Genomic DNA, 56,683 nt, shown 5'->3' on the forward strand with positions numbered 1-56,683 from the left:
GGTTCGTCCGCGAACACTTCTTCGGCAAGGACCCCCGCACCAAAGACCTCGTCGCGGACCTCACCGACGACCAGATCTGGAACCTCAAACGCGGCGGCCACGACTACCGCAAGGTCTACGCCGCGTACAAGGCCGCCACCGAATTCAAGGGCAAACCCACCGTCATCCTCGCCAAAACCGTCAAGGGCTACGGACTCGGACCCCACTTCGAGGGCCGCAACGCGACCCACCAAATGAAAAAACTCACCCTCGACGACCTCAAGAAGTTCCGCGACCACCTGCGGATCCCGGTCACGGATGAGCAGCTCGAAAAAGACCCGTACCAGCCGCCGTACTACCACCCCGGTACGGAGGCCCCGGAAATCCAGTACATGATGGAGCGCCGGGCCGCTTTGGGCGGGTCCGTTCCCGAGCGCCGCAGCAAGCACGCGGCGATCACCCTGCCGGACGCGAAGTCCTACGAGGTGGCCAAGCGTGGCTCGGGCAAGCAGCAGGCCGCCACCACCATGGCCTTCGTCCGCCTCCTGAAGGACTTGATGCGGGACAAGGAGTTCGGCAAGCACATCGCCCCGATCATCCCGGATGAGGCGCGCACCTTCGGTATGGATGCGTTCTTCCCGACGGCGAAGATTTACAACCCCAAGGGTCAGAACTACCTGTCTGTGGACCGGGACCTGGTCCTGGCCTACAAAGAGTCCGCCCAGGGCCAGCTGATTCATCCCGGTATCAACGAAGCCGGGGCCGTGGCTGCGTTCACCGCCGCCGGTACCGCGTACGCCACTCACGGCGTGCCCCTGGTCCCGGTCTACGTGTTCTACTCCATGTTCGGCTTCCAGCGCACCGGCGACGCCTTCTGGGCGGCAGCAGACCAGATGACCCGCGGCTTCATCATCGGCGCCACCGCAGGACGGACCACCCTCACCGGCGAAGGCCTCCAGCACGCCGACGGCCACTCCCCGCTCCTGGCCTCCACCAACCCGGCAGTAGTCACCTACGACCCCGCCTACGGCTACGAAATGGGCCACATCATCCGCGACGGCCTCGAACGCATGTACGGGCCGGAATCGGACGACCGGAACCTCATGTACTACCTCACGGTGTACAACGAGCCCATCACCCAGCCCGCCGAACCCGAAGAGCTGGACGTCGAAGGCGTTATCAAGGGCATCTACCTGCTCGCCCCGGCGAAGATCGACGGTCCCCGGACCCAGATCCTGGCCTCGGGTGTGTCGGTGCCGTGGGCCCTGGAGGCACAGCAGCTCCTGGCCGATGACTGGGGCGTCTCCGCCGACGTCTGGTCAGTGACCTCCTGGAACGAACTGCGCCGCGACGGCCTGGCCGCCGAAGAGGAAGCCTTCCTCAACCCCGGCCAGCCAGCCCGCGTCCCGTTCGTCACCAAACAGCTCGAAGGCGCCACCGGCCCCGTCGTCGCCGTCAGCGATTACATGAAGGCCGTCCCGGACCAGATCCGGCAGTTCGTGCCCAACGAATTCGCCACCCTCGGCGCCGACGGCTTCGGCTTCTCCGACACGCGAGCCGCAGCCCGCCGCTTCTTCAAGATCGATATCCACTCCATTGTGGTGCGGTCTCTGGAGATGCTGGCCCGCCGCGGTGAGGTTGATCCCCAGGCTCCGGCCAAGGCGATTGACAAGTACCGGCTGCACAACGTGAATGCAGGTTCCACCGGCAACGCCGGAGGCGAAGCGTAGCCTCACCCGCTAAAGAGCCAGCAACGCGACGGCGGCCCCCACCGAAAGGCGGGGGCCGCCGTCGTCTGTCCGCGCGGCAACGGTTGTGACGCACAACCAGCCGGATTGTAGCCTTCGCACAAATGGAGCTTGCAGGGCAGGGGCCGTATGCTCAAAGAATGCCAGCACCTGCAACACCGTCCGCGAAGCGCAAACAGTCCCTCCCCGGAGTGACTCCGGAGAAGTCCGAAACCCTGAAGAAACTGCGGGCGAACGTTGGCCAGCTTTCCACCACCACCATGCGCGAGCTGGAAAAATCCCTGCCCTGGTACAGCCGGCTCAGCTCAGACGAGCGTTCCGCCCTCGGGATGGTGGCGCAGAACGGCATCGCCGCTTTTGTCACCTGGTACGAGCGCCCAAGTTCGCCGTCGTGGATCCTCACAGATGTTTTCGGCACGGCACCCACGGAGCTGACCCGGTCCATCAGCCTGCAGAAAGCGCTGCAGCTGATCCGGATCGTGGTGGAAGTGGTGGAAGACCAGGTTCCGGTCATCGCGCCCGAGGCTGACCAGCCATCCCTGCGAGAGGCTGTGCTCCGCTACTCCCGCGAGGTGGCGTTCGCCGCCGCGGATGTTTATGCACGGGCGGCTGAATCCCGCGGCTCCTGGGACACGCGGCTGGAAGCCCTGATTGTCGATGCCATCCTGCGCGGCGAAAACACTGACGCCCTGCGGTCAAGGATCGCCGCACTGGGCTGGAAGGCGCAGGAACGGTTCACGGTGATGGTGGGCAATTCCCCCTCGGAGCCGAGCGCCAGTTACGTCAGCGAACTCCGCCGGATGGCTGGCCGTTACGCGGAGGACGCGCTGGTGGGCATCCAGGGCGACAGGCTCATCTTGATCCTGGGTGGCGTGCAGGACCGGGAAACCGCCTACGTGAAGCTCAGCGATATGTTCGCTCCCGGACCGGTGGTGTATGGCCCCGAAGCCAGTTCCCTGCTGGAGGCCAGCGGCTCCGCCCAGTCCGCGTTCGCCGGCCTCACGGCTGCGCGCGCGTGGCCTGCCGCCCCGCGGCCTGTTGCCGCCGATGATCTCCTCCCCGAGCGCGTCATCTCCGGTGATGACGCGGCCCGCCGCTCCCTGGTCAAAAACATTTACCGGCCGCTCCTGGCAGCGTCCAACGGACTGGTGGAAACGCTCGGAACCTACCTGGAACTGGGCCATTCCCTGGAGGCAACGGCCCGTGAGCTCTTCGTCCATGCGAACACTGTCAGGTACCGGCTGAAGCGGGTTTGTGACGTCACAGGCTGGGATCCGCTCCTGCCGCGGGAGGCGTTTGTCCTCCAGGCCGCCCTCGTGGTTGGCCGTCTTTCAGCCCCGCCCAAAGCCGCCGCGGAGCGCCATCCGTCCCGAAACCAACCCTGAGGCGTTGTAGACTTCCTACAACCTGACCCCGTGAGCTTGGTGCGGACAAACACCGCTCCATCACACAGTAATTTGGAAAGCTGGTTACGTGCTTGCAATAGTCTGCCCTGGACAGGGCTCGCAAACCCCGGGTTTTCTGGCCCCCTGGCTTGAACTGCCCCCGGTGGCAGGCCAGCTGGCCGCCCTGAGCGACATCGCAGGCATTGACCTGATCGCGCACGGGACCACCTCGGATGAGGAAACCATCAAGGACACTGCCGTGGCGCAGCCCCTGATCGTTGCGGCCGGTCTCGTCGCCGCCGCATCCCTTTTCGACGTCGAGCTGAACTCCCTGCCGGTTATCCTGGCGGGACATTCCGTCGGTGAAATCACGGCATCGGCGCTTGCCGGAGTCCTCACCGAGCAGGAAGCCATGACCTTCGTCCGTGAGCGGGCCAACAGCATGGCCGCTGCCGCATCCGTCACGCCTACCGGCATGAGTGCCGTGGTAGGCGGGGACCCGGCAGAGGTCCTGGCTGCGATCGAAGCAGCAGGCGCCACCCCGGCCAACGTCAACGGCGCCGGGCAGACCGTTGCAGCCGGGACGTTCGAACAGCTCAAGGCCCTCGCGGACAATCCGCCTGCCAAGGCGCGCGTCATTCCACTGAAGGTTGCCGGCGCCTTCCACACCAGCCATATGTCACCGGCTGTCAGCACGCTCAAGGCACTGGAGCCGCAGCTGAAGCCGCAGGCCCCGAAGGTTCCCCTGCTGTCGAATTACGACGGCGGGGAGGTCACCGACGGTGGTGCCGCCGTCGAAAGCCTGATCGCCCAGGTGTCCCGGCCCGTGCGCTGGGACCTCTGCATGGAGGCACTGGTCCAGCGCGGCGTCACCGGCGTCATCGAACTGGCTCCGGCAGGCACGCTTGCCGGGCTTGCCAAGCGGGGCATGCCGGGCGTCAAGACCGTTGCAGTCAAGACTCCCGATGACCTTTCCGCCGCCCTGGCCCTTTTCGCAGAACTGGAGGGCAACGCATGAGCGTTCCCACGCTGAAGCAGGCTCCCATTCAGGAGCACACCCGGATCCTGGGTCTCGGTGCCTACCGCCCCGATGTGATCGTCACCAATGAAGACGTCTGCCAGTGGATCGACTCCTCTGACGAATGGATCCGCCAGCGCACCGGGATCGTCACCCGGCACCGCGCCCCGGCCGACATCAGCGTTATCGACATGGCCGAGGGCGCTGCCCGCGAAGCGATGGAAAAAGCCGGAATCCAGGGCTCTGACCTGGGCGCCGTCATCGTCTCCACTGTCACGCACCCGTACGCGACGCCGTCCGCCGCTGCCAGCCTCGCGGACCGACTCGGCGCCACCCCTGCCCCCGCCTTTGACATCTCGGCTGCCTGCGCCGGCTACTGCTACGGCATCGCGCAGGGTGACTCACTGGTGCGTTCCGGAGCTGCGAAGTACGTGCTGGTGGTCGGCGCCGAAAAGCTCTCCGACGTCATTGACAACCGGGAACGCACCATCTCCTTCCTGCTCGGGGACGGTGCAGGCGCCGTCGTCATTGGCCCCTCCGAGACTCCCGGCATCGCGCCGTCCGTGTGGGGCTCGGATGGCAGCAAGTGGGACGCCATCGGCATGACCCGGTCTATGCTGGACGTCCGTGACCTCGGCATGGCCGCCCGGCAGTCCGACTCCACCGGCGACCTCGCCCTGCTCGAAGAGGCCCAGGAGCTCTACCCCACGCTGCGCCAGGATGGCCAGACCGTATTCCGCTGGGCCGTCTGGGAAATGGCGAAGGTCGCCCAGCAGGCCCTCGAGGCGGCCGGTGTGACCGCTGAGGACCTGGTGGCGTTTATCCCCCACCAGGCCAACATGCGCATCATCGACGAGATGGTGAAGAAGCTGAAACTGCCCGAGACAGTTACAGTGGCACGGGACATCGCCGACGCAGGAAACACCTCTGCGGCATCCATCCCGCTGGCTACCCACCGCCTCCTGGCGGAAAAGCCGGAACTGAGCGGCGGCCTGGCACTGCAGATCGGTTTCGGTGCCGGGCTGGTCTTCGGCGCCCAGGTAGTTGTCCTTCCCTAGAAGCGCCCCCAACAGGCCGCAACCGCGTCCTGAGCCATTTCCGGCAGTACTTGCCGGCAATACAAGAAAAGGAGCCATCACATGGCTAGCAACGAAGAGATCCTGGCCGGCCTGGCTGAAATCGTGAACGAAGAAACCGGCCTGGCCCCCGAGGCTGTGGAGCTGGACAAGTCCTTCACCGAGGACCTGGACATCGACTCCATCTCCATGATGACCATCGTGGTCAACGCCGAAGAGAAGTTCGGCGTGCGCATCCCGGACGAAGAGGTCAAGAACCTCAAGACCGTCGGCGACGCCGTCAGCTTCATCGCTGGAGCACAGGCCTAGTTCCAGGCTTTCGCCGTACTACGGCTTGGCGGGGCTGCCGGTCCGGATGACCGGACCGGCAGCCCGCCGCATTTTCCGGCACCTTGCGCGTGCAAGCGTGCCGACCATCAAAACGCGGGACCCTCCGGCAGACGGATTCCCACCGACGAAAGAGTGATCCCATGACACGCAAAGTAGTCATTACCGGTCTGGGTGCCACCACACCCATCGGCGGCGATGTACCCACGATGTGGAACAACGCGCTCAAGGGGGTCTCCGGTGCCCGCACCTTGGAGGACGACTGGGTAGCCAAGTACGAACTGCCCGTCCACTTCGCAGCCCGCTGCAGCACTCCCGCGCTGGAGGTGCTGAGCCGTGTGGAGGCAAAGCGGATGGACCCCTCCACCCAGTTCGGCGTGATCGCGGCCCGCGAGGCATGGGCCGACTCCGGTATCACCGAATTCGACAAGGACCGGCTGGCTGTGGCTTTCGCCACCGGCATTGGCGGGGTCTGGACCCTCCTGGACGCCTGGGACACCTTGAAGGAAAAGGGTCCCCGCCGCGTCCTCCCCATGACCGTTCCGATGCTGATGCCCAACGGTGTTGCCGCGGCCGTCAGCCTGGACCTGGGCGCCCGCGCCGGCGCCCACACCCCCGTTTCTGCCTGCGCCTCGGGCACCGAAGCCATGCACCTGGGCCTGGAACTGATCCGCTCCGGCAAGGCAGACGTGGTGATGTGCGGTGGTGCCGAAGCCGCCATCCACCCGATGCCGCTTGCAGCATTCGCCTCCATGCAGGCATTGTCCCGGCGCAATGACGACCCGCAGGGTGCCTCCCGCCCGTACGATACCGCCCGTGACGGTTTTGTGATGGGTGAGGGCGCCGGCGCCCTGGTCCTCGAGGCAGAGGAGCACGCCCTGGCCCGCGGAGCCCGGATCTACGGCGAACTCGCCGGTACTTCCGTCACGGCGGACGCCTACCACATCACCGCCCCGGACCCCGAAGGCCTTGGCGCTACCCGCGCGCTGAAAGCTGCGATGTTCGACGGCCGGATCCAGGCCGAGGACGTGGTGCACGTCAACGCACACGCCACCTCCACCCCCGTAGGCGACAAGCCGGAGTACACCGCACTCCGTGCTGCGTTGGGCAACCATGTGGACAGCGTGGCGGTATCTGCCACCAAGTCGCAGATGGGCCACCTCCTGGGTGCGTCCGGCGCAGTTGAGGCCGTGCTTACGGTGCTGGCCGTGTACGAGCGCAAGGCGCCGGTGACGATCAACCTGGAGAACCAGGACCCGGAGATCCCGCTCGACGTGGTCACCTCGGCCAGGGACCTGCCGGCTGGCAGCATCGTGGCACTGAGCAACTCCTTCGGCTTCGGCGGGCACAACGCCGTGGTTGCCGTCCGCAGCATCTAGCAGCAGTCCGGCGCTTACTGCCGAGAGACCAACAGGAGGCCCCGCCGGCTGGCGGGGCCTCCTGTTGTGCTATGGAGATTGCTTGATGTTGCTGCCGGTCTCTATCACGATGGCGACAGGCTGCGTCGGGGGTGTTCTGCTGCGGTTATCCCACCTGGTGCAGCCAGCGGACGGGCGCGCCCTCGGCAGCGTGCCGGAAGGGTTCGAGTTCCTCATCCCAGGCCTCACCAAGGGCCAGCGAGAGCTCGTGGTAGACAGCTGCAGGATCCCCCGCGCCGGATTCGTAGGCGTAGCGGATCCTGTCCTCGGACACCATGATGTTGCCGTGCACGTCAGTGACGGCATGGAAGATTCCCAGCTCGGGGGTATGCGACCACCGGCCGCCATCCACACCCTGGCTCGGTTCCTCGGTGACCTCGTAGCGGAGGTGAGCCCAGCCGCGGAGGGACGAGGCAAGCTTCGATCCCGTCCCGGGGGCGCCGGTCCAGGACAACTCGGCCCGGAACATTCCAGGCGCGGCAGGCTGAGGGGTCCACTCAAGATCCGTCCGCTTGTCCACGACGGAGCCGATGGCCCACTCAACGTGAGGGCACAAAGCAGTAGGGGCTGAGTGAACAAACAGCACACCGCGGGTCATTGCAACAGACATTCCATCCTCCATAGCTCTAGGTACGTCTTCCCCAACGACCTCCGCCTGGATGGAACTGCCGTGCCCTGCACTGCCGGTCCTGTTTCCCTGCCTCAATATTCAACTGTTCAGGTAAAGCTGTGTCCGGACTTGGTGGTCCACCGGAAGCAAGCAATGGAGCTTCAAGCGGGACTTGAAAGTTGCCGGACGTGACTCTTATTGTGCCGTACGCTGCCTAATTACGCCAGTGCGATTCCTGGCTGATCCAGGCAGCATTGGGTCATGCCCTGGGGTGTGCCTGCTGGTAGCTCTTGCGAAGCCGGTCCACAGAGACATGGGTGTAAATCTGGGTGGTGGCAAGGCTGCTGTGCCCCAGTATCTCCTGCACGGCCCGCAGGTCCGCGCCGCCGTCCAGCAAGTGCGTGGCTACCGAGTGGCGAAGGGCGTGCGGGCCGGAGGCCGAGGTGTCACCCAAGGCATCGAACAGGGTATTGACCAGCGACCGGACCTGCCGCTGGTCCATCCGGCCTCCCCGGGCGCCCAGGAAGAGGGCGGGGCCGCTGTTGTCCCTGGCGAACTTTGGCCGGCCCCGCCGGAGCCAGTCATCCACTGCCACCGCCGCCGGCACGCCGTAGGGGACGGTGCGTTCCTTATTGCCTTTGCCGATGACACGCAGTGTCCGCCGGTCCGGGTCCAGGTCATCGATGTCGAGGCTTGTGAGCTCCCCGACCCGGACTCCCGTCGCATAGAGCAGTTCGACGATCGCCCTGTCCCGTACAGGCAGGGGTTCACCCTCTGCGGCAGCTTCCTCCAGCCTGGTCAGGAGCCTGGTCAGCTGCTGGGACTGCAGGACGCCGGGCAGGGACTGCTCGCGTTTGGGTGACTTGAGCCTCAGCGCCGGATCGGCGGTGATGTGCTCATCCCTTAAAGCCCATGCCGTGAAGGCACGCGCGGTGGCGGCCCGGCGCGCAAGAGTGGAGCGTGCGACGCCTGACTGGCTCTGCACTCCCAGCCACCGCCGCAGGGTTCCGAGGTCCAGGTCAGCAAGCATGGTTACGCCCTCGGAAGCCGCATGGGCCATGAGGCTGCGGACGTCGCCCTCATAAGCACGCAGCGTGTGCTGCGACAGGGCCCGCTCCCCCGACAGGTACGCCACGAAGGCGCCCAGCGCCTGGCCTAGTTCCCGGGGCAGTTCCTGGTTCTCCACTCTCCTACTGTCTCAGGTGTTGCCGCCGTCCGCGTGCTGGACACGATCCACTTCGTCAAGCACGCCCCCCGCTGCCTTGGTGAACCCCCCTCGTCATGCCGACGCCTGGCCACGCTTCCAGCCGCCCCGCTCCGACACAGCCAGCCCGAGCAGCCCCAGCCGGCCGAGCCCGGCCCGCACTGATTCCGGTCCCAGTCCGGCCACGGAACAGAGCTTCTCGACCGACGTGGTGGACCGCAGCGGAAGCGCATCCAGGAGGATCAGGTCTTCGAGGGTCAGCCCGTCCTGGACTTCGGCTCCGCCCTGGCGGGATTCCGGAAGCCCGGAGCCGCTGGGCCCTGCCAGCTCAGCGATTTCTGCCGCGTCTGTGACGCACACGGCACCGCCGTCCCGGAGCAGCCGGTGGCAGCCGGCCGAATTGGCGCTGTGCACCGAGCCGGGGACAGCACCCACTGCCCGGCCCAGCGTCTCGGCGTGATGAGCTGTGTTTAAGGCTCCTGACCGCCAGCGCGCTTCCACAACCACCGTCACCGCCGACATGGCGGCGATGAGCCTGTTCCGTTGCAGGAACCGGTACCGGGTGGGCGCCGAGCCTGGTGGAACTTCCGCTATCACAGCCCCTTGGTTGCAGACGGCGCGGAGCAGGTCTTCGTTCCCGGACGGGTAGAAGCGGTCAACACCGCCGGCCATCACGGCGATAGTGGGCACTGCTGCCGAAGCGCCGGCAAGTGCGGCACGGTGGGCGTGCGCATCAATGCCGTAGGCACCCCCGGACACAATGGTGAGGCCCCGCTGCGCCAAAGAGTAGGCAATATCCCCTGTAACCGATGCGCCATAGCTGGTGCTGTCCCGGGACCCTACGAGCGCGATGCACTTCTCCGCCCCCGGCAGGGGCTGCTCCGTCCCCCGCCACCACAGGCAGAGGGGTTCATGGATGCCCAGGTCGGAGAGCTGGACCGGCCACAACCCGTCCGACGGGATGATCAGCCTGCCGCCCAGCCGTGCCATGGTTGCGAGGTCCCGCTCGGGGGCCAGATCCGGAATCCGGGGCTGCCAGCGCTTCAACGACGCGGCCATCCCGGACCAGCTGGTGGCGGACCCACTGTCCGCAAGGAGCGAGGTGATCTCACGCTCCAGCTCCGTTCCGGCAGAAACCTGGCCGGTGGCAATCCGCAGGGCATCCACTGCGCCGCAGATCTGCACCAGTGCCAGCCCGGCGGCATCCTGGGGTTCCATCAACCTGGCAAGCGCGGCCCGCGCCACCCTTTCAGGGTCGGCCCCGATCCCCGTCATGCGGCCACCGCCGCAGCCTGCCGCAGTCCCAGCGCCTGCCCGATATCGTTGACGTCCGGCCGTTCCCTGTGTCCCAGGTCCGCCATGGTCCAGGCCAGGCGAAGAACCCGGTCATAGCCGCGGGCGGTGAGTACGCCGCGTTCCAGTGAATGGTCGAGGATGCGGGTGGAGGCCGCCGGAAGCCGAAGTTCTCCCCGCAGTACACGGCCGGGTACCTGGGCGTTTGTTTCCAGGCCGAAGGGCTGCAGCCGTTCAAGCTGCCGCCCGCGGGCATTGCGCACCCTGTCAGCTACTGACGCAGTATCCTCCTCGGCGCCTCCCTGCCCGAACTCCGCCAGGGAGACCCTGTCCACCTGGAGCTGGATATCCACCCGGTCCAGCAGCGGGCCGGACATCCGGGCCAGGTACCGCCGCCGCATCATCGGCGTACAAGTGCAGTCCAGGCCCTTGCCTGAAGCCTTGCCGCAGGGGCAGGGGTTGGCGGCCAGAACCAACTGGAACCGGGCAGGATAGGCAGCGGTGCCGGCGGAGCGGTGAATCACCAGTTCCCCACTCTCCAACGGCTGCCGCAGTGCATCAAGCACGCGGCGCTCATACTCTGGAGCCTCGTCCAGGAAGAGAACGCCCCGATGGGCACGGGAGGCGGCGCCTGGCCTGGGCAGACCCGAGCCGCCGCCGATGATTGCGGCGGCGGTGGCCGAGTGGTGCGGGCTTTCGAAGGGCGGGCGGCGCAGCAGCCGGGCTGAGGACGATGGCAGGCCGCAGAGCGAATGGATGGCGGTAACCTCCATGGCCTCGTGGTCGGCAAGGTCCGGCAACAGCCCGGGAAGGCGTTCGGCCAGCATGGTCTTGCCGGCGCCCGGCGGACCCATCAGGAGGAGATGGTGTGCGCCGGCTGCTGCCACTTCGAGGGCCCGCCTCGCATCGCCCTGCCCGGAGACATCAGCCATGTCCGGACAGATGCCGTCATCCTCCTCCTCATGGGCTGGAAGCTGCGAGTCATCCGGTTCAAAATCCAGGGCAAGCTCCTGCGGGTCGGCGCCAAAATCGAGGGCCAGGCGGGCGAGGGTGCGGTAGCCCCTGACGTTGGCGCCGGGAACCAGGGCCGCCTCCGCCAGGTTGGCATGCGCCACCACGATGTCCGAATAGCCCGCCTGGACCGATGCCATCACGGCGGGCAGGATGCCGCGGACCGGGCGCAGCCTGCCGTCAAGCCCCAGCTCCGCGATAAAGACAGTCTTTCCGGTTGGCTTGATGTCATTCGCCGCCCGCAGTACAGCCATGGTGACTGCCAGGTCGAACCCCGAGCCGCGTTTGGGCAGTGAGGCCGGAATGAGGTTGGCCGTGATCTTCCGGCGGCTTAGCGGGATCCCGGAGTTCTTGGCTGCGGAGCGGATGCGCTCCTTTGCTTCATTCAACGAGGCGTCCGGCAGCCCGAGAAGAATAAAAGCCGGCAGGGTTTGGCCGATGTCCGCCTCGACCTCCACGATGTAGCCGTTCAGCCCGACGAGGGCGATGGAGTAGGTTCTGCCGAGGGCCATTCATCCCACCCCCTTGAGGTGCTCCACCAGGGGTTCGCCGCCGCCGTCGTCCAGGACGGCGATGACATCCACCCGCCGCAGCGGCATTCGCAGCTCCCGGTCCCGGCACCAGGCGGAACCAAGCCGGTGCAGGCGGGCGAGCTTCTCCGGACCAACCGCTTCAAAGGGGTGGCCGTAGTCGAGGGATCGGCGGGTCTTCACTTCGGCAATCACCAAGGCATCGCCGTCGAGGGCCACAATGTCGATTTCGCCCTCGGTGCAGCGCCAGTTGCGCTCCACCACCAGCATGCCGAGGGACTCAAGATAATCCGTGGCGAGGTCCTCGCCGCGGCGGCCCAACAGGTCTTTTGATTTCATTTCTACCTCCGCAACCAGCCTGCGGCCGCGCGGTTGCGGAGGTAAGGGAGCTTGTGCCGTATGTGCACAAAACAGCCGCCGGGGGTGACTGTGCAGGACAAGTCCCCGGCGGCCCGTCAGGTATTACTGACCCAGGTCAACATCCTTGGGCAGTGCGAGTTCTTCGTTGCGCGGAAGCTCTTCCACGTTGACGTCCTTGAACGTAAGGACCCGGACACTCTTGACGAACCGCGCCGAGCGATACACGTCCCATACCCAGGCGTCCTGCAGGGTCAGGTCGAAGTAGACTTCGCCGTCGGCGCTGCGGGCCTGGAGGTCCACATGGTTGGCAAGGTAGAAGCGCCGTTCGGTCTCGACAACGTAGCTGAACAGTCCGACGACGTCGCGGTATTCACGGTAGAGCTGCAGCTCCATGTCGGTTTCGTAGTTTTCAAGATCCTCAGCACTCATGCTTCCATCTTGCACCATGTGCGGCGCCGCCGGAGCCCGTGCCGGGCGTATGGGCGGCAGAGTCCACCAGGAACCAGTCCGCGGACGGGCTCAGTCTTCAGCGGCAGGCCCGCCGGCGTCGCCGCCCAGGACATCGTCACCGCCGGTATCCTCCAGCGCCCCGTCGAGCAACTCCCCGCCGAGCAGGCGCCAGCTTACACGGTGGTACGGGGTTGGACCCGCCGCACGGAGCACGTCCCGGTGCAGGACGGTGGCATAGCCCTTGTTGATGTCCCAGCCGAAGTCCGGGTACTCCATATGGAGTTCCTTCATCATCCTGTCCCGCTCCACCTTGGCGATCACGCTCGCGGCAGCGACGCTCAGGCACTGCATGTCCGCTTTGATCTTGGTATGCACCGGCGCCTCACAGGCGGCTTCAAGCACCGGCTCGTCAAAGAGGGACAGCTGTTCTGCCGGGGACAGCCAGTTATGGCTGCCGTCCAGGAGCACCATGTCCGGGGCCACACCCACCGCCAGAATCTCCTGCCAGGCGCGGGTTCCAGCCAAACGCAGCGCGGCAATAATGCCCAGGGCATCAATCTCCTGCGCTGAGGCATGCCCTACCGCCGATGCCACACTCCACCGGCGGACCAGCGGGTCAAGGCGTTCCCGTTCCGCCGGGCTGAGGAGCTTACTGTCCCGCACCCCGGCCAGCGGCCGCTGTCGCTCCACGTCGACCACGGCGATGCCGACGCTGACGGGACCGGCAAGAGCGCCGCGGCCCACTTCATCAACACCGGCGATAAGGCGCACGCCCTGCGCCTTGAATGTCCGTTCGTGCCGCAGGGTGGGAGCCTTGGCGGGACGGGCCGCTTTGGCGGAACCGGCCCGCCCCTTGGCCGTGCCGGCCTTGGCGGGGCTGGCCTTGGCGGGGCTGGCCTTAACTACCGGGGACATGGTCAGGGCGCTGCCGGAACGTTCCGGAACACGTCCGGGTAATTGTCCAGGGTGGTGATCCGGCTCAGCGGCCATGCGATGACGGCAGCCTTGCCTTCAAGATCTGCCATATCAACGAAACCGCCGCCGGCATCCATGTGGGCCCGGGAATCGGCGGAGTGGTTCCGGTTATCACCCATCACCCACACCTTGCCTTCGGGGACAGTCACATCGAAGTTGCGGACCTGCGGAACCTCTGCAGCGTTGACGTACTTTTCGTCGATGGCGGTTCCGTTAATGGTCAGTTTACCGCCGGCGTCACAGCAAACCACATGGTCCCCCGGCAGCCCGATGACCCTCTTGACCAGGTGTTGCTCGGAGTTGTCCGGCAGGAGGCCAACAAACGTCAGGCCGTCCTGCACCCAGGTGAAGGGCCCGTTGGTCTTTTCCGGCGCCGCCGGCAGCCAGCCCTTGGTGTCGCGGAACACCACAACGTCCCCGCGGCTCAGCGAGAACGGTTCCGGTACCAGGAGGTTAACAAAAATCCGGTCGTCCACGTCCAGCGTATTCACCATGGATTCGGACGGGATGAAGAAGGCCCGGAACAGGAACGTTTTGATCAGGAAGGAGAGCACCACGGCGATGACCACTACCGTGGCTATTTCCTTCAGCCAGGCGAGCACCTGGCTTCCGCCCGTCTTTTCGTCGGCGGCCCTCGCTTCGGCCCGGCTGCTCGCAGCCCTGGAAGGTGCTTCCGGAGCCGCTGCTGCTTCCGGTGCAGCACTGGCCGGGGAATCCGGGGCGCCGTCCGGACGCGGCTCGGGGATCCGCGGGTGGTTCTCGGGCATCTACTGTCCGTTCTCTTTTATGGGCCCTGCCGCTGGCGGCCGAGGTACTGCAGCAAATCTATCAAGCGGCCAGACGATCTGGACCGGCCTGCCAATCACCCTGTCCAGGGGTACCATCCCCCCGCCGGGGGCACCCAGCAGGCTCCGGGAGTCGGCGGACACGGACCGGTGGTCGCCCAACAGCCACAGCCGCCCGTCCGGCACTTCTGCGGTGAACTTTTGGGTGCTGGGGTGATCACCGGGAAAGATATAGGGCTCGGCCAATGGCTGGCCGTTGACGGTGACTTGCCCGCCGGTGTCGCAGCAGACCACGGTGTCCCCCGGGAGGCCGATGACGCGCTTGACGTACGTGGTGTCACTGCCGGTGATGCCAAGCCATTGGGTGATCGCCACTGCGGAGTCCACGAACGCCCCCCTGCCGCTGTTGAGCGGTGAGAACGTTCCCCGGCCGTCAAAGACCACGATGTCCCCGCGCCGGACCGGCTCGGCGTTGAAATCCGTGCGCGAGACAAGGATCCGGTCCCCGCCCTGGAGGAGCGGTTCCATGGACTCGGACGGAATGTAGTAGACATCCAGCCAGAGTGAGCGGACCAGCCCGCTGACCGCAATGGCCAGCACAAAGGCGAGGAACGCAAAACGCCAGCCCGTTTTGGGGGGCTGGCGTTTTGTCTGGTCCATAAGTCCGTATCCTGGGCGCTGGTGCATGGCTCCGGCGCTGGCCGGTTACGGCTGCGGCCCTGCCTGGGTAGGTCCGGGAAGGACTTACTTGGCGGTGCTGAAGTCGCGCTTTTCCTTGATCTTCGCAGCCTTACCACGCAGTGCACGCATGTAGTAAAGCTTGGCGCGGCGGACGTCACCCTTGGTAACGACCTCGATCTTTTCGATGATCGGGGAGTGTACCGGGAAGGTACGCTCCACGCCGACGCCGAAGGAAACCTTACGGACGGTGAAGGTCTCGCGGACGCCCTCGCCCTGGCGGCCCAGGACGAAGCCCTGGAATACCTGGACACGGGTGTTCTTGCCTTCGATGATGTTCACGTGAACCTTGAGGGTGTCACCTGCGCGGAACGCGGGAACATCGGTGCGCAGCGAGGCTGCATCTACGGAATCGAGAATATGCATGAGTGCACTCCTGGTGAACGCCACGGGTCATTCACTTTGGGTCACGGCAGTCAAGCCCGGACGCTGGTGGCGCACCGGAGATTGCTGCCGAAAGTTTAGTAGTCCGGCCACTTCACTGATTGATGTGGCCGGTTGTCTTAGCTGTTGGTTGCGCTCCCCCTGTGGCAGGTGCGGACCCAGCAGACACAAGGACTAATTTTGCCACAGTCCGCGACGGACAGCCAATCCCGGAATCCGGCGGCCCGAGAATGCGGGCCCCAGTCAGTCCTGCTGTCCGTCAGGCCCGGCGGGGCGGCGCCGCAGGCGGCCGTCCACGACGTCGTATCCCAGGTCCTGCAGGGCGGCGCGGTCGGCACGGGGCAGCTTGCCGGCGTCGAACGTTTCGAGCAGGTCGGGGCGGCGTTCCGCCGTCCGGCGGAACTGTTCGTGCCTGCGCCACTGGGCGATCTTTCCATGGTTGCCGCTGAGCAGGACCGGGGGCACTTCCCGCTCGCGCCAGACAGATGGCTTGGTGTAGACCGGGTACTCCAGCAACCCGTCGGAGTGTGACTCCTCCACGAGCGACTCCGGGTTGCCCACAACACCGGGCAGGAGCCTGCCGATGGCCTCCACCATGGCCAGGACAGCCACTTCACCGCCGTTCAGGACGTAATCGCCAAGGCTGACGGGACGCACGGTGAAGTGTTCATGCGACCACTCGATGACCCGCTCGTCGATGCCCTCATAGCGTCCGCAGGCGAATGCGAGATGCTCCTCTTCGGCCAGTTCGTAGGCGAGGGCCTGTGTGAACCGCTCCCCCGCGGGCGACGGGACGATCAGGACAGGCTTGTCCAAACCTGCCGGGCGCCCCTCTGCGATTGACGACAGTGCCTGGGCCCAGGGCTCAGCCTTCATCACCATGCCCGCGCCACCGCCGTAGGGGGTGTCATCCACAGTCCGGTGCCTGTCGGTGGTGAAGGCCCGGAGATCGTGGACGTGAAGGTCCAGGATCCCGTCCTGGCGGGCCTTGCCGATCAGGGAGAGATCAAGGGGCGCCAGGTACTCGGGAAAAATACTGACAACGTCGATCCGCATTTAGGCGTTGCTTTCCGGACCGGTTCCGGCGTCCTGATCCACGTTCAGCTCGAACAGGCCGTCCGGCGGGGTGAGGAGGACGAATCCTTCCTCGATGTTGACCTCCGGCACGATCTGCTCAACGAAAGGTATGAGGATCTCTTCCCCGCCTGGCGTGGTGACCACCAGCAGGTCCTGGACCGGCATGGTGTTGAGCGCCGCGACCTTGCCCACCACCTGGGATCCCACCCGGGCTTCGAGTCCCACCAGCTCGTGCTCGTACCAGCCGTCGTCGTCGTCCTCGTCCAGTTCCTCGGTTTCAATGAAGAGTTTGGCACCGCGGAGGGTTTCCGCTTCATTGCGGGTTCCAATTTCCTCGAACCCCAGCAGCAGGATGTCCTTGTTCCAGCGGGCGCTGCTGACGGTCAGCGGTCCGGCAGAGGCCGGTTCGACCACAAATGCGGTTCCCGGAACAAACCGGTCCTCAGGGGCGTCGGTCAGGACCTGGACGGTTACTTCCCCCCGGATGCCGTGGGGTTTGCCGATTCGTGCCACCTGCAGCTGCATGTGTTCCTCTGTTCCGATGTGTCTGATCCGTGTGGTTCGGCGGGGGTGCCGGTGAAAGGGTGCCGGTGAAAGCACTCCGGCCCCTCCACCGTGGGTGGAGGGGCCGGAGCAAAAGCTGATATTGCCGAGCGCTCAGCGGCGGCGGTCAGTGTCGACGACGTCGACCCTTACCGGTTCGCCGCCGGCCAGGGCTGCCACAACGGTGCGCAGTGCGCGTGCCGTGCGGCCCTGGCGGCCGATCACCCTTCCGAGGTCGTCCTGGTGAACGCGCACCTCGAGGGTATCCCCGCGGCGGTTGCTCTTGGAGCTGACCTTGACGTCATCCGGGGAATCAACGATTCCCCGGACCAGGTGTTCCAGCGCTTCTGCCAGCAATTTACTCAGCCTCGGTGGTCTCTGCCTCGGCCGGTGCCTCGGCTGCGTCAGACTTGGATGCCTTCTTGGTGATGGCTTCCGGGATGATCACAGAACCCTTTTCGGGAGCAACGAAGGCTACTTTCTCAGACTTGGTCTTGAGGGTGCCTTCCTGGCCCGGCAGGCCCTTGAACTTCTGCCAGTCACCGGTGATCTTCAGGATCGCGGCAACCTGCTCGGACGGCTGGGCGCCGACGGACAGCCAGTACTGTGCACGCTCGGAGTTAACCTCGATGTATGAGGGCTCTTCGGTGGGGTGGTACTTGCCGATTTCCTCGATGGCGCGGCCGTCACGCTTGGTGCGTGAGTCTGCGACGACGATGCGGTAGTACGGTGCGCGCATTTTGCCAAAGCGCTTAAGGCGAATCTTTACGGCCACTTTTGTGGTCACTCCTGTTTCAGAAAGGGGGTGAACCCGGCGTTCTGCACCCGTGGGGCGGGCCATACTTGCGGGCTCGAAGGACAGGATCCGGACGCGGAGAGAGGGGCCACGCAGATCGAGTACCTGTTTATTGTGCCAGATGAGCGCCCGGATTTCGACTTGACACCCTGCCCGCGCCTGCGGGCATGGTGCTCAGGAGGTCCAGACGTACAGTCCGCTGCGTTCGGAGTCGTCGATTCCGCCGGCGAGTTCCGCCAGTCGCCGGACGTAGGTCCGGGCCTGGGCGGAATCGAACGGCATGTCCTCCTGGGCAGCCCACTGTTCGGCGACGTCATCCAGGACGTTGCCTTCCCCTTCGATCTCATAGGTCAGAAGGTCGGCGAGGGCACGGACCATGGCCGGGGGTACAGCAAGGAGCGAGTCGCTGGCTATGTCCACCATGGTCAGCTCGTAGTCGGCGCCGCCGGCATGCACGGCGGTGCCGGCGAGATCACCAAGCTGCTCAATTTCGAAGTCGCTGATTTCGGGGATGCGCACAGCGTGCGCGGCCGGCTGGCCGCTGCCCTGGTCCAGCACTCCGGCGCGCTTCAGCGCGCCTGCGTGGTCGGCAACAAAGATCTCGGTGAAGCCCATGGGAAGTGCCCTCGTTCCGTCGACGGTGCGGCCGCTCAAGCAAGCGGCACCTGCCGCGCCGGCCGTTCGGCATCAGCCTAGTACACCGCCCCGGCCCCCGCCGCCCGCACCCGTTCCGGCAGGCGGCATCCCAACGGGGTTCGCAGGCGGGCTCAGCGGACTGCGACCCGGATGTTGTTGCGCCAGGGATCCTCGAACCGCAGTTCCGCACCGGTGTGGTGCGCGGGCACCCCGGCGACCTTCAGCCGGTCAGCGAGCGCCCCGACGTCGTCCCCCGAGGGAACTTCGATGAGCACTTCACCCAGGCCAAGAGTGTCCTTGCGGGGCCCCGCCCCGCGGCTGTTCCAGACGTTCATCGCCATGTGGTGGTGGTACCCGCCGGCGGAGACAAAGAGTGCCTGTCCGTGCCAGCCGGCGGTCTTTTCAAAGCCAAGGGTGCCCACGTAGAAGTCCCGGGCCGACTGGACGTCGCCAACCTGGAGGTGGACGTGGCCGACTCCGGCCACTGTTCCGCGCTGGCGCTGCAGGGATTCTTCGGTGAGGTGCTGCTCCAGGTAGCGCTGTGGCGGCAGGGCGAGGCTGTCCATCACCACGTCAGTACCGTTCCAGGACCAGTTGCTCCGCGGGCGGTCCCAGTAGAGCTCAATGCCGTTGCCTTCGGGATCGGTGAAGTAGAAGGCCTCGCTGACGAGGTGGTCAGCACTGCCGGCGAAGGAGCGCGGCTCGAACCGGGCGGCAGTGGCGATGGTGGCTGCGAGGTCGGCCTGGTTCTCAAACAGCAGGGCCGTGTGGAAAAGGCCGGCTTCCCCCCTGCCGGGGAGGTTCAATCCCGGAGCGGGGGCAAGGTGGACCAGCGGCTTCTGGAGCCGGCCAAGGTACAGCCCGCCGTCCTGCTCGGCCACAACTTCAAGCCCCAGTGCACGCTGGTAGTAGTCGGTCATGACCTTCATGTCGCCCACCTTGAGCATCACGGTGCCCATAGTGAGGTCGGCAGGAAGAAGATCCTGGGTGGCGGCTTCTGCAGTCATTGAAAACTCCCGGTGCTGGGGCCCGTCGGGTTGGTGGGCCTGTCACTATTAAAATTACTTGAAGCTTCAATTTATTCCAAGCAGTTTTCAGGTTATCCGTGTCTCAGCGGACGACGCGCCCGCCCAGCACCACATGGGCCAACTCCTGCACCGTTTCCGGAACCTGCCGCGGATCCTCCCGGCAGAGTACGACGTCGGCCCGGGCACCTTCCTCGAGCGCGTCAACACCCAGCCACTTCCGGGCGCCCCAGCAGGCGGCGTCAAGGGCGGCGGCCACAGGCAGGCCTGCATGGTGGAGGGCCAGGATTTCATCACCGATCCGACCGTGGCGGATGACGCTGCCGGCATCCGTTCCGGCGTAGATCTTCACTCCGGCGTCGAAGGCCTCCAGCACCCGCTCCGCCCGCCGTTCCCACAGGGCACGCATATGGGCCGCATACCGCGGGAACTTGGGCTCCGCCTGCGCGGCTATGTCAGGGAAAGTGGCGATGTTGATGAGGGTGGGCACCATGGCAACACCCTGCTCCACGAACCGCGGAAGGTGCCGCGGCAACAGTCCGGTGGCGTGTTCGATGCAGTCAATGTCCGCGTCCAGCATCTGGTCCAGTGTTTCTTCGGCGAAGCAGTGCGCGGTGATCCTGGCACCTTCGTCGTGCACGGCCTGGACGGCGTCCTTGACGACGGCGGCAGGGAACGACGGCGCCAGGTCGCCGGCGCCGCGGTCGATCCAGTCCCCTACGAGCTTGACCCAGCCGTCGCCGTCGCGGGCCTGCTTCCGGACGGCTTCCACCAGGCCGTCGGGCTCGACTTCCTCGGCGAAGCCGCGGAGGTACCTGCGGGTCCGGGCGACATGCCTGCCGGCGCGGATCAGCAGCGGCCCGTTGCGGCTGCCCTGGAGGAAGCGGGTGTCTGCGGGGGAACCTGCGTCCCTGACCAGCAGCGTGCCCGCATTCAGGTCGGTCCTTGCCTGCTCTCCCGCCGTCGCTTCGTCAACGGCGCCACCGGTTCCCAGGCCGATATGGCAGTGGGCGTCAACGAATCCCGGCAGCACCCAGCCATCAAGGATCCTGTCCGGTTCCGCCGCCGGCCGCCGGAAGGTCAGCCTGCCGTCCACGGACCACAGCCCGCGTGCCTCGGTGTCCGGCCCGGTCAGGACGGCGCCGTTGAACTGGATGATCTCTGCCATGGATCTGCCTCGCTTTCCCGCCCGGACAGGCTAGCACCACCGGATGTGACACGGCCCTTCCGAAACAGCTGTGGTAGCTTCTTGGTGACCACACGGGTGCCCTTGCAGGGGCTGAGATCGGGCTGACGCAGCCTGCGACCGTTGAACCTGTCCGGGTAATGCCGGCGAAGGAAGTGAGTATTCCTTGAGTACACCAAATGCACAGCTCAACCCTGCCCAAATTCAGTCCGGCGGCCTGTCCGAAGGCCAGGACCAGCCACCCGTCACGCAGTCGCTGAAGTCCCATTCCCTGGCGTTTGTCGAAGACGCGGCGGCCGGGATACGGGTGCCGGTCACGGAAATCGAGCTGGCGGATTCACCGAACGGCCAGCCCAACGGGCCGTTCCGCGTCTACCGGACCGCCGGGCCCGGCAGTGATCCCGTCCGCGGCCTCACGCCATTCCGGGCTGAGTGGATAGCAGCGCGTGCGGACACGGAAGCTTACGGCGGCCGCGGGCGGAACCTGCTCGACGACGGACGCTCGGCTGTCCGCCGCGGTGCGGCCAGCGCCGAGTGGAAGGGCGCGCGGCCGGTGCCCCGCCGCGCCGTCGACGGCAGGACCGTAACCCAGATGCACTACGCCCGGCAGGGCGTGGTCACCCCGGAGATGCGGTTTGTGGCCCTGCGGGAGAACTGCGACGTCGAGCTGGTCCGAAGTGAAATTGCTGCCGGCCGGGCCATCATTCCCAACAACATCAACCACCCCGAATCCGAGCCGATGATCATCGGCAAGGCATTCCTGGTGAAGATCAACGCGAACATCGGCAACTCGGCCGTCACCAGTTCCATCGCCGAGGAAGTGGACAAACTGCAGTGGGCCACCCAGTGGGGCGCGGACACCGTGATGGACCTGTCCACCGGCGACGACATCCACACCACCAGGGAATGGATCATCCGCAACTCCCCCGTGCCGATCGGAACCGTTCCCATCTACCAGGCACTCGAGAAGGTCAACGGCGAAGCCAATGCCCTGACCTGGGAAATTTTCCGCGACACCGTGATCGAACAATGCGAGCAGGGTGTGGACTACATGACCATCCACGCCGGGGTTCTGCTCCGGTACGTGCCCCTGACGGCCAACCGCGTAACGGGCATCGTGTCCCGCGGCGGTTCGATCATGGCCGGCTGGTGCCTGGCGCATCACCAGGAGAACTTCCTCTACACACACTTTGACGAACTCTGCGAAATCTTCGCCCGGTACGACGTCGCCTTCTCCTTGGGTGACGGACTGCGGCCCGGGGCCACGGCGGACGCCAACGATGCGGCGCAGTTCGCCGAACTGGACACGCTGGCTGAGCTCACGCAGCGGGCATGGGAATACGACGTGCAGGTGATGGTGGAAGGCCCCGGCCACATTCCGTTCCACCTGGTGCGCGAAAACGTGGAGCGCCAGCAGGAGCTGTGCAAGGGTGCCCCGTTCTACACGCTGGGGCCGCTGGTCACCGACGTGGCGCCTGGCTACGACCACATCACCTCAGCCATCGGCGCCACCGAGATCGCCCGCTACGGCACCGCCATGCTGTGCTACGTCACGCCGAAGGAACACCTGGGCCTGCCCAACAAGGATGATGTTAAAACCGGGGTGATCACCTACAAGATCGCTGCCCACGCTGCGGACCTCGCCAAGGGCCACCCCGGCGCACACGAACGCGACGACGCCCTGTCCAAGGCACGGTTCGAGTTCCGCTGGCGCGACCAGTTCGCGCTGTCCCTCGACCCGGTGACGGCCGAGGCGTTCCATGACGAGACGCTGCCGGCCGAGCCGGCCAAGACGGCGCACTTCTGCTCCATGTGCGGACCCAAGTTCTGCTCCATGCGGATCAGCCAGGACATCCGGGACGAGTACGGTTCCGCGGCGGCGCAGGCGGCACTGGCTGATGCCGCGGCAGGGATGCGCGGAAAGAGCGAGGAGTTCCTGGCGGCCGGCGGCAAGGTTTACCTTCCGGAACTGAGCGTTCCCGCCGGAAGCCAGGGCGTCAGGACGCCCTAGGTGACTGGATCCTGCTCACATCCCGGATAAAGGACCGTAGGATGCGGTCCCCCTCCACGGAGTCGTGGGGCCGGTGCCCTCCCGCCGCAGTGCGGTGCAGGGCGCCGGTCTCCCGCAGGTACCCGGCAATTTCCTCGTAGAGCGGTTCCCATCCCCCAGTGAGGACAAGGGTGGGCACGCCGGGGACGATGTGCAGCGGCGCTTCCCAGGCCGGGGCCTGCAGCCGCAGCCGCCTGGCGGAACGCTTCTCCTCGGCCGTGGCGGGCTGCTGCAGGTCCGTGGCGTAGACACGACGGACGAACTCGCGCTGGAAGTCCTGGTCGCTCATCTGGTGACGGGCATCGAACAAGGGCTGCATCAGGCCGATGTGCGCCGCGGTGGCCGGGAGTTCTGCGGTGAGCGACAGGCATGCCGGTTCCACCAGGGTCAGGGAAAAGACCAGATCAGGGCGTTCGACGGCGGCCATCATCGCGGCGACAGCACCCTGGGAATGTGCCACGACATGTCCGCCGGCGGCGCCCCGGCCGTCGTCGGCCAGCGACCGCAGGACGATCCTGGCATCCTCCTCGAAGGAAGATTCAACGGGCTCGGCCACCGGATCATAGCCGTGGCGGCGGAGGAACAAGGCGTCGTAGGACAGTGCCATCCCGTGCTGGCGCGGCCAGGCCGCGGAGCCGAAGCTGCCGGCGCCGTGCACGAACACTACCCTCTGCTTGAACATGACCCAACCCTATTCCACGGCACTGACTTCCCCCGGGAACCATCCCAAGTGACTCGCAGTTGACGCACTGAAAAGCGCATTTGAGTGCGTCAACTGCCAGTCAGTCGGGCGGGCTACTTGCCGAGGAACTTGTCGAAGCCCTTGGGCAGGTTCAGCTGCGAGGGATCGAAGTCGCCGGATTGCTGGCCGAAAGCGGCACCGGTGGGAAGGGCCTTGGCAGCGTTGGCGCGCCGGGCCTCGGCGTCCTTGCGCTCCTGGGCAGCCTTGGCCGGGTTGCCGGATTTGGCCTTCTTCTTGGGCGCGTTCTTCGCGTTCTTCCGGGCGCCGCCGCCGGCACCGGGAAGCCCTGGCATTCCGGGCATGCCCGGCATGCCGCCCTGGGCCATCTTCTTCATCATCTTCTGGGCCTGTGCAAAACGCTCCAGCAGGCCGTTGACCTCGGACACGTGCACGCCGGAGCCGCGGGCGATGCGGGCGCGGCGTGAACCGTTGATGATCTTCGGGGCCAGGCGCTCGTGCGGCGTCATGGACCGGACGATGGCCTCCACGCGGTCAATTTCACGCTCGTCGAACTGCTCGAGCTGCTGGCGGATGTTCTGCGCGCCCGGCATCATCATGAGCATCTTCTTCATGGAGCCCATGTTGCGGATCTGCTGCATCTGGGCCAGGAAGTCCTCGAGGGTGAAGTCCTCCTGGTCGGCGAACTTCTTCGCCATCCTGGCGGCTTCGTCCTTGTCCCAGGACTTCTCCGCCTGCTCGATGAGCGTCAGGACGTCGCCCATGTCCAGGATGCGCGAGGCCATCCGGTCCGGGTGGAAGAGTTCGAAATCGTCCAGGCCTTCGCCCGTGGACGCAAACATCACGGGCTTGCCGGTGACCGACGCGACCGAGAGGGCCGCACCGCCGCGGGCGTCGCCGTCGAGCTTGGACAACACGATGCCGGTGAAGTTGACGCCCTCATCGAAGGCGAGCGCGGTGTTCACGGCGTCCTGGCCGATCATCGAGTCGATAACGAACAGGACTTCGTTGGGCACGATGGCGCGGCGGATCTGGCGTGCCTGCTCCATCATGTCAACGTCGACGCCGAGGCGGCCGGCGGTGTCCACGATCACGACGTCGTGCAGCTTCTGGCGGGCTTCCTCAACACCGGCGCGGGCAACCTCCACGGGATCACCGGCAGGGTGCTCCAGCTCGGAGGAGGTGGCTCCCGGGTGCGGCGCGAAGACCGGCACCTTGGCCCGCTGGCCCACCACCTGGAGCTGGGTGACGGCGTTGGGGCGCTGCAGGTCGCAGGCCACGAGGATGGGGCTGTGGCCTTGTGCCTTCAGCCACTTGGACAGCTTGCCGGCCAGGGTGGTCTTACCGGCGCCCTGAAGGCCGGCCAGCATGATGATGGTGGGGCCGTTCTTGGCCAGGCGGATCCGGCGGGTCTCGCCGCCCAGGATCTCCACGAGTTCCTCGTTGACGATCTTGACGATCTGCTGGCTCGGATTCAGCGCGCCGGAAACCTCGGCGCCCAGGGCGCGTTCGCGCACCCGGCTGGTGAATTCACGGACTACGGGAACGGCAACGTCCGCGTCCAGGAGGGCGCGGCGGATCTCCCGCACTGTGGCATCAACATCGGCCTCAGTGAGGCGGCCTTTGCCGCGGAGATTTTTGAAGGTTGCTGTCAACCGGTCAGAGAGTGAATTGAACACGTGCCGTGCACTTCTTTCAGTGGATGATCGGGACTCGACTATCTAGGGTACCAAGCCGGCCCGCAAGGTGGCATGCTGGCGAAATGACGAGCCAAACAACTGTAAAAACCCTGCTCATCCTCGGCGCTTCCGGAGACCTCACCGGCCGGCTGCTCCTGCCAGGCCTGGGCCGCCTCGTGGCAAAGGGCCGGGCGGCCGGGTTGCGGCTGGTCGGGGCAGGCTCCGATCCCTGGACCCCGGAGCAATGGCGGGACCGGGTGCATCAGTCGTTCGCCGGGTCGGCGGAGTCCGCGGACCCCGAGGGACAAAAGGCGCTGGCGGACCTGGAAAAGGAAACCGTGTACCACCAACTGGATGTCACTGCCGATGGCGCCCTGGCCTCGCTGCTCGCCACCCTCGAGGGCCCTGCCGCCGTTTATTTCGCGCTGCCGCCCCGGATCAGCCAACTGGCCTGCGAGACGCTCCGCCCGGAGCAGGTTCCGGCAGGCACCCGGCTGGTGATGGAAAAGCCGTTCGGTTCCAGCGAAGAATCCGCACGTTCGCTCAACCAGACCCTGGGCCGCCTGGTCCCGGAGGACCACATCCACCGCGTGGACCACTTCCTGGGCAAGGCCACGGTGCTGAACATCCTGGGCCTGCGGTTCGCCAACAACTTCCTGGAACCGGTCTGGAACCGGCATCACGTGGAAAAAGTGGAGATCATTTTCGACGAAGACCTCGCGCTGGAAGGCCGGGCCCGCTACTACGACGGCGCAGGCGCACTGCGTGACATGATCCAGAGCCATCTCCTGCAGATCATGGCCCTGATGGCCATGGAACCGCCGTCGACCATCAGCGAACGCGACCTGCGCGACTCCATTTCCACGGTCCTGCGCGCTGGCAGCGTCCCCGCCCCCTACACGGAGTCCACGCACCGGGCGCGCTACACGGCAGGCACTGTGGGGGGCAAGGACGTGCCGGATTACGCGAAGGAGGAGGGCGTGGACGCCTCCCGCGGGACCGAAACCCTCGCCCAGCTGGAAGTGCGGATCGACAACTGGCGCTGGAAGGGCGTCCCGTTCATCCTGCGGTCCGGCAAGGCGATGGGTGTGAAGCGCAAGGAGGCAGTGGTGACGTTCCGGCCCGTCCCCCATTTGCCCAAGGGCTTTACCGGGGTGGACTCGCCGAACCAGCTGCGGATCGGCTTCGGGCCGGACACCCTCGAGTTCGACGTCGATGTGAACGGACCGGGTGAAATCCTCAGCCTGTCCCGGATCACCCTGGAGGCGGAGCTGAGCGCCTCCGAGCTCCTGCCCTACGGCGAAGTCCTTGAGGGTGTGCTCACCGGCGACCCGCTGCTCTCTGTGCGGGGCGATACTGCAGAGGAATGCTGGCGGATCGTCGAACCGGTGCTGAAGGCATGGCAGCAGGGCAGCGTCCCTATGGAGGAGTACGACGCCGGGTCGGCCGGGCCGGCGGACTGGTCCAGTACCGCACGGGCAGAGTAGGCCGCGGGCGGCGCGGGCAGACGTTCCGCGCCTAAACCAAACGGAAGAGCGGGCAGGGGACCTTTCGGTTCCCTGCCCGCTCTTTACGTTTGCCGGACCAGCCTGCCGGTACGGGAAGCTGCCTAGATGGCGGCGACTCCGCGTTCCCCGGTGCGTACCCGGACCGCTTCGAAGACGTCCATGGTCCACACCTTGCCGTCCCCGGCACGTCCGGTGTTTGAGCTGGCGATGATGACGTCCAGGATGTCATCGGCCTGCTCGTCCGTGGCCAGGACTTCCACCCGGATCTTCGGCAGCAGGTCCACGTTGTACTCGGCTCCGCGGTAGACCTCGGTGTAGCCGCGCTGCCGGCCGTAGCCGCTGGCCGCGCTGACCGTCAGGCCCTGTACGCCGTAGGCTTCCAGTCCTTCCCGGATGGCTTCGAGCTTTTCCGGCCTGACGATTGCGGTGATCAGTTTCATGCCCCCACGCTTTCCTTGCCTGTTGCTGATTCCTTCTTCGGCGCAGCAGCCGCTTCAGCAGCCTGCGCGCCTTCCTGCTGGTTCTTGCCGGTGATCAAGTCGTGCAGCGGCTGGAAGCTTCCGCCGTGGCCGCTGACACCGAACTCGTAGGCGGTCTCGGCGTGCAGGCTGAGGTCCACACCCACCGTTTCCTGTTCCTGCGAGACCCGGAAGCCCATGGTCTTGTGGATGGCCAGGGCGATGATGGTCGTCAGGATGGCGGAGTAGGCAATGGCGATTCCGGCTGCTGCGAGCTGTGCCCACATCTGGGTCATGCCGCCGCCGTAGAACAGGCCGCCGCCTACACCGTCGGTGGGCAGCGCGATGAAGCCCAATGCCACGGTGCCGATGATGCCGGAGACGAGGTGGACGCCGACGACGTCCAGCGAGTCATCGAAGCCCCAGCGGAACTTGAGTCCCACGGCCAGGGCGGAGGCCACGCCGGCTACCACGCCGAGGCCGAGGGCGCCGACGGGGCTGACGTTGGCGCAGGCCGGGGTGATGGCCACGAGGCCGGCAACAACACCTGAGGCTGCGCCCAGCGAGGTGGGGTGGCCGTCGCGGATGCGCTCGGTGACGAGCCAGCCGAGCATGGCTGCCGCCGGTGCTGCGAGCGTGTTGATCCAGATGAGGCCGCCCTGCTCAGCCGTGGTGGCGGCGCCGCCGTTGAAGCCGAACCAGCCGAACCAGAGGATGGCCGCACCGAGCATCACGAACGGAATGTTGTGCGGGCGGTGGTTCGGGTCCTTGCCGAAGCCCTTGCGGTTGCCGATGATGAGGACCAGCACCAGGGCCGCGACGCCTGCGTTGATGTGGACCACGGTGCCGCCGGCGAAGTCGATGGCCGGTCCGAGTGCCTGGCCTACCGCGCCCTCGGGGCCGAACAGTCCGCCGCCCCACACCATGTAGGCCAGCGGGCAGTAAACGAGCGTCACCCACACGGGGACGAACACGGTCCAGGCGCCGAACTTGGCACGGTCCGCGATGGCACCGCTGATCAGTGCCACGGTGATGATCGCGAAGGTGGCCGCGTAGCCGACCTTGATCAGTCCGTCAGGGGTGTCGATCCCCTCGAGGCCGAAGGTGGCGAACGGGTTGCCCACAATCTGCAGGAAACCTTCGCCCGAGCTCATGGATGCACCCCAGAGAACCCAGACAACGCCCACCATGCCGATGGAGATGAAGCTCATCATCATCATGTTCAGTGCGGCCTTGGCACGGGTCATGCCGCCATAGAAAAATGCCAGACCTGGTGTCATGAACAGCACAAGGGCTGCCGCCACCATGATCCAAACGTGACCTGCGGTAAGTTCCATGGTGCACGTCCTCTCTCATCGAATCTTGCGGAAGTCCTCCGCCTGCCAACGCCTTTTTGCGTCCTGTAAAAAGTGTGTCGTCGGCGTGTTTCGACCGCGGAGGATTTAGATTGCCGGCCTGTTACAACAACCTCTAGGAAGTAAATGGTGCATATCGCACTTGTTACGGTTGTGTTTCACGATTCCCGCCAGCACCCGGCCCACCCCATTGCAAGGAATTGCCCACCATGACGGCAGCACCCCGCGGAAGCGGCGCCACTTCAAGGATTCTGTCCCGCCTTCGGCCCCAGCGGGACCCGCTGCCCCGGGACATCAAGGTGATGCTTGCCGCTGCGTTCCTGATTGCGCTCGGCTTCGGGCTTGTTGCGCCCGTATTGCCGCAATTCGCCAGGACATTCGGGGTGGGCAACACCGAGGCTTCCGTGATTGTTGCGATTTTCGCTTTTATGCGGCTGGTCTTTGCTCCAGCCGGCGGAAGCCTGATCGGCAAGCTCGGGGAACGGCCCGTCTATGTGGCCGGGCTGCTGATCGTGGCCGGGTCCACGGCCGCCTGCGCCTTCGCCCAGGACTACTGGCAGCTTCTGCTCTTTCGCGGTCTCGGCGGCGCCGGTTCCGTGATGTTCACGGTGGCGTCGATGGCGCTGGTCATCCGGCTGGCACCGCCGGAGAGCCGCGGCCGGGTGTCCGGGGCCTATGCGTCGGCGTTCCTGGTCGGCAACGTGTGCGGCCCGATCGTGGGCGGGCTGCTGGCCGGGTTCGGCCTGCGGATCCCGTTCCTGGCGTACGCCGCGGCACTGATTGTTGCCGCGCTGGTGGTGCAGACACAGCTGAGCCACCAGCGCCGCGGATCCGCGGACGCACAGCAGCGCGCACCCGAGATGAACTTTGGCCAGGCGTTGGCAACAGGGGCGTACCGGGCCGCGCTGACCTCCAGCTTCGCAAACGGGTGGGGCACCTTCGGTGTGCGGATGGCCACCGTTCCGCTGCTGGCCGCTGCCGTCTTCGGCGCCGGGCCGGAGGCCGCGGGGCTGGCACTGGCCGTGTTCGCAGCAGGCAACGCCGCGGCACTGACATTTTCCGGACGCCTGGCGGACAGCATGGGGCGAAGGCCCCTGATGATCGCGGGGTTGCTGGTGGCGGGCAGCGCCACAGCCGCGATCGGCTTCGCCGACCAGCTCGGATGGTTCCTGGCCGCCTCAGCGGTGGCCGGCGTCGGCTCCGGGCTGTTCGGGCCGGCCCAGCAGGCGGCCGTCGCGGACGTGATCGGCAACGAGCGGTCAGGCGGCAAGGTGCTCGCCGTGTACCAGATGGTGTCCGACGTCGGCGCGATCGTTGGGCCCATTGTGGCAGGTCTGTTGGCGGACCGCCTGGGCTATGGGTGGGCTTTCGGGGTCACCGGCGGGGTCATGGTGGTTGCGGCCTGCGTGTGGCTCGGAACCAGGGAGACCCTCAGGCCCGCCAAGGCCTGAGGGTCTCCCTGCGAGGCCAGCTAGTTCAGGAGGGCGTCCACAAACGCTTCGGCTTCGAAGGGTGCGAGGTCGTCAGCGCCTTCACCCAGACCGATGAGCTTGACCGGAACGCCCAGGCTCCTTTGGATGGCGACGACGATGCCGCCCTTGGCTGTACCGTCCAGCTTGGTGAGGACGATACCCGTGATGTTGACCACCTCGGAGAACACTCGTGCCTGGTTCAGCCCGTTCTGGCCGGTGGTGGCGTCGAGCACCAGGAGGACCTCATCCACTTCGGCCAGCTTTTCGACCACCCGCTTGACCTTGCCGAGCTCGTCCATCAGGCCAACCTTGTTCTGGAGCCGGCCGGCGGTGTCGATCATGACGACGTCAACCTCCTGGTCGATGCCGGCCTTGACCGCTTCGTAGGCGACCGAGGCGGGGTCGGCGCCGTCGATATCCGATTTGACGGTTGGCACACCCACCCGCTGGCCCCAGGTTGCCAGCTGTTCGGCGGCGGCGGCACGGAAGGTATCGGCGGCGCCCAGGAGCACGTCCTTGTCCTCCGCCACAAGCACGCGGGCAAGCTTGCCCACGGTGGTGGTCTTGCCGACGCCGTTGACGCCGACCACCATCATCACGGCGGGCTTGTCGTCGTGCCGCTGGACGTTGAGGGTGCGGTCCATGGTGGGATCAACGAGCTTGATGAGTTCTTCGCGGAGCAGCACCTTGACCTGCTCGGGCGTCCGGGTGCCCAGTACCTTGACGCGCTCACGCAGGGCGTCAACCAGCTGCATGGTGGGTTCGGTGCCAAGGTCGGCAAGGAGGAGGGTTTCCTCGACTTCGTCCCAGACGCTTTCGTCGATCTTGTCGCTGGACAGCAGCGCCAGGAGTCCCTTGCCCATGATGTTGTTGGAGCGGACCAGCCGTTCGCGAAGGCGCATGAGCCGCCCGGCCACTGGCAGCGGCGTCTCGACCGGGATGACTTCCAGCCCCGCGGCATCGTCCGGGACCGTGGTGGTGTCGAGGTCCTCCACGTCCACCGGGCCGGCCGCTTGGGTATCCGTTGTGGTGGACGGCCTGTCCTCGACGGCTGTGCTGCCGCCGCGCGGCATGACGGGATCGTTGGCATCGCGGGTACCCGGGTACTGGTTGATGTTTTTCCGCGTCTTGAGCAGGACCGGAATCAGCCCGCCAATAACCGCCAAGGCAGCAACAATGGACAAAATTATGGGGAGGATGTCATTCACTCCCCTAGCTTCTCATACGGCCTGCCTACACCTCCGCGCCGAGGCGCTGGCTGATCACGGTGGAGACGCCGTCGCCCCTCATGGTCACGCCGTACAGGGCATCTGCCACTTCCATGGTCCGCTTCTGGTGGGTGATGACAATGAGCTGGCTCGATTCCCGGAGCTCCTCGAAGATGGTGATGAGCCGGCCCAGGTTGGTGTCGTCAAGGGCAGCCTCCACTTCATCCATCACGTAGAACGGCGACGGGCGGGCCTTGAAGATGGCCACCAGCAGGGCGACGGCGGTCAGCGAGCGCTCACCGCCGGACAGGAGCGAGAGTCGCTTGATCTTTTTGCCGGCAGGCCGGGCCTCCACCTCGATGCCGGTGGTCAGCATGTCCGCCGGGTCGGTGAGCACCAGCCGTCCCTCGCCGCCGGGGAACAACCTGGCAAAGACCCGGATGAACTGCGCCTGGGTGTCTTCGAAGGCTTCGGTGAAGACCCGCTGCACGCGGTCATCCACTTCCTTGATGATGTCCAGCAGGTCCTTGCGGCTGGCTTTGAGGTCTTCCAGCTGGGTGCTGAGGAACTGGTGGCGCTCCTCGAGCGCGGCGAATTCCTCCAGCGCCAGGGGGTTGACGCGGCCCAGGCTGGCGAGATCACGTTCGGCCTTGCGGAGCCGTTTCTCCTGCTCCTCGCGGACGTAGGGCTTTCCTTCGACAATCTCTGTTCCGCCGGCATCCACCGGGGCGCGCAGGGCAGCCCATTTGTCGCCGCTTTCTTCGGCGGGAACCGGAACGGGCACATTGGGCCCGTAGTCCGCCACCAGGGCGTCCGGGGTAATTCCCAGCTCATCAATGGACCGGCTTTCGAGGGCCTCGATCCGGGCCAGCTGCTGTGCGCGGGCCAGCTCATCCCGGTGCACGTTGTCCGTGAGCTCAGCTAGTTCGCGGGCGAAGGTGTCGTTCGTTGTCCGGAGGTGCAGCAGTTCACGGTCCCGCTGTTCCCGGTTCTCCTCCGCAAGGTCGCGTTCGTGCCGTGCGAGGTCCACGGACACATCCATGTACCGCAGGGCCAGTTCGACGGCGGCTCCGACTGCCGCTGCACGTTTCGCCTGGGCGCGGCGGCGCCGGGCGCGTTCGGCTGCTTCCTCCCGCGCGCGGCGCTCAGCAGCCGCCGCACGCTCCAGGGAGGAGACCCGGTTTCTGGTGGCCGCCAGTTGTTCCTCGGCACTGCGCAGCGAGAGGCGGGCCTCCACCTCGGCAGCGCGGGCGGCGGATGCGGCCGCGGCCAGGGCATCACGGTGTTCCGTGGAAGGCTCCTGCTCCAACGGTGCTTCCTGGGCAGCTGCCAGCCTCGCGGCCACGGCGGCGAGCGCTTCCTCCTCCGCTGCGACATTTTCTTCGGCCCGCGCCAGCGACGCCGCGAGTCTCTCGCTTTCACCCACGGCGCTGCGGAGGACGGAGTTGAGGTGTCCCAGGCGTTCGGCGACGGCAGCGAGCCGTGCATCCGATTCATGCAGGCGGTCGAGGGCGGCGTCGGCACGTTCCTGCGCCCCGGACCGCCGGGCCTCGGCGCCGGCAAGGGCGAACCTGCTCCGCTCAAGCTCAGCTGTGACGGCTGAAAGCCGGCCTTCGGCGTCGTCCACTGCCGCCTGGACTTCCAGGAGTGAAGGCGCCTTGGCTGATCCGCCCGTGACGGATACCGCTGTGAAAATATCCCCAGCCCGGGTGACGGCGGTGATCGCCGGATGGGCTGACACCACGTGGGCGGCCGCCTCGATATCGGCGACGACGGCGGTGCCGGCCAGCAGGCTCCCCACTGCAGGGCCGAAGCCGCCGGCGTTCGTGATGAGACTTGCGGCCCACACGGCTCCCTCGGGGAGGGACGGCGGGCGGTCCGCGGCTCCGGACATGGCACCCGCGGAAGCCAGCAGGAGCGACGCGCGCCCGGCGTCGTCATCCTTAAGGACCTGAACCACTGTGGCCGCTGTTTCCCCGTCCTGGACCAGCACCGCCTCCGAGGCCTCCCCCAGCGCAGCGGCTATTGCAGATTCGAAGCCGGGTTCCACGGTGAGTTCCGCGGCGAGGGTTCCCAGCACTCCCTCCAGGCCTGCCTGCAGGACGTGCCCTGCGCCGTCTTTCCTGGTGAGCCCAAGTCTCAGGGCGTCGAGGCGCGCGGCGAGGGCATCACGTTTCCGGATTCCCTCGCTGACGGCGGCGGTCAGCGACGAGATGTCCTGCAACACGTCGTCCAGGGCCTCGCTGGCGGCCTCGTACTCGGCATCAAGGGATTCCTCGCCCTCTTCGACCCCTGCCACCTGGTTTTCCAGCGCGGTGAACTCAGATTGGGCGCGGGCGCGGCGCTCCAGCCCGGCGGACTGCGATTCCCGGAGCCGGCCCAATTCGGCCTGTGCGGATTCCACCCGTGACCTTGCCGCGGCAACCTGCCCGGCCAGGCGCGCCAGTCCTTCGCGCCGGTCGGCGGCGGCCCGCAAAACCGCTGTCAGCCGCTTGTCCTCGGCCAGCGCTGCGGCTTCGGCGTCCGTCTTTGCTGCGCTGGCGGTCTCCAGGGCGCTGCGCTTGTCCATGATGTGGCGTTCGAGTTCTGCCAGTTCTTCGCGGACCCGGGCGGCCTGGCGCTCCAGCTGTTCGGGATCCCGGCCGGCCGGGGCGGGCTCGGTGGAACCGAGCAGGCGGCTGCGTTCCTGGGCCAGCGAGCCGAGGGAGCGGAGCCGCTCACGCGAGGCCGTCAGCCGGTACCAGGTGTCGCGTGCGGCGTTGAGTTTCGGCGTAGCCTCGGCGGCCAGCTGCTCCAGGGCGGCCTGCTGCCGGCGGCCGGCCTCAAGTTCCTGTTCGACGGCGGCCCGCCGGGTTTTCAGGGCGGCTTCGTCGGCGACGTCCTGCTCGAGGGCCTGCTGCAACTGGACAAGGTCATCCGCCAAAAGCCTTGCCCTGGCGTCACGGACGTCGAACTGGACGCGCTGGGCCCTGCGGGCAACCTCGGCCTGTTTGCCCAGCGGGGTCAGCTGGCGCCTGATTTCTCCGGTGAGGTCGGTCAGGCGCTGCAGGTTGGCCTGCATGGCCTCGAGCTTGCGCACGGTCCGTTCCTTGCGGCGCCGGTGTTTGAGGATGCCGGCGGCTTCCTCGATAAAACCGCGGCGGTCCTCCGGAGTGGCATGCAGGACCCTGTCCAGCTGGCCCTGGCCCACGATGACGTGCATCTCGCGTCCCAGTCCGGAATCGGACAGCAGCTCCTGGATATCGAGCAGGCGGCAGCTTGCGCCATTGATGGCGTACTCGGAGCCGCCCGCCCGGAACAGCGTCCGCGAGATGGTCACCTCGCTGTACTCGATGGGCAGTGCGCCGTCGGTGTTGTCAATCGTCAGCGAGACGTGGGCGCGCCCCAGTGGTGGCCGGCCCGAGGTTCCCGCGAAGATGACATCTTCCATCTTCCCGCCACGCAGGGTCTTGGCCCCTTGCTCCCCCATGACCCAGGCCAGGGCATCCACCACATTGGACTTGCCGGAGCCGTTCGGGCCCACCACGGCGGTGACGCCGGGTTCGAACTCGAAGGTGGTGGCGGACGCAAAGGACTTGAACCCCCGGACGGTCAGGCTTTTGAGGTGCAAGGCTTTTCGGATCTCCTGAATGGCATGGGGCGAGTGCTTCTTCCCAGGACCAAATCTACTGCGTTGCGGCGCAATGCCCCGGATTTACCGGCCCTTCCTGCCGTATCCGGTGATCTTCCGGGTACGCGACTGACCCTCAGCGCACCACTGCCGGCGACCACGCATGTTCAATGAACAGCCGGGGAGCCGCTCCGGCTTCGGTGGAAACTGCCCACACGTCGCTGTCCTGGCCTGTGTCGTCCCGCGGTACCCCATAAACTACGGTGTCGTTGTCCAGCCATTCCAGCTGGTCGTCAATGTCACGCTCCTCGCCCAGGACGGTTTCGCTCCCGGAAGCGAGGTCCAGGACGGCGATGTTCCGGTGCCCCACCAAGGTGCCGGTGGTGCTCTTCTTAAAAGCGATACGGGTTCCGTCAGGTGAAATCGACGGGCATTCAACCCCTGACGCCATCACCGTCAGCGTCCTGGCGCTAAGGTCGCCCCGGACCAGCCAGATGTGGCCCTGCGACGACGCCGTGGCATAGAAAGCTGCGGGGTCACCGGGCACGAAGGTGACACCCCAGATATTCCGGTCCGAGGCCTTGATCCGTGTTCCGTCTAAAATCAGCGAAAAATCTTCAAGGTTGCCATGGACGGCGCCGTCCCTGCCACGGATAACGGTCTCGGTGGAGAAGCCCGCGGAAGCATACGAATGTCCGGCAACAAAAACCGTGGTGGCGATGAGGGAACTGTCACCGCTCAGCCGCGTCCTGCTGGGGATGCCGCCCAGTGCCCAGGCATCGAGGCGCTTCAGCGACGAATCGTAGGTTGCGGCCTCGTATTTTGTAGGAATGTCGTTGACGGTCTGGAGGCAGCTGATGAGTTCCTTTGAGGCGTAGACGCGGTCGCAGGGTTGACCGCTCAGTGCCCGCTCGCCGGCGGGATCGGCCAATGCGACAGTGGCGGCCTGCCCGTAGCCCTGCCCGGGCGCAGTGTTGCGGAACATCACATAAGGTTCCGCCGGCAAGGACGTGGCCAAAACCACCTTTACCGTTGATGCGGCGTCCCGGCCGGCCTGCTCCTGCCGGAACGCCGAGAGTCCGTAGGCTCCTGCACCGGCGAGCACCAGGGCGGCCACTGCCAGCAGGAGCACCAGCCGCCGTCGGCTTGCCTTGCCGGGTGCTTCAAGGCCGGTGATGCCGTGGCCCTGCTGGGCATCGGTGTCAGGGTTGGGGCTGCTGGGGGCAGTGTCGACGGGAGTCCTGCTCACGATGTTGCCGTCCTTCCGGCCGGCCGGCGAAGGACAATCGCCGCAACGGGCACCGCCAGTGCCAGCAGGCCTGCCACACAGGCCGCCGCCGTACCCGGTCCCAGCAGGTACCAGAGGAGGCCGAAGCAGGCTGCAGCTGCCATCCTGCTTAGTGCCACCACAGTCTGCGCGGCTCCCAAGGCAGTTCCGAGCCGTTCCGGTGGCGCAAGTTGGCTCACCAGGGCCGAGAGCACGCCGTCTGTGGCGGCGTAAAACAGTCCCAGCAGCACCAGGCAGCCTAGGGTGGCGGCAGTTCCGCCCAGCGGAAGTACCGCCAGAACGTAACATGCCAGGAGCGCCACGTGGCCGGCCAGGAAGACGTGGACCCGCCCCCACCGGTCAGCCAACCGGCCCAGCGGAACTGCGAAGACCAGGAATGCGACATTCGTTCCGACGTAAAGGAGCGGAAACCACTTGACGGCAAAGGCCTCCCGGTCCTGAAGGAGAAGATAGACAAACCCATCGCCGATGGTGAGCAGGCCCAGCAGACCCGTGACCGCCACGAGTCGGGCCAGGCCCTGCTCCTTCAGGCGCAGCCACTTCAGCTCGGACCAGCGGAACGCGGGCCTGCCTTCGCTCGGCCGAGCCGAAAGCTTCAGTTTGTCCGGCACCACCAGCACCAGGACCGCCACGCCGATGATGGCGAAGGCCAGGGACACCACAAAAACCGTGCTGAACCCGTTGGGTATCAGCATCAGGATGAGGAAGGCGATCAATGGTCCGGCGGCCGCACCGATGTTGTCCAGCATCCGGTGGATCCCAAAGGACCGGGCCAGGTATTCGGGCTGTGCGGATGCCGATATGAGGGCGTCCCGGGGAGCCGTCCGGATCCCCTTTCCGATCCTGTCGCCGGTGACGATCCCGGCGATGGCCCAGAAACCGCCGGCGAAGAGGAAGCCAACCCTGGCCGCCATGGACAGCCCGTATCCTGCGACTGCGACGCGTTTGGGGTGGCCTGTGCGGTCCGACACCCATCCCGCCCCGATCCGGACGATGGCACTGGCACCTTGGTTGATGCCGTCTATGACACCAAAGGCTATGGTGGACAGCCCGAGAAATCCTGTGACATACAGCGGAAGGACCGCCGCGACAGACTCCGAGGAAATGTCCGTCACCATGCTCACAATGCCCAGCCAGATGATCACCGGCGACAACCTGAAGGCCGTCAGCGCAGCGTGGCCGCCTGTTTCCTGCAAGTCCTGCTGGCCGCCTTTGCGGTCCGACATCGAGATGTACAAGGGCTGCCCGTTCCTTTTGTCCGGCAAGGGAAGCCATGCGCGGCCGGGCGGCGCTTGGCCTTCATCGACAAAGTGTCGCAGCCAGGTCCACATTGCGGAACCGAAGAATCCGCAGAATCTGCCGGCCGCGGACTACCAGCGGCCGTTGCGCGGACGGGGCTGGCACACAGGACAGGTGTGCGAGGAGCGGTTCATGAACTGGTCGCGCCGGATGACTGCGTGGATTCCCGCAGCGGCACACCGCCGGCACGGCTGGCCCTGCCGGCCGTAGGCGTTGAGGGACCGGTCGAAGTATCCCGAGGCGCCATTGACATTGACATAGAGGGAGTCGAAGCTCGTCCCGCCGGCGGCCAGAGCATCGAGCATAACCTCACGGGAGGAGTCCAGCACCCTCTCGGCTTCGGCCCTGCGGAGGGTGTCTGTGGGCCGGGCGAAGTGGAGGCGGGCACGCCACAGGGCTTCGTCGGCGTAAATATTGCCGATGCCCGATACGAGGCCCTGATCGAGCAAAGCCCGCTTCAATCCTGTTTTGCGTTTCCGGAGGCGGCGGAAGAAAAGGTCGAAGGAGAAAGCAGGGTCCAACGGATCGCGGGCGATGTGGGCCGCTTCCTCTGCTATCAGGGGAAGCGGCGATTCGGCGAGTCCGCCGGGGCCGCCGTCGTCCGTTGGTACCAGTGCGGTGACGAACAGGCCCCCGAAGATCCGCTGGTCCACGAACCGCAACTGTCCGGGCATGCCGTCGCTGGAGCTCAGCCGGAACCGTACTTTGAGGTGCTTCTCGTCCGGCACATCCGCGTCCTGCATGAGGAGTTGGCCGCTCATGCCCAGGTGGGCCATCAGCGCGACGGCGGGACACCCCTTCCCCGAAGCATCCTCATCAGCGGGGCCGGCAGAGGCGTCCACCAATGGCAGCCACAGGAATTTTCCCCGGCGTACGACGTCGGCGACGGTGGCCCCTTCGAGGTTCCCGACGAAATCCGCGGTCCCGAGCGCGTGGCGGCGGATGGAGCGTTCGTCCAGGACTTCCACGGATTCGATGGTCCGGCCGCGGACCCAGCTCACCAGGCCGCGGCGGACCACCTCAACTTCGGGAAGTTCGGGCACAGCGCTACTTGGCGGCTATGGAGCCGGCGGACTTGCCCCCGGTGGCGGAAGCCGCAGCGCTTGAAGCCGCAGTGCCGGAAAGGGCCCGCCAGGCGTCAGCAGCAGCTTCCTGCTCCGCTTCCTTTTTGGAGTGGCCCGTTCCCCGGCCGTACGCCGTGCCGCCGATGTGCAGGACTGCGGTAAAAACGCGCGCATGGTCCGGGCCGGAGCCCTCCACCGCATAGTGGATGGTTCCAAGCTGCCGGCTTGCCGCAAGTTCCTGGATGCTCGTTTTCCAGTCGGTCCCGGCGCCAAGGGCAGCAGCGTCTTTGAGCAGGGGCCCGATCAGGCGCATCACCAGCTGGCGGGCCGTTTCGATGTCATTGGACACGTAGGTGGCACCGATCAGCGCCTCCATAGTGTCCGCAAGGATCGACGCCTTGTTTTTGCCCTCGGTGAGCTTTTCGCCCTGCCCGAGGTAGATGTAGTCGCCAATCCCCAGGCTGCGCCCGATGCCGGCAAGGGCACGGGTGCTGACCACTGCCGAGCGGCGCTTCGCCAGATCACCTTCGGGCAGGTCCGGATTGTCCCGGTACAAGGCGTCCGTCACGGAGAACCCCAGGATGGAGTCACCCAGGAATTCGAGCCGCTCGTTGGTGGGGATGCCGCCGTTTTCGTAGGCGTAGGAACGGTGTGTGAGCGCAAGACGAAGCGTCCCGGCGTCAATTGAGACACCGAGACGCTTCAAAAGCTCTTCAGTTGAAGACATCATGTCAGCCTGAGGGGCCGATTAGACGTCCGCGACCTTGCGGCCCTTGTACTCAAGGAACAGCGCGGTGCCGGCCGAATCGGTGACGACCTTCGCCTGGTGCGGCAGGCTGTAGGTAACCTGGCCGTTCTCCACGGTCTTCACCAGGTGGGGGGCGGTCGCCTTCCACTGCGAGCGGCGGGCGCGGGTATTCGAGCGAGACATTTTCCGCTTGGGAACAGCCACGGCTAACTCATTTCTCTCTAGACAAACACGTACAAATCAATTTTGCCGGTCAGGCTTAGCCATATCAGCTAGGGCAGCCCAGCGAGGATCCAAGACCTCGTGGTGGTGCCCCGGCTCGTCTTCCAGGCGAACTCCACATTCGGAGCAAAGGCCCTGGCAGTCTTCCCGGCACACCGGCTGGAACGGCAGATTGGTGACAACCGCGTCCCGCAACACCGGTTCAAGATCGATTACATCGTGCTCGACTCGACGTTGCTCTTCACCATCTTCTTCGTCCGAAAGCTGTACGCCCTCATAGAAGAAAAGTTCTTGCACATTGACCTCAAGGTCATACGCAAGGGGATCCAGGCATCGGCCGCATTCACCGGTTACTTCGGCGAGTGCGGTTCCGGATACCAGAATTCCTTCGTGTACGGCCTCAAGCCTCAGATCCAGCTCAATATCCGAGCCTTCCTGAACACCAATGAGCGCCACACCAAGATCACCCGGTGCGGGTACATGTTCCTTCAGTGTCCGCATGCTTCCCGGACTGCGTCCGAGGTCCTTGACGTCGAACGCCAGGGGCGAACCAGCATCTCTTTTAATGAGAACTCCTGTTGAACATATGACCGACGTACCATCTTAGCCTGAAGAGCCGCGGGGACTCAAACCAGCCAGCGGGGACCGCCGAAGTACCTGACAAGCCTACCCTCTTGGCTGCTGATCGTCCGCCGACCCGCCCGCAAGCATCCTCCGGTGCACTGATCTGGGAACGTAATCGGAGACGCTGCCGCCCAGGCCCGCGACTTCCTTGATCAAGGTGGAGGACAGGTGGATGTAGTGCGCCTCGGCGGGCAGGAAGACCGTTTCCACTCCGCTCAGCTGCCGGTTCATTGTGGCCATTGGCAGCTCGTAGTCAAAGTCGGAGGACGATCTCAGGCCCTTGACGATGGCTGACACACCCCGCTGCCGGCAATATTCTGCGAGCAGCCCTTCGCCTACGGGTTCCACCACGATGCCCTTGAGCGACGCCAGGGTTTCGCGGGCCATCTCCAGCCGCTCCGCGAGCGTGAACCTGTACTTCTTGGCCGGGTTGGTGGAGACCGCCACGATGACTTCATCAAACAGGCTGGCCGCCCGGGCAATAACCTCGAGATGGCCGTTGTGGATGGGGTCGAAGGATCCGGGGCAGACAGCGCGTCTCATGCTCCGAACCTACCCCATGGAAAGGCCGGGATACCATGACTGGATGCATCCACCACGGGAAGTTTCCACCCCCATGGCCCCTGCCCCCTGGCAGCGGACCGCGCTCGGAGCCAACCTCCTCGGAGCCGATGGCGGGCTGGGCGTGACCATCTTCGAAGAGATGACCACCCTCGCGGCGCAGACCGGTGCAATCAACCTGGGCCAGGGCTTCCCGGATGAGGACGGGCCGCTGGAGATCAGGGAAGCTGCCCGCGCCGCCATCGCCGCCGGGGTGAACCAGTACGCGCCCGGCAAGGGCATCCTGGAACTGCGCGAAGCGGTGGCTGTGCACCAGGAAAGGTTCTATGGCCTCACCCCTGACCCGCAGACCGAAGTGATCATCACCACCGGCGCCACGGAAGGCATCGCTGCCGCCCTGCTGGCTTTTACCGGCCCCGGGGACGAGGTCCTGACCTTTGAGCCGTTCTACGATTCCTACGGAGCAGTGATCGGGCTCTCCGGCGCCACCCACGTCACGGCTCCGCTGCTGGCCCCGGACTTCATGCCGGACCTGGCCGCCCTGGAAGCGGCCTTCAGCGGGCGGACCAGGGCGGTGCTGCTGAACAACCCGCACAACCCCACAGGTGCGGTATTTCCCCGGAGCATCCTGCAGCGCGTCGTTGACCTGGCCCGGAAGCATGACTGCCTGATCATCACCGATGAAGTGTACGAACACCTCACGTTTGGCGCCCGCCACGTGCCGGTGGCTTCCCTGCCCGGAGCCGGTGACCGTACCATCACCATCTCCTCGGCGGGCAAGACGTTTTCGCTGACGGGCTGGAAGATCGGCTGGGTGACAGGCCCCGAGGACCTTGTCTCCGCTGTCCGGACGGTCAAGCAGTTCCTCACCTACAGTTCCGGCACGCCGTTCCAGGCGGCCATTGCCACCGGGCTGGGCCTGCCGGACGCCTTCTACGATGACGTTGCCGCCACGCTGCAGCGCAAGCGGGACATCCTGAGCGAAGGGCTGAGGGCGGCAGGCTTCGATGTCTACTCCCCGCAGGGTACGTACTTCGTCAACGTCGACACGGCGCCGCTGGGAATCCACGACTCCGTGGACCTGGCCCGCAGGCTGCCCGGACTGGTGGGCGTTGCAGCCATCCCCGTCCCCGTTTTCTGCCACCCGGAAGGGGCAGAGAGGACACGCAGCCTGCTTCGCTTCGCGTTCTGCAAAAAGACGGAGGTCCTTGAGGAGGCCGCGGCCAGGCTGGCAACCCTTGGCAGGCTGGTCTGATGCAGACGGGCAGCGGGCGGAGTGCGGCCCGGTTCCTTCGCACCAGCGGACAGCACGCATCAATCGAGCCGGACGCTTTCACAGGGGGCGGCTACGTGCTCAGTATCGGCGGCGCGGAACAGTCCCACGTGGACCTGGCACGGCCTGACCACATCTTCTACGAATACCTCAGGCGGATCGGGCATCTGGTGGACCTGGCGGCCCCCGCAGGAACGCCGGTCACGGCGCTGCACCTGGGGGCAGGCGCCCTGACACTGGCCCGCTACATCCAGGCAACCAGGCCAGGATCGATTCAGTACACGGTGGAGCTGGAACGGGAACTTCTCGATTTCGTCCTCCGGCAACTGCCACTCCCTGAGGGAACAGACCTGCACGCCATCATCGGAGACGCCAGGGACGCACTCACGGAGCTTGATCCCGGACTCCGCTTCGACGTCGTTATCCTTGACATCTTTTCCGGCCCGGAGGCCCCCGCGCACCTTGCCTGCACAGAGTTTTACAGCGAGCTGAGGGAGCGGCTGGCGCCGGAGGGCCTCCTGATCGTTAACGTGGGGGACGAACCCGGACTCACTCTGGTCCGCAGCCAGGCGGCGGCGATGCGGCGTGCAATGGGTGACGTCGCCGCTGTTGCCGAAGCAGGCATGTTCGACGGCCGCTACCCGGGGAACATCATCCTGGCCGGCACCCAAACATCCTGGCCCGCGGGCTGGTCCGAGGAACTGACCGCCCGGGGGCCGCATCCGGCCAGGGTCCTCGCCGGTGTGGACCTGGACGCCCTCGCGGATTAATCAGGCCTTCGCCGGAACGGTTTCCTACCGGCCGCTGCCGTCCGCCTCAACGGAACCGGAGCCACTCCCGTCCGCATCCGCGCCTTCGTCGTCGAGCACGTCGGCATCGACGGCGTCAGGGACAAAGGGCTCAGCGAACCACAGCCTGGTTTCGCCGTACTTCTTCTCCGCGAACCGCGCCAGCCCGCCGGGCCACCCCGGCTCGGGCGAGCGGGATGACCTCTCCACCACCACCACGGCCGCCGGCGCCAGGTGGCCGGCCAGTTTTTCGAGGACTGCGGCCAAAGCCACCTCCTCAAGCGGATAGGGCGGGTCCAGGAACACCAGGTCCCAGGCAGCCGATGCCGCGGCACGCTCCAGGAAAGGCTCCACCTTTGACCGGTGGACCGTCACGGCTTTTCGGCCCAGGACCCCGTTAATGAGGTCGGCGTTGCGCTGGCACACAGCACTCGCCTTCGCATCGGACTCCACCAGGTCCACGGTTTGGGCTCCCCTGCTGCCGCTCTCCACGCCCAGGGATCCCGAGCCGGCGTAGAGGTCCAGCACCCTGGCGCCGCTGATGACGTCAAAGGCCTCGAGCCGCGAGAAGAGCGCTTCTTTGACCCGGTCCGTGGTGGGCCTGGTCAGGGAACCAGGGACAGCCTGCAGCGGCGTGCCGCCGGCCGCCCCGGAAATGATCCGGCTCACTCGCCGCCTCGGCTTCCGCCGGCGTGCATTTCGGATCCCACCGTGCTAACCGCGTTCAAGGAACGCCTCCTTTTCGGGGTTGAGGTACTTGTCGATTGCTTCAGCCAGTTCGTGGTGTGCAGCCAGCATCGGGTCCTGTGACACGATCTGCTGGGCATCGTCCCTCGCCCGGCTGATGACAGCTTCATGCTCAAGGACACGCAGCAGCCTAAGCGTGGAGCGGCCGCCGGACTGGGAGGCACCGAGGATGTCGCCCTCGCGGCGCAGCTTGAGGTCCTCTTGGGAAAGGGCGAACCCGTCCGTGGTGGCGGCCACCGCCTCCAGCCTCTTCCGGCTGGGGTGGCCGGGCTCCAGCGCCGTGACCAGCAGGCACGTTCCGGGCAGCCCGCCCCTGCCCACCCGGCCGCGCAGCTGGTGGAGCTGGGAGATGCCGAACCGGTCGGCGTCGAGGATGACCATCAGGGTGGCGTTGGGAACGTCAACGCCCACCTCAATGACGGTGGTGGAGACAAGCAGTTTGACCCGGTTGTCCACGAAGCCGGCCATGGCGGCGGCTTTCACGTCGGGCAGCTGGCGCCCGTGCAGTGGAGCAAGGGGAACACCGGTGAGTGCCGGCTCGGCCTGGAGATGTTCGACGACGGCAGTCACCGATGCGAGTTCCCGCCCGTTTTCCCCCTCGAGGCCATCAGCCAGGTCCGCTTCCTCCGGACTGAAGTCGCCGTCGTCGTCCGCGCCGATCTTGGGGCAGACCACATACACCTGGTGCCCGTTGTCGATTTCCTCGCGGGAACGGGCCCAAATGCGGCCGGCCCACGCAGGGTTTTCGGACAGGCCCACCAGGTGGGTGCTGATCGGGGCCCGGCCTGCGGGCAGTTCGTCCAGCACCGACGTTTCAAGGTCACCGAACACGGTCATGGCAACGGTTCGCGGGATGGGCGTGGCGGTCATGACCAGCAGGTGGGGCGGCTTCCGTGCCTTGGCCCGGAGGGCATCCCGTTGCTCCACGCCAAAGCGGTGCTGTTCATCCACCACGATCAGGCCAAGGTCGAAGAACGTCACGTTGCCGCTGAGCAGGGCGTGGGTGCCGATGATGATTCCCGCGGTCCCGGAGGCGGCATCAAGCAGGGCCTGCTTGCGGGCTGCCGTGGGCATGGAACCCGTGAGCAGCGTGACCTGGACCGAGGTATCGCCGAGGCCGCCCAGCAGGCCGTCCCTGGACAGCGGCCCCAGGGAGCGGCGGATCGAGTCATAGTGCTGGGCGGCGAGTACTTCGGTGGGTGCCAGCAGCGCGGCCTGTCCCCCGGCGTCCACCACCTGCAGCATGGCCCGCAGCGCCACGATGGTTTTGCCTGAGCCCACTTCACCTTGCAGCAGCCGGTTCATCGGTGAGTCGCGGGCAAGTTCCGAGGCCAAGGTTTCACCGACGGCGGCCTGCCCCGCGGTGAGGGTGAACGGCAGGTCAGCGTCGAAGGCTGCCAGCAGCCCGCCGGGAACCTGGCGCCGTGCTGTGGCTTCCTCCGCGGCCAGCTGCGCCCGGCGGCGGGCCAGGGCGGACTGCAGCACCAGTGCTTCGTGGTAGCGGAGCCTGTCCCGCGCCCGGCGCCAGTCCTCAGGGGTTTCGGGCGCGTGGATGAGGCGGTATGCCTCGGCCACCGGCAGGAATTTTTCACGCCGGGCGACGGCGGGCGGAACGGGATCGGGCAGCGCGTCCAGGTCCAGCGTTTCCAGCAGGGTGTGGATGGCCTTCTGGATCTTCCAGCTGGGCAGTTTGGCAGTGGCCGGGTAGACCGGGATGGGCATGGCGGCGAGTTTTTCCGGGTCCTGGCTGCCCTCGCTGAAGGGATCGTCATCCAGCAGCTGGAAGTCCGGGTTGGTCAGGCCCAGTTGTCCCTTGAATTTGGTGACCTTTCCGGAGAACAGGGCCCGGCGCCCCTGCAGTAGATCTGTTTTTGCTTTGAAACCGTTGAAGAAGGTGATTTTGAGGGTGCCGGGGACTTTCCCCCGGTAGTCCGTTCCGCCGACCAGCCGCAGCCCTTGCCGCCCGTCGTCGTCGGACACTATGACGTCGGTGATGGTCCCGCGGCGGGCCTGCATGTTCCGGGTGCTGCTGGAGAGCACCCGGGCGATGAGGGTGACCTCCTCGTCGAGGGGGAGTTCGCTGATGGGCGTGAGCTCACCGCGGTTCATGTAGCGGCGCGGGAAGTAGTTCAGCAGCCCGTCAACCGTGGTGATGCCCAGGTGCTTTTCGATGACCGATGCGGACCGCTTGCCGATCCGCCGTTCCAGCACAAGATCGAGTTCAGCGGTCATGCCCACTGGAGTTCACTGCGTCTGTGTGGGGTTCCCGCGGCAGGGCGAGTTCGCTGATACTGATGTGGGACGGTTCTCCCAGGGCACGGATGATACTGACAGCAGGCTCGGGGTCCGGGACGTGCACATGGACCCGCCAGCGGTAGTTCCCATCGGCGTCTTCGTTGCCCCCCACCTGGCTCATGATCACGGATTCACCGATTTCGTCGAGCTGCTGGCGGAGCGTGGCCGCGTGAAGCGGTGAAAGATTGATGGTGCACATGACTTCGACGCCGTCATCGTCCGGCAGGGCCGCATGGATGTGGGGATCGGAGACGTCATAGCCGTGGAGTCCGTCCAGCAGTTCGCTCTGGAGCTCCTCACCCAGGACGGCGGAACGGAGGCAGTCCAGGATCAGGAGCATGCCCACTCCACCCGCGTCCACCACCCGGGCCGAGGTCAGCGCGTCCAGCTGGTCCTCCGTGCGGATCACCGCGGCCAAGGCACCTTCAACGGCGGCGTCCAGTGCCAGGCCCAGGGCGTGGTTGCTGTCGTCCCCGTTCTGCCCGGCGTCCACCGCGGCCGCTGCCCGTGCGGCAGCCTCCATCACGGAAAGCATGGTTCCGGGAACCGGGTCGCTGAGGGCGGACCATGCCCTGATCTGGGCCCGGTTCAGTGCGGCGGCCAACAGGGTGGACGTCAGCCGGGTGTGCCCCGCGAGCGGTTCCGCCGCGGCGCACAGGAACACCGACAAAAGGGTCCCTGAGTTTCCGCGGGCTTCCTCCATCGCAGCCTGGCCGGCAGCAGCCAGTACGACGCCGACGTCCAGCTGCGCAGGCTGGTCCTCCGCTGCGGCCGCGGACCGGGCAGCCGCGCGCACGGTCAAGTACAGGTTGGTGCCCGTGTCGCCGTCCGCTACCGGGAAGATATTGATGGCGTTGAGGCGGTCGCTATGGTTTCCAATGACGGTCTCAGCCTTGCCCAACCACCTCTTCATCGCTTGCGCGTTGGCGGCAACCTTAGTGTGCAAAGTGATCCCATCCCCCGGCGTCCGCGGGCCGGCCCGCAATTTTGACGCTCGGGCTTTCATTGCTTCCCAATGCTTGTACTGAGCCTATCGCAGTGAATCCGGGTGGCAGCTGAACATCAGCAGGGAATGTGGCGAGCAGGCCGTGGTCCTCCCCGCCGTTGAGCACCCAGGCCGCCGGTTCCGTGCCCAGCAGCTCCGAGGCAGGCCGCAGCACCTCCCCCAGCACGTGCAGTTGCGCCGGATCCAGGTCGATTGCGGCGCTGCTGGCCGTAGCCAGCCGCAGTCCGTCCCGCAGCAGTCCGTCCGAAACATCCAGCATGGCCGTGGCACCGGCCGTCCGCGCTGCAGGGCCTGCTTCCAGCGGCGGCCGCGGCCTGCACTGCAGGTCGAGGAAGGCACGCTCACGTTCCCCGAGGGCATCTACGTTCTCGGCCGACTCCAGGAGGGCCAGGCCCGCAGCAGCATGCCCGGCCGTACCGGCAAGCGCGAGGACATCCCCCGGCTGCGCCCCGGACCGGAGCACTGCTGGACCGCCGTCGAGGGTGCCGAGGACGGCGACGGTGACCGAAATTTCCCGGCCGCGGCCGAGGTCGCCGCCCGCCACCGAGCATCTGATGGCTCCGAGGTCCTTGATGCCGGCAGTGAGCCCATCCGCAAGGTCCTCCACCCAGCTCACCGGCGTCTCGGGCGGGAGTGTGAGGCTCACGACGAGTGACGTGGCGGTGGCCCCCATGGCATTGATGTCGCTGAGGTTCTGCGCCGCGGCCTTCCAGCCGACGTCGAACCCGGTGGTCCGGTAGCCATTTGGCCATTCCAGCCGGAAATCCTGGTCCTGGACCTGCGTGTCGATGCTGATGAGCGTTCTGCCGTCCGGCGCCGCCACCACGGCAGCGTCATCCCCCGGGCCCAGCAGCGTGGCCTCTGAGTAGGACCCGGCCATGGAGAGGCGGGGGAAGATCCGGGCCAGCAATTCGGCTTCGGAGAGGGCAGCAACGGCTGGGGGCTGCGGGTGGACGGTCAAACGGTTTTCTGGCACGCCACTACGCTACAGCGGGCCACGGACATTGGCTGGCCGCACCTCCTGGTGTCCTGGCCGGCCCGGCTGCGGCGATAGGCTTGGAGCATGCACCGCCCCCTCGCTTCCCTGACCGCCCGCCGTGCCAGGATGGCGCTGATCGGGGCTTTAGCCGCCCTTCCGCTGGCTGCGTGTTCCCCAGTGGTGGACGTGCCGGCCGCCAAGGATGCGGCGAACCCGGCCTGCGCCCCCATGATGGTGGCTCTCCCCGAGGCCATCGGGGACTCAGCCCTCCGTAAGACAAACAGCCAGGCAACTGCCGCCTGGGGCGATCCCTCACTGGTGGTCCTGCGTTGCGGCGTCAATGTGCCGGGACCCACTACCGACCGGTGCGTTACCGTCAACGGGATCGACTGGGTCATCAAGGAAGGCGACCCGGTATGGACGCTCACCACTTACGGCCGGGAGCCCGCCACGGAGATCCTGATGGACCCGGACAAGATCAGTTCCGCCACGGTGCTTGCAGACCTGGCGGTTGCCGCCGCAGAAGTGCCGGCCAGCCGCAACTGCGTGGGCCAGGAGGAGCTGCAGGATCTCCCGCAGAGCCAGTAGGTTTCGACAAGCTCAACCACCGGAAGGGGTCAGCTCAACCACCGGAAGGGGTCGGCGCAACCACCGGAACGGGGTCAGCGGAGGCCGGTCTTCCGGTTCAGTGCCAGGTAGATGAGTTCGTCGATCAGGTCGGCGTAGCCCAGGCCGGAGGCGGCCCACATCTGCGGGTACATGCTCTTGGGGGTGAAGCCCGGCATGGTGTTGATCTCGTTGATGATCAGCTGGCCATCCGGTGTGTAGAAGAAGTCCACCCGGCTCAATCCCTCTGCACCCACCGCATCAAAGGCAGCTGCCGAGAGTTCACGCACCCTGGTAATGGCTTCCTCGGGCAGGTCTGCCGGGCAGCTGAGCGCTGCGGCGTCGTCTTCGACGTACTTCGCGTTGAAGTCGTAGAACTCGTGCGTGCCGCCTGCCACGGAGATCTCGCCGGGCATGGAGGTCCGGGGGGCATCGGTCCCCCTGCCTTCGAGCACTGCGCATTCAATCTCGCGGCCCACAATTCCCGCCTCAATGACGAGTTTGAGGTCGTGCCGCCGTGCTTCCTCAATGGCAGCGTCCAGCTCATCCAGCGAGTCCACCTTGGAAATACCCATCGAGGATCCGGCCCTGGCGGGCTTGACGAAGCCGGGGAACCCGAGCCGGTCCACCTGCTTCCGCACGGATTCCGCGTCCTTGCGCCACTGCCTGTCGGTCACGGCAATGTAGGGGCCTACCTGAAGGCCGGCCGCTTCAAAGACCACCTTCATGTAGTGCTTGTCCATCCCCACAGCGGAAGCCAGGACGCCGGCTCCGACGTACCTCGTGTCCGAGAGTTCCAGGAGCCCCTGGATGGTACCGTCCTCACCGAACGGGCCGTGCAGCAGCGGGAATACCACATCCACGGTGCCGAGCTCCTGCGGAACCTCGTTCGGGGAAGCCACGATGAGCTGGTGTTCGCCGCCGATCTCGGCCAGCGTCACCGTCTTCTGTGACGGGACCACCTCAGGCAGCGAGGATGCGGAGAGGGACCACTGGGCGGTGTCCTCGGCGGCAAGGACCCACTGCCCCGTCTTGGCGATTCCGATCGGGATCACCTCGTACTTGTCCCTGTTAATGGCACCAAGGACACCGGCGGCGGTAACGCAGCTCACGGCATGCTCGCTGGACCGTCCGCCGAACAATACCGCCACCCGGGGCTTTGCCCCGCGGGCCGGTTCTGATGCGGTGAGATTGTGGTGGGACATGGTCAGTAATCGCCTTCAGGTTTCAGTTCCCGGGCCAGCAGGACAGGCCCCAGTTGGTCAACGGACAGCTTGCCTGCCAGCACGGCGACGACGGCGGCCGTGATGGGCATCTCGACGCCGAGCTTTGCCGCGAGTTCGTGGACGGCCTGGCCGGATTTGATGCCTTCGGCGGTTTGGGTCATCTTCTGGCCTACTTCCTCCAGCGTCAGGCCCTGGCCCAGCAGCCGCCCGGCGGTATGGTTCCTCGACAGCGGAGAAGAGCATGTGGCCACCAGGTCACCCAGGCCAGCCAGGCCCGCCATGGTTTTCGCGTCCCCGCCCAGCGCCAACGCCAGGCGGGATGTTTCGGCGAGGCCGCGGGTAATAACGGAAGCCTTGGTGTTGTCCCCCATTTGCCGGCCCTCGCAAATACCTACTGCCAGCGCGATGACGTTCTTAACGATGCCGCCGATTTCCACACCCACGATGTCCGCGGTGGTGTATGGCCGGAAGTATGGTGCCGTGCAGCTGCGGGCTATCCAGCCGGCGGCAGCGGAATCAGTGCAGGCCACCACGGATGCGGTAGGTTCCTCGCGGGCGATCTCCATGGCCAGGTTGGGACCGGAAACGACGGCGATGCGTTCCGTTGGAACGCCGAGTTCCTCACTGATGACCTCGCTCATCCGGGCATCGGTGCCCAGTTCCAGCCCCTTCATCAGTGAAACCACCATGGCACCGGGGGCGATCATGTCCTTCCATCCGCGCAATTGCGGCCGGAGGGACTGGGCCGGCACAGCCAATATCACCAGATCGGCGCCGGCCAGCACCTCAGGGACCTCAGTGGAAGCGGTAATGCTCTCCGGGAGGGCAATGTCCTTCAGGTATTGGCTGTTGCGGTGGAAGGTGTTAATTTCCTCCACCACTTCGGTGCGCCGGCCCCACAACCGGATGGCGCGGGGCTCACCGGCGGCGGTGGCGGCATCGGCCAGGATCTTCGCAAACGTGGTTCCCCAGGAGCCGGCCCCAAGCACGGCAACAGAGCGGGCCGACCCGCCCTGTGTCCCCTCAGGAATCACCGGGCGTCCGTTCCCCGGTCTGGCCCTGGCCGCGCTCCACGAAACGCCCGTGCTTGGACTGCTGCTGCTTTGCCGGATCCCAACGCACCGCCGGGGGCTGCTCTCCCCTGAGCTCCGCGAGGAGGCCGGTGATGGCGTCCATGATGGCGTCGGTTGCTCCGGCCAGCGTGGCCTTGTCCAGGGGACGGCCGGAGAAGGCGCTGAGGTCCACAGGATCGCCCACTACAACACGCGACCGCTTGCGCGGGAAGACGTGGAACCTCTTGCCGTACCGCGGAAACACCTCATGCGCGCCCCAGTGTGCGATCGGAACCACGGGAATGCCGCCCTCAAGGGCCAGCCGCGCCGCGCCGGTATGGCCCTTCATCGGCCACAGGTCCGGGTCACGCGTGAGGGTGCCCTCCGGATAGATGATGATGGCCCCGCCCTCGGCGACAATCTCCTGTGCGACCTGCAGCGAGCGGTTCGCTCCCGCCGTCGAACGCTCCACGGGGACCTGCTTGGTGGCATGCAGCAGCCAACCAAAGGCGGGAACCTTGAAGAGGCCCGCTTTGGCAAGGAAGTGCGGGGCACGCTTCTGGTTGTACAGCATGTGGCCCACTACCAGCGGATCAATTTCGGTGCAGTGGTTGGGGGCCGCGATGAACCCGCCGGCGGGAAGCTTCTCCGTCCCCTCCCACTCCTTGCTCATCATGGCGTTCATCAAGGGCCGGACAATGCCGGCAATGAACATAAAGGTGGCCCTGCTTTTCGCAGACTCTTTCACGTCGGTTCCGCTACTTTGTGGGGGTGATGTCGAAGTCGGCGCCCAGCCCGGCAAGCTTTTCGGTGAAGCGCTCGTAGCCCCGGTTGATGATGTCGATGCCGGTCACCCGGGATGTTCCCGTTGCGGCGAGGGCCGCGATCAGGTGGCTGAAGCCGCCGCGGAGGTCCGGCACGTCGATGTCGGTTCCCTTGAGCTGGGTGGGCCCGGAAATGACTGCCGAATGCAGGAAGTTCCGCTGGCCGAACCGGCAGGGCACGCTGCCCAGGCACTCACGGTGCACCTGGATGCTGGCGCCCATCCGGATCAGTGCATCGGTGAAGCCGAAGCGGTTTTCGTACACGGTCTCGTGGACGATCGAAACACCTTCAGCCTGGGTCAGCGCCACCACCAGCGGCTGCTGCCAGTCAGTCATAAAACCGGGGTGCACGTCCGTTTCCAGGACCAGGGGGTTGAGCTTTCCACCCTTGTGGTAGAAGCGGATGCCGTCCTCGCCGATGTCCATGCCGCCGCCTACCTTGCGGTAGGTGTTCAGGAACGTCATCATGTCGCGCTGGGAGGCGCCCTCAACGAAGATGTCACCCTTGGTCACCAGCGCCGCAGATGCCCACGACGCCGATTCGTTGCGGTCCGAGAGCGCCCGGTGGTTGTAGCCGCCGAGGTCGCGGACGCCTTCGATGCGGATGGTGCGGTCGGTCTGGACGCTGATGATGGCGCCCATCTTCTGCAGCACGGCAATCAGGTCGATGATTTCCGGTTCCGTTGCCGCTCCGGAGAGTTCAGTGATGCCCTCCGCGCGGGTGGCGCTCAGCAGCACCTGCTCCGTGGCCCCGACGGACGGATAGGGCAGGGAAATCTTGGCGCCGTGCAGGCCTTTGGGGGCGGAGATGTGGATGCCGCCCGGCCGCTTCTCCACCACGGCACCGAACTGGCGCAGCACATCAAGGTGGTAGTCGATGGGACGGTCGCCGATCTTGCAGCCGCCCAGGTCGGGAATGAACGCTTCCCCGATGGCGTGGATCAGGGGGCCGCACAGCAGGATGGGAATCCGGGAGTCGCCGGCGTGGGCGTCAATGGCGGTACTGGGCGCCGTCTTGGCCGCCTTTGGATCCAGGGTGAGATCCCCGTTGACCGGGTCCTTGACCACCGTCACGCCGTGGAGCTGAAGGAGGGAGGTGACGACCTCCACATCCTTGATCTCCGGCACGTTCCGCAATACGGACGGCTCGTTGCCCAGCAACGCTGCCACCATCGCCTTGGGAACGAGGTTTTTCGCTCCCCGGACGCTTACGCGGCCCGTCAGCGGGACTCCGCCACGGATTGTCAGAACACTACTCATATACCGGTTTCCTCACGATAACTAGCCCACAAAACCTTGCAAAGGCTCCAACCAAGCATAGGAGGTCGCGTTACCGAACCGAAATACGCGGGCGACGGCGGCAGGGCGTGGCGGGCCGCCGTCGCACGGTCGGAGGTACTTCAGCCCACTCAGGAAAGGCGTGCCGGCAGGGTTTTCGGGAGGAAGGCCGGGCGCGTGGCCTCGTAGGCAGTGATGTCCGCCTCGTGCTGGAGTGTCAGCCCGATATCGTCCAGGCCTTCGAGCAGGCGCCAGCGCGTGTAGTCGTCGATATCGAAGGGCGCGACGATGTTGCCGCACACCACCGTCTTGGAGACGAGGTCCACGGTGACCGGGGTACCGGGAGCGTTCTCGAGCTCCTTCCAGATCAGTTCGATATCGTCCTGCGCCACCTGGGCTGCGAGCAGCCCCTGCTTGCCGGAGTTGCCGCGGAAGATATCGGCGAACCGGGACGAGAGCACAGTTTTGAAGCCGTAGTCCTTCAGCGCCCAGACCGCGTGTTCCCGGGAGGAGCCGGTGCCGAAGTCGGGGCCCGCCACCAACACGGAGCCCGCGTTGAACGGTTCCTGGTTCAGGATGAAGGAGGGGTCCTTGCGCCACGCGGAAAACAGGGCGTCCTCGAAGCCTGTGCGGGTGATGCGCTTGAGGTAGACAGCGGGGATGATCTGGTCCGTGTCCACGTTGCTCTGGCGCAGCGGGACGCCGATTCCGGTGTGGGTGGTGAACTTTTCCATGGCGTGTCCTAGGCTGCGTCGGTACGGATGGGGGTTTCGACAGGCTCAACCACCGGATCGGGATCAAGGTCCGACGGCGAACTCAGGGTGCCGCGGATGGCCGTGGCTGCGGCTACGACCGGGGACACGAGGTGGGTCCGGCCGCCCTTGCCCTGGCGCCCTTCGAAGTTGCGGTTGGACGTGGAGGCGCAGCGCTCCCCCACCTCCAGCTGGTCCGGGTTCATTCCCAGGCACATGGAGCAGCCGGCAAAACGCCATTCAGCCCCGAAGTCCTTGAAGACCTTGTCCAGGCCTTCGGCCTCGGCTTCCAGGCGGACCCGTGCTGAGCCCGGGACCACCAGCATCCGAATGTTGGGGTCCTTCTGGCGTCCGCGGATGATGTCAGCCGCGGCGCGGAGATCTTCCATCCGGGAGTTGGTGCAGGATCCGAGGAAGACGGTGTCCACCCGGATGTCCTTCATGGGTGTTCCGGCTTCGAGGCCCATGTACTGCAGGGCGCGCTCGGCGGCAGCCTTGGCGTTCTCGTCGCCGAAGTCCTCCGGCGAGGGCACGGATTCTGACAGCGAAACGCCCTGGCCGGGGTTGGTGCCCCAGGTGACGAACGGCTCCAGCGTGTTGGCGTCCAGGTCCACCTGGACGTCGAAGGTGGCGTCATCGTCGGTCCGCAGGGTGTTCCAGTACTCGACGGCGGCGTCCCAGTCGGCGCCCTGGGGCGCGTGCGGGCGGCCCAACATGTACTCGTACGTAGTCTCGTCCGGAGCCACCATTCCGGCGCGGGCGCCTGCTTCGATGGACATGTTGCAGATGGTCATGCGGGCATCCATGGACAGGGCGCGGATGGCGGAGCCCCGATATTCCAGGACGTAGCCCTGGCCGCCGCCGGTGCCGATCTTGGCGATGACGGCCAGGATGATGTCCTTGGCGGTGACGCCCGGGCGGAGCGTGCCTTCAACATTGATGGCCATGGTCTTGAACGGCTTCAGGGACAGCGTCTGGGTGGCCATCACGTGCTCCACCTCGGAGGTTCCGATGCCCATGGCCAACGCCCCGAAGGCACCGTGGGTGGACGTGTGCGAGTCGCCGCAGACCACCGTCATGCCCGGCTGGGTGAGGCCCAGCTGCGGACCCACCACGTGGACGATGCCCTGCTCGGCATCGCCGAGGGAATGCAGGCGCACACCGAACTCGGCGCAGTTGTTGCGCAGCGTCTGGATCTGCGTGCGGCTGGTCAGATCGGCGATAGGCTTGTCGATGTCCAGCGTGGGAGTGTTGTGGTCCTCCGTGGCGATGGTCAGGTCCGGGCGGCGCAGCGGGCGGCCGGCCAGGCGCAGGCCTTCGAACGCCTGCGGCGACGTGACCTCATGGACGAGGTGGAGGTCGATGAAAAGAAGGTCGGGCTGGGCATTGGCACCTTCGCCGTCGCCTTTGCGCACCACGTGCGCGTCCCAGACTTTCTCGGCCAATGTCTTTGCCATGGCCATCTCCCTTCACTGCTGTTGGCTGATAGTTCCACTGAACCAGTACGGCTTCGTACTGCGCCAGCCGAAAGATTTGCATCTCAGATAATGAGACGGCAATATCATTACATGGACAATTCTAGTGGAGTCGGCGTCATTGATAAAGCGGCCCAGGTGCTCGATGCACTTGAGGCCGGGCCCACCACGCTTGCGCAGCTTGTGGCGGCGACGGGCCTGGCCCGGCCCACGGTCCATCGCCTTGCTTTGGCCCTGGTCCACCACCGACTGGTCAGCCGTGACATCCAGGGCCGCTTTGTCCTGGGAAGCCGCCTGGTGGAACTGGCGTCCGCTGCCGGTGAGGACAGGTTGATCGCCTCCGCCGGACCGGTGCTGATGCAGCTGCGTGACGCCACCGGCGAAAGTGCCCAGATTTTCCGCCGGCAGGGCGATTGGCGCGTTTGTGTTGCCTCCGCCGAGCGCCCCATCGGCCTGCGCGACACCATTCCGGTGGGCACGCAGTTGTCCATGAAGGCCGGATCGGCCGCCCAGGTGCTGCTCGCCTGGGAGGACCACGACCGGCTGCTCGAAGGGCTGCAGTCTGCCCGGTTTACGCCTACAGTCCTGGCAGGAGTACGACGGCGGGGCTGGGGCCAGAGCCTTGGCGAACGCGAGCCCGGGGTCGCGTCAGTTTCCGCACCGGTGCGCGGACCCTCCGGCCGGGTGATTGCGGCAGTTTCAATTTCCGGTCCCATCGAGCGGCTCACCCGCCAGCCCGGCAGGCTGCATGCGGAAGTTGTCTGCAACGCCGGCCGCGTCCTTACCGAGGCGCTCCGCAAAAACAACGACTGACGCAGTCACCTGCCCGCCGGATTGCCCTCGCGGCAGTGCTGCGGACGCTAGGCTTTCGCCATGGGCAGCTATGCAGTGTTTCTTCGGGGTATCAACGTGGGCGGCATCAACATCAAGATGGCCGAGGTCCGGGAGGCGCTCAAGTCCGGCGGTTTTCCGGACGCGCGGACCCTGCTTGCCAGCGGAAACGTAGTGCTGGGCAGCACCCTGGACGCCGCCGCCGTGAAGCGGGAGTGCGAAAAATGCCTCCGGGACACCTTCGGTTATGACGCCTGGGTGGTAATCCTGGACGCAGCCCGGGTGGCAGAACTGGTAAGTGCCTGCCCCTACCCGGATGACGATAAGACGACGCACACCTACATCACACTCTCGTCCGATATTGGCATGCTGGACGAACTTGAGGCAGCCGGCGCCGCGCTGGCGGGTGCGGAGCAAAAGCGGCTCGGCCCCGAGGCGCTGGCATGGCTGGCCCCCGCCGGGGGAACCCTGGACAGTCCTTTCAGTAAAATCACGGCCAAATCGAAGTTCAAGGCGTCCACCACCACACGGAACCTGCGCACCCTCATCAAGGTCAGGGATGCCGCTGCCGAGCTGTCCGCAGCCGGCTGACTGACTCCCGGCCGGCGTCGTACTTCTACCCGGCCGCCGCCTTCAGTGCCGCATTGAAGGCTGAAAGCCTGCTGACTTCAACCTCCACAGGTTCTACAACGAGTTCCTGGGCCACGGCGGCAACCGCTGCGTTCAGCCGTTTCCTGGCCCGCGCCGCCCGGGCGTTCGCCGCGGCCGCAGCAATGAAACGGCCGGTGATGGCCAGGAAGATCCCCAGGACCACCCCCAAGGCAATCATCAGCGTCGGCACCGGCCAGCCCTCCACCCTGGGCACTTCCGGTGCTGGCATTTGGAAGTAGCCAAGCGCCGCCAGGACGCCGAGCCAGCCGAGCCCGCCCAGGACTGTGAGCAGCGCCAGCCATTGCACCACATTGAACAAACCCCACCACCACGACCTTCGGTTGGCGGCCAGGTCGGTTCCGGCGATGGCCTGGTCAAGGGCATCGGGCAGCCGCTCCCTGCCTTCCCTCGCGGCGCTCCGGATAGCTGCCCGCCACGGACCAGGGGCGCCCGCGCTGGCGGCGTCGGCAAATTCCCGCACCGCCGCATCGGTCCGGGCG

At 66.0% G+C, this 56,683-nt stretch carries 55 protein-coding genes and 1 riboswitch (1 of these 56 cut by a window edge); of the genes, 14 read left to right on the forward strand and 41 right to left on the reverse strand.

Going from position 1 to position 56,683, the window contains the following annotated elements; translation table 11 throughout:
- From QRN11_RS15130 to QRN11_RS15155, 6 genes are all read left to right on the forward strand, one after another.
- The coding region (locus QRN11_RS15130) for a transketolase-like TK C-terminal-containing protein (protein WP_502935042.1) at positions 1-1,709 on the forward strand (1,709 nt) is incomplete at its 5' end.
- Positions 1,710-1,867: 158 nt separating this feature from the next.
- Positions 1,868-3,112 (forward strand): PucR family transcriptional regulator, encoded by a 1,245-nt coding sequence (locus tag QRN11_RS15135; protein ID WP_091415960.1) that lies wholly within the window; start codon positions 1,868-1,870, stop codon positions 3,110-3,112.
- Positions 3,113-3,200: 88 nt separating this feature from the next.
- On the forward strand, positions 3,201-4,130 hold the full coding sequence (locus QRN11_RS15140) for an ACP S-malonyltransferase (protein ID WP_091415957.1): 930 nt from the start codon (positions 3,201-3,203) through the stop codon (positions 4,128-4,130).
- Positions 4,127-5,188 carry a beta-ketoacyl-ACP synthase III gene (locus tag QRN11_RS15145; RefSeq protein ID WP_091415954.1) on the forward strand — a complete coding sequence of 354 codons (1,062 nt, stop codon included), beginning with the start codon at positions 4,127-4,129 and terminating at the stop codon, positions 5,186-5,188. Before QRN11_RS15140 ends, QRN11_RS15145 begins: the two co-directional genes overlap by 4 nt.
- Before the next feature lie 81 nt (positions 5,189-5,269).
- A complete protein-coding gene (locus QRN11_RS15150) occupies positions 5,270-5,515 on the forward strand; it encodes an acyl carrier protein (protein WP_009359314.1) in 246 nt (81 codons plus the stop codon).
- A gap of 161 nt (positions 5,516-5,676) precedes the next feature.
- Positions 5,677-6,912, forward strand: coding sequence for a beta-ketoacyl-[acyl-carrier-protein] synthase family protein (locus QRN11_RS15155; RefSeq protein ID WP_091415953.1), 1,236 nt, complete (start codon positions 5,677-5,679; stop codon positions 6,910-6,912).
- A 145-nt stretch (positions 6,913-7,057) separates the two neighbouring features.
- Here the strand turns inward: QRN11_RS15155 and QRN11_RS15160 are convergent, their stop codons facing one another.
- The 17 genes from QRN11_RS15160 to QRN11_RS15240 form a co-directional block, all read right to left on the reverse strand.
- Positions 7,058-7,561, reverse strand: coding sequence for a DUF3145 domain-containing protein (locus tag QRN11_RS15160; protein WP_041652118.1), 504 nt, complete (start codon positions 7,559-7,561; stop codon positions 7,058-7,060).
- Between the two features lie 259 nt (positions 7,562-7,820).
- Positions 7,821-8,747 carry a tyrosine recombinase XerC gene (locus QRN11_RS15165; RefSeq protein WP_285313415.1) on the reverse strand — a complete coding sequence of 309 codons (927 nt, stop codon included), beginning with the start codon at positions 8,745-8,747 and terminating at the stop codon, positions 7,821-7,823.
- A gap of 93 nt (positions 8,748-8,840) precedes the next feature.
- Positions 8,841-10,040 carry a DNA-processing protein DprA gene (dprA, locus tag QRN11_RS15170; RefSeq protein WP_285313416.1) on the reverse strand — a complete coding sequence of 400 codons (1,200 nt, stop codon included), beginning with the start codon at positions 10,038-10,040 and terminating at the stop codon, positions 8,841-8,843.
- The gene (locus QRN11_RS15175) at positions 10,037-11,581 is read right to left on the reverse strand and encodes a YifB family Mg chelatase-like AAA ATPase (protein ID WP_285313417.1); all 1,545 of its coding nucleotides are present in this window, start codon (positions 11,579-11,581) and stop codon (positions 10,037-10,039) included. The genes dprA and QRN11_RS15175 overlap by 4 nt, the downstream gene beginning before the upstream one ends.
- A complete protein-coding gene (locus QRN11_RS15180; protein ID WP_285313418.1) occupies positions 11,582-11,938 on the reverse strand; it encodes a YraN family protein in 357 nt (118 codons plus the stop codon).
- Positions 11,939-12,061: 123 nt separating this feature from the next.
- On the reverse strand, positions 12,062-12,388 hold the full coding sequence (locus tag QRN11_RS15185; protein WP_013601392.1) for a DUF2469 domain-containing protein: 327 nt from the start codon (positions 12,386-12,388) through the stop codon (positions 12,062-12,064).
- A gap of 90 nt (positions 12,389-12,478) precedes the next feature.
- A complete protein-coding gene (rnhB, locus tag QRN11_RS15190) occupies positions 12,479-13,324 on the reverse strand; it encodes a ribonuclease HII (RefSeq protein WP_285313419.1) in 846 nt (281 codons plus the stop codon).
- Between the two features lie 2 nt (positions 13,325-13,326).
- Positions 13,327-14,151 carry a signal peptidase I gene (gene lepB, locus QRN11_RS15195; RefSeq protein ID WP_285313420.1) on the reverse strand — a complete coding sequence of 275 codons (825 nt, stop codon included), beginning with the start codon at positions 14,149-14,151 and terminating at the stop codon, positions 13,327-13,329.
- Entirely contained in the window at positions 14,152-14,829 is a 678-nt protein-coding gene (lepB, locus tag QRN11_RS15200; protein WP_285313421.1) for a signal peptidase I, read from the reverse strand.
- A gap of 84 nt (positions 14,830-14,913) precedes the next feature.
- Positions 14,914-15,273 carry a 50S ribosomal protein L19 gene (gene rplS / locus QRN11_RS15205; RefSeq protein WP_050054723.1) on the reverse strand — a complete coding sequence of 120 codons (360 nt, stop codon included), beginning with the start codon at positions 15,271-15,273 and terminating at the stop codon, positions 14,914-14,916.
- 261 nt (positions 15,274-15,534) lie between these two features.
- On the reverse strand, positions 15,535-16,347 hold the full coding sequence (gene trmD / locus QRN11_RS15210; protein ID WP_285313423.1) for a tRNA (guanosine(37)-N1)-methyltransferase TrmD: 813 nt from the start codon (positions 16,345-16,347) through the stop codon (positions 15,535-15,537).
- Positions 16,348-16,893 (reverse strand): ribosome maturation factor RimM, encoded by a 546-nt coding sequence (rimM, locus tag QRN11_RS15215; protein ID WP_091415931.1) that lies wholly within the window; start codon positions 16,891-16,893, stop codon positions 16,348-16,350.
- 132 nt (positions 16,894-17,025) lie between these two features.
- The gene (locus tag QRN11_RS15220) at positions 17,026-17,268 is read right to left on the reverse strand and encodes an RNA-binding protein (RefSeq protein WP_013601399.1); all 243 of its coding nucleotides are present in this window, start codon (positions 17,266-17,268) and stop codon (positions 17,026-17,028) included.
- A 1-nt stretch (position 17,269) separates the two neighbouring features.
- Complete coding sequence (rpsP, locus tag QRN11_RS15225; protein ID WP_142057960.1) at positions 17,270-17,686, reverse strand: 30S ribosomal protein S16; 417 nt, start codon at positions 17,684-17,686, stop codon at positions 17,270-17,272.
- Positions 17,687-17,881: 195 nt separating this feature from the next.
- Complete coding sequence (locus QRN11_RS15230; protein WP_285313451.1) at positions 17,882-18,322, reverse strand: hypothetical protein; 441 nt, start codon at positions 18,320-18,322, stop codon at positions 17,882-17,884.
- Between the two features lie 152 nt (positions 18,323-18,474).
- The gene (locus QRN11_RS15235; protein WP_285313425.1) at positions 18,475-19,350 is read right to left on the reverse strand and encodes a VOC family protein; all 876 of its coding nucleotides are present in this window, start codon (positions 19,348-19,350) and stop codon (positions 18,475-18,477) included.
- A 103-nt stretch (positions 19,351-19,453) separates the two neighbouring features.
- Positions 19,454-20,536 carry an amidohydrolase family protein gene (locus tag QRN11_RS15240; RefSeq protein ID WP_142057956.1) on the reverse strand — a complete coding sequence of 361 codons (1,083 nt, stop codon included), beginning with the start codon at positions 20,534-20,536 and terminating at the stop codon, positions 19,454-19,456.
- An 82-nt stretch (positions 20,537-20,618) separates the two neighbouring features.
- Positions 20,619-20,726, forward strand: a riboswitch (TPP riboswitch).
- On the opposite strand from QRN11_RS15240, the gene thiC reads away from it, so the two are divergent.
- Complete coding sequence (thiC, locus tag QRN11_RS15245; RefSeq protein WP_142057954.1) at positions 20,721-22,565, forward strand: phosphomethylpyrimidine synthase ThiC; 1,845 nt, start codon at positions 20,721-20,723, stop codon at positions 22,563-22,565. It overlaps the preceding riboswitch by 6 nt.
- Here thiC and QRN11_RS15250 read toward each other — a convergent pair.
- Complete coding sequence (locus QRN11_RS15250; RefSeq protein WP_091415921.1) at positions 22,552-23,286, reverse strand: alpha/beta fold hydrolase; 735 nt, start codon at positions 23,284-23,286, stop codon at positions 22,552-22,554. The genes thiC and QRN11_RS15250 overlap by 14 nt on opposite strands.
- Before the next feature lie 113 nt (positions 23,287-23,399).
- Positions 23,400-24,983 carry a signal recognition particle protein gene (gene ffh, locus QRN11_RS15255; RefSeq protein WP_091415919.1) on the reverse strand — a complete coding sequence of 528 codons (1,584 nt, stop codon included), beginning with the start codon at positions 24,981-24,983 and terminating at the stop codon, positions 23,400-23,402.
- 83 nt (positions 24,984-25,066) lie between these two features.
- Here ffh and QRN11_RS15260 point away from each other — a divergent pair, with 83 nt between their 5' ends.
- Positions 25,067-26,470, forward strand: a complete 1,404-nt coding sequence (locus QRN11_RS15260; protein ID WP_285313426.1) for a glucose-6-phosphate dehydrogenase — start codon at positions 25,067-25,069, stop codon at positions 26,468-26,470.
- A gap of 122 nt (positions 26,471-26,592) precedes the next feature.
- Here QRN11_RS15260 and QRN11_RS15265 read toward each other — a convergent pair whose 3' ends face one another.
- Positions 26,593-26,931: a P-II family nitrogen regulator gene (locus QRN11_RS15265; protein ID WP_015937412.1), complete on the reverse strand. Its 339-nt coding sequence runs from the start codon at positions 26,929-26,931 to the stop codon at positions 26,593-26,595.
- Entirely contained in the window at positions 26,928-28,286 is a 1,359-nt protein-coding gene (locus QRN11_RS15270) for an ammonium transporter (RefSeq protein WP_091415915.1), read from the reverse strand. Before QRN11_RS15270 ends, QRN11_RS15265 begins: the two co-directional genes overlap by 4 nt.
- A 227-nt stretch (positions 28,287-28,513) precedes the next feature.
- Here QRN11_RS15270 and QRN11_RS15275 point away from each other — a divergent pair, with 227 nt between their 5' ends.
- Entirely contained in the window at positions 28,514-29,755 is a 1,242-nt protein-coding gene (locus QRN11_RS15275) for an MFS transporter (RefSeq protein WP_285313427.1), read from the forward strand.
- A 20-nt stretch (positions 29,756-29,775) separates the two neighbouring features.
- Here the strand turns inward: QRN11_RS15275 and ftsY are convergent, their stop codons facing one another.
- The 9 genes from ftsY to coaD form a co-directional block, all read right to left on the reverse strand.
- On the reverse strand, positions 29,776-30,984 hold the full coding sequence (gene ftsY, locus QRN11_RS15280) for a signal recognition particle-docking protein FtsY (RefSeq protein ID WP_285313428.1): 1,209 nt from the start codon (positions 30,982-30,984) through the stop codon (positions 29,776-29,778).
- Positions 30,985-31,009: 25 nt separating this feature from the next.
- Positions 31,010-34,594, reverse strand: coding sequence for a chromosome segregation protein SMC (smc, locus tag QRN11_RS15285; RefSeq protein WP_285313429.1), 3,585 nt, complete (start codon positions 34,592-34,594; stop codon positions 31,010-31,012).
- Positions 34,595-34,730: 136 nt separating this feature from the next.
- The gene (locus tag QRN11_RS15290) at positions 34,731-35,843 is read right to left on the reverse strand and encodes a TolB family protein (RefSeq protein WP_350223998.1); all 1,113 of its coding nucleotides are present in this window, start codon (positions 35,841-35,843) and stop codon (positions 34,731-34,733) included.
- On the reverse strand, positions 35,840-37,120 hold the full coding sequence (locus QRN11_RS15295; protein ID WP_285313431.1) for an MFS transporter: 1,281 nt from the start codon (positions 37,118-37,120) through the stop codon (positions 35,840-35,842). The genes QRN11_RS15290 and QRN11_RS15295 overlap by 4 nt, the downstream gene beginning before the upstream one ends.
- Positions 37,121-37,252: 132 nt before the next feature.
- Positions 37,253-38,224: a bifunctional DNA-formamidopyrimidine glycosylase/DNA-(apurinic or apyrimidinic site) lyase gene (mutM, locus tag QRN11_RS15300; protein WP_285313432.1), complete on the reverse strand. Its 972-nt coding sequence runs from the start codon at positions 38,222-38,224 to the stop codon at positions 37,253-37,255.
- Positions 38,225-38,228: 4 nt separating this feature from the next.
- Entirely contained in the window at positions 38,229-38,972 is a 744-nt protein-coding gene (rnc, locus tag QRN11_RS15305) for a ribonuclease III (protein WP_091415895.1), read from the reverse strand.
- A 21-nt stretch (positions 38,973-38,993) separates the two neighbouring features.
- Positions 38,994-39,197, reverse strand: a complete 204-nt coding sequence (gene rpmF, locus QRN11_RS15310; protein WP_009356569.1) for a 50S ribosomal protein L32 — start codon at positions 39,195-39,197, stop codon at positions 38,994-38,996.
- A gap of 36 nt (positions 39,198-39,233) precedes the next feature.
- Positions 39,234-39,758, reverse strand: coding sequence for a YceD family protein (locus QRN11_RS15315; protein ID WP_285313454.1), 525 nt, complete (start codon positions 39,756-39,758; stop codon positions 39,234-39,236).
- Positions 39,759-39,881: 123 nt separating this feature from the next.
- On the reverse strand, positions 39,882-40,382 hold the full coding sequence (coaD, locus tag QRN11_RS15320) for a pantetheine-phosphate adenylyltransferase (protein ID WP_091415891.1): 501 nt from the start codon (positions 40,380-40,382) through the stop codon (positions 39,882-39,884).
- Positions 40,383-40,425: 43 nt separating this feature from the next.
- Between coaD and QRN11_RS15325 the strand changes: the two genes are divergently transcribed.
- Positions 40,426-41,655, forward strand: coding sequence for an aminotransferase class I/II-fold pyridoxal phosphate-dependent enzyme (locus QRN11_RS15325; protein WP_285313434.1), 1,230 nt, complete (start codon positions 40,426-40,428; stop codon positions 41,653-41,655).
- Positions 41,655-42,443 carry a spermidine synthase gene (locus QRN11_RS15330; protein ID WP_285313436.1) on the forward strand — a complete coding sequence of 263 codons (789 nt, stop codon included), beginning with the start codon at positions 41,655-41,657 and terminating at the stop codon, positions 42,441-42,443. Before QRN11_RS15325 ends, QRN11_RS15330 begins: the two co-directional genes overlap by 1 nt.
- A gap of 24 nt (positions 42,444-42,467) precedes the next feature.
- Here the strand turns inward: QRN11_RS15330 and rsmD are convergent, their stop codons facing one another.
- From rsmD to thiL, 4 genes are read right to left on the reverse strand one after another with little or no spacing between them, the layout of a single operon-like run.
- Positions 42,468-43,130 (reverse strand): 16S rRNA (guanine(966)-N(2))-methyltransferase RsmD, encoded by a 663-nt coding sequence (rsmD, locus tag QRN11_RS15335; RefSeq protein ID WP_285313437.1) that lies wholly within the window; start codon positions 43,128-43,130, stop codon positions 42,468-42,470.
- 45 nt (positions 43,131-43,175) lie between these two features.
- Positions 43,176-45,440, reverse strand: coding sequence for an ATP-dependent DNA helicase RecG (locus QRN11_RS15340; protein WP_285313438.1), 2,265 nt, complete (start codon positions 45,438-45,440; stop codon positions 43,176-43,178).
- On the reverse strand, positions 45,430-46,416 hold the full coding sequence (locus QRN11_RS15345) for a DAK2 domain-containing protein (protein ID WP_142057936.1): 987 nt from the start codon (positions 46,414-46,416) through the stop codon (positions 45,430-45,432). Before QRN11_RS15345 ends, QRN11_RS15340 begins: the two co-directional genes overlap by 11 nt.
- Before the next feature lie 22 nt (positions 46,417-46,438).
- Positions 46,439-47,389 (reverse strand): thiamine-phosphate kinase, encoded by a 951-nt coding sequence (gene thiL / locus QRN11_RS15350; RefSeq protein WP_285313455.1) that lies wholly within the window; start codon positions 47,387-47,389, stop codon positions 46,439-46,441.
- A 183-nt stretch (positions 47,390-47,572) separates the two neighbouring features.
- Here thiL and QRN11_RS15355 point away from each other — a divergent pair, with 183 nt between their 5' ends.
- Positions 47,573-48,076, forward strand: a complete 504-nt coding sequence (locus QRN11_RS15355; protein WP_285313439.1) for a DUF3515 domain-containing protein — start codon at positions 47,573-47,575, stop codon at positions 48,074-48,076.
- A gap of 74 nt (positions 48,077-48,150) precedes the next feature.
- On the opposite strand, the gene QRN11_RS15360 is transcribed toward QRN11_RS15355, so the two are convergent.
- The 6 genes from QRN11_RS15360 to leuC form a co-directional block, all read right to left on the reverse strand.
- Positions 48,151-49,299 carry a D-alanine--D-alanine ligase family protein gene (locus QRN11_RS15360; RefSeq protein ID WP_285313440.1) on the reverse strand — a complete coding sequence of 383 codons (1,149 nt, stop codon included), beginning with the start codon at positions 49,297-49,299 and terminating at the stop codon, positions 48,151-48,153.
- A 2-nt stretch (positions 49,300-49,301) separates the two neighbouring features.
- Positions 49,302-50,354, reverse strand: coding sequence for an NAD(P)H-dependent glycerol-3-phosphate dehydrogenase (locus QRN11_RS15365; RefSeq protein WP_285313442.1), 1,053 nt, complete (start codon positions 50,352-50,354; stop codon positions 49,302-49,304).
- Positions 50,344-51,120, reverse strand: a complete 777-nt coding sequence (locus tag QRN11_RS15370) for a lysophospholipid acyltransferase family protein (protein ID WP_285313443.1) — start codon at positions 51,118-51,120, stop codon at positions 50,344-50,346. Before QRN11_RS15370 ends, QRN11_RS15365 begins: the two co-directional genes overlap by 11 nt.
- A 10-nt stretch (positions 51,121-51,130) precedes the next feature.
- Positions 51,131-52,456, reverse strand: a complete 1,326-nt coding sequence (gene murA, locus QRN11_RS15375) for a UDP-N-acetylglucosamine 1-carboxyvinyltransferase (RefSeq protein ID WP_050054700.1) — start codon at positions 52,454-52,456, stop codon at positions 51,131-51,133.
- Positions 52,457-52,605: 149 nt separating this feature from the next.
- Positions 52,606-53,208, reverse strand: coding sequence for a 3-isopropylmalate dehydratase small subunit (gene leuD / locus QRN11_RS15380; protein WP_091415866.1), 603 nt, complete (start codon positions 53,206-53,208; stop codon positions 52,606-52,608).
- An 8-nt stretch (positions 53,209-53,216) separates the two neighbouring features.
- Complete coding sequence (gene leuC, locus QRN11_RS15385) at positions 53,217-54,683, reverse strand: 3-isopropylmalate dehydratase large subunit (protein ID WP_091416072.1); 1,467 nt, start codon at positions 54,681-54,683, stop codon at positions 53,217-53,219.
- A 111-nt stretch (positions 54,684-54,794) separates the two neighbouring features.
- Here leuC and QRN11_RS15390 point away from each other — a divergent pair, with 111 nt between their 5' ends.
- Both QRN11_RS15390 and QRN11_RS15395 read left to right on the forward strand, forming a co-directional pair.
- Entirely contained in the window at positions 54,795-55,514 is a 720-nt protein-coding gene (locus tag QRN11_RS15390) for an IclR family transcriptional regulator (protein ID WP_013601431.1), read from the forward strand.
- A gap of 60 nt (positions 55,515-55,574) precedes the next feature.
- Positions 55,575-56,123, forward strand: a complete 549-nt coding sequence (locus tag QRN11_RS15395; protein ID WP_285313446.1) for a DUF1697 domain-containing protein — start codon at positions 55,575-55,577, stop codon at positions 56,121-56,123.
- 25 nt (positions 56,124-56,148) lie between these two features.
- On the opposite strand, the gene QRN11_RS15400 is transcribed toward QRN11_RS15395, so the two are convergent.
- A protein-coding gene (locus QRN11_RS15400) for a GTPase (RefSeq protein WP_285313447.1) crosses the window boundary here: on the reverse strand, positions 56,149-56,683 show its final stretch. Its footprint extends 1,079 nt past the window's final position; only the last 535 of its 1,614 coding nucleotides appear in the window; its start codon lies beyond the right edge, outside the window; its stop codon occupies positions 56,149-56,151.

The organism is Pseudarthrobacter sp. fls2-241-R2A-168 (genome assembly GCF_030209335.1).
Lineage (GTDB): Bacteria > Actinomycetota > Actinomycetes > Actinomycetales > Micrococcaceae > Arthrobacter.

Excerpts from the sequence above, each read along its gene's own strand:
- QRN11_RS15345 (WP_142057936.1), bottom strand. The coding sequence starts at position 46,416 with ATGAAGAGGTGGTTGGGCAAGGCTGAGACCGTCATTGGAAACCATAGC.
- QRN11_RS15160 (WP_041652118.1), bottom strand. The coding sequence starts at position 7,561 with ATGTCTGTTGCAATGACCCGCGGTGTGCTGTTTGTTCACTCAGCCCCT.
- QRN11_RS15135 (WP_091415960.1), top strand. The coding sequence starts at position 1,868 with ATGCCAGCACCTGCAACACCGTCCGCGAAGCGCAAACAGTCCCTCCCC.
- lepB (WP_285313421.1), bottom strand. The coding sequence starts at position 14,829 with ATGGACCAGACAAAACGCCAGCCCCCCAAAACGGGCTGGCGTTTTGCG.
- leuC (WP_091416072.1), bottom strand. The coding sequence starts at position 54,683 with ATGGCAAAGACATTGGCCGAGAAAGTCTGGGACGCGCACGTGGTGCGC.
- QRN11_RS15180 (WP_285313418.1), bottom strand. The coding sequence starts at position 11,938 with ATGAAATCAAAAGACCTGTTGGGCCGCCGCGGCGAGGACCTCGCCACG.
- rplS (WP_050054723.1), bottom strand. The coding sequence starts at position 15,273 with ATGCATATTCTCGATTCCGTAGATGCAGCCTCGCTGCGCACCGATGTT.
- QRN11_RS15265 (WP_015937412.1), bottom strand. The coding sequence starts at position 26,931 with ATGAAACTGATCACCGCAATCGTCAGGCCGGAAAAGCTCGAAGCCATC.
- QRN11_RS15360 (WP_285313440.1), bottom strand. The coding sequence starts at position 49,299 with ATGTCCCACCACAATCTCACCGCATCAGAACCGGCCCGCGGGGCAAAG.
- rimM (WP_091415931.1), bottom strand. The coding sequence starts at position 16,893 with ATGCAGCTGCAGGTGGCACGAATCGGCAAACCCCACGGCATCCGGGGG.
- lepB (WP_285313420.1), bottom strand. The coding sequence starts at position 14,151 with ATGCCCGAGAACCACCCGCGGATCCCCGAGCCGCGTCCGGACGGCGCC.
- QRN11_RS15270 (WP_091415915.1), bottom strand. The coding sequence starts at position 28,286 with ATGGAACTTACCGCAGGTCACGTTTGGATCATGGTGGCGGCAGCCCTT.
- QRN11_RS15145 (WP_091415954.1), top strand. The coding sequence starts at position 4,127 with ATGAGCGTTCCCACGCTGAAGCAGGCTCCCATTCAGGAGCACACCCGG.
- QRN11_RS15250 (WP_091415921.1), bottom strand. The coding sequence starts at position 23,286 with ATGTTCAAGCAGAGGGTAGTGTTCGTGCACGGCGCCGGCAGCTTCGGC.
- QRN11_RS15230 (WP_285313451.1), bottom strand. The coding sequence starts at position 18,322 with ATGGGCTTCACCGAGATCTTTGTTGCCGACCACGCAGGCGCGCTGAAG.
- leuD (WP_091415866.1), bottom strand. The coding sequence starts at position 53,208 with ATGGAAAAGTTCACCACCCACACCGGAATCGGCGTCCCGCTGCGCCAG.
- murA (WP_050054700.1), bottom strand. The coding sequence starts at position 52,456 with ATGAGTAGTGTTCTGACAATCCGTGGCGGAGTCCCGCTGACGGGCCGC.
- thiL (WP_285313455.1), bottom strand. The coding sequence starts at position 47,389 with ATGGCCGGGTCCTACTCAGAGGCCACGCTGCTGGGCCCGGGGGATGAC.
- QRN11_RS15150 (WP_009359314.1), top strand. The coding sequence starts at position 5,270 with ATGGCTAGCAACGAAGAGATCCTGGCCGGCCTGGCTGAAATCGTGAAC.
- QRN11_RS15260 (WP_285313426.1), top strand. The coding sequence starts at position 25,067 with ATGACGAGCCAAACAACTGTAAAAACCCTGCTCATCCTCGGCGCTTCC.
- QRN11_RS15240 (WP_142057956.1), bottom strand. The coding sequence starts at position 20,536 with ATGGCAGAGATCATCCAGTTCAACGGCGCCGTCCTGACCGGGCCGGAC.
- QRN11_RS15340 (WP_285313438.1), bottom strand. The coding sequence starts at position 45,440 with ATGACCGCTGAACTCGATCTTGTGCTGGAACGGCGGATCGGCAAGCGG.
- rnc (WP_091415895.1), bottom strand. The coding sequence starts at position 38,972 with ATGTCTTCAACTGAAGAGCTTTTGAAGCGTCTCGGTGTCTCAATTGAC.
- QRN11_RS15155 (WP_091415953.1), top strand. The coding sequence starts at position 5,677 with ATGACACGCAAAGTAGTCATTACCGGTCTGGGTGCCACCACACCCATC.
- QRN11_RS15390 (WP_013601431.1), top strand. The coding sequence starts at position 54,795 with ATGGACAATTCTAGTGGAGTCGGCGTCATTGATAAAGCGGCCCAGGTG.
- QRN11_RS15235 (WP_285313425.1), bottom strand. The coding sequence starts at position 19,350 with ATGACTGCAGAAGCCGCCACCCAGGATCTTCTTCCTGCCGACCTCACT.
- QRN11_RS15185 (WP_013601392.1), bottom strand. The coding sequence starts at position 12,388 with ATGAGTGCTGAGGATCTTGAAAACTACGAAACCGACATGGAGCTGCAG.
- QRN11_RS15175 (WP_285313417.1), bottom strand. The coding sequence starts at position 11,581 with ATGGCCCTCGGCAGAACCTACTCCATCGCCCTCGTCGGGCTGAACGGC.
- QRN11_RS15325 (WP_285313434.1), top strand. The coding sequence starts at position 40,426 with ATGCATCCACCACGGGAAGTTTCCACCCCCATGGCCCCTGCCCCCTGG.
- rnhB (WP_285313419.1), bottom strand. The coding sequence starts at position 13,324 with ATGTCCCCGGTAGTTAAGGCCAGCCCCGCCAAGGCCAGCCCCGCCAAG.
- trmD (WP_285313423.1), bottom strand. The coding sequence starts at position 16,347 with ATGCGGATCGACGTTGTCAGTATTTTTCCCGAGTACCTGGCGCCCCTT.
- QRN11_RS15330 (WP_285313436.1), top strand. The coding sequence starts at position 41,655 with ATGCAGACGGGCAGCGGGCGGAGTGCGGCCCGGTTCCTTCGCACCAGC.
- QRN11_RS15355 (WP_285313439.1), top strand. The coding sequence starts at position 47,573 with ATGCACCGCCCCCTCGCTTCCCTGACCGCCCGCCGTGCCAGGATGGCG.
- coaD (WP_091415891.1), bottom strand. The coding sequence starts at position 40,382 with ATGAGACGCGCTGTCTGCCCCGGATCCTTCGACCCCATCCACAACGGC.
- QRN11_RS15395 (WP_285313446.1), top strand. The coding sequence starts at position 55,575 with ATGGGCAGCTATGCAGTGTTTCTTCGGGGTATCAACGTGGGCGGCATC.
- QRN11_RS15275 (WP_285313427.1), top strand. The coding sequence starts at position 28,514 with ATGACGGCAGCACCCCGCGGAAGCGGCGCCACTTCAAGGATTCTGTCC.
- dprA (WP_285313416.1), bottom strand. The coding sequence starts at position 10,040 with ATGACGGGGATCGGGGCCGACCCTGAAAGGGTGGCGCGGGCCGCGCTT.